At 66.7% G+C, this 57,671-nt stretch carries 48 protein-coding genes (1 of these 48 running past the window's edge); 30 read left to right on the forward strand and 18 right to left on the reverse strand.

Annotation, left to right across the window (positions count from 1 at the left end):
- Positions 1-109 precede the first annotated feature (109 nt).
- Complete coding sequence (locus WT24_RS23125) at positions 110-1,075, reverse strand: SH3 domain-containing protein (RefSeq protein WP_060035969.1); 966 nt, start codon at positions 1,073-1,075, stop codon at positions 110-112.
- A 33-nt stretch (positions 1,076-1,108) separates the two neighbouring features.
- On the reverse strand, positions 1,109-1,537 hold the full coding sequence (locus WT24_RS23130; RefSeq protein WP_059500738.1) for a hypothetical protein: 429 nt from the start codon (positions 1,535-1,537) through the stop codon (positions 1,109-1,111).
- Between the two features lie 297 nt (positions 1,538-1,834).
- Between WT24_RS23130 and WT24_RS23135 the strand changes: the two genes are divergently transcribed.
- Both WT24_RS23135 and WT24_RS23140 read left to right on the forward strand, forming a co-directional pair.
- On the forward strand, positions 1,835-3,370 hold the full coding sequence (locus tag WT24_RS23135) for a sigma-70 family RNA polymerase sigma factor (protein WP_060035970.1): 1,536 nt from the start codon (positions 1,835-1,837) through the stop codon (positions 3,368-3,370).
- Between the two features lie 182 nt (positions 3,371-3,552).
- Positions 3,553-4,434, forward strand: a complete 882-nt coding sequence (locus WT24_RS23140) for a helix-hairpin-helix domain-containing protein (protein WP_059500740.1) — start codon at positions 3,553-3,555, stop codon at positions 4,432-4,434.
- 139 nt (positions 4,435-4,573) lie between these two features.
- Here WT24_RS23140 and WT24_RS23145 read toward each other — a convergent pair whose 3' ends face one another.
- From WT24_RS23145 to WT24_RS23155, 3 genes are all read right to left on the reverse strand, one after another.
- Positions 4,574-4,999, reverse strand: coding sequence for a helix-turn-helix domain-containing protein (locus tag WT24_RS23145; RefSeq protein WP_059789367.1), 426 nt, complete (start codon positions 4,997-4,999; stop codon positions 4,574-4,576).
- Positions 5,000-5,067: 68 nt separating this feature from the next.
- The gene (locus WT24_RS35665) at positions 5,068-6,120 is read right to left on the reverse strand and encodes a tetratricopeptide repeat protein (RefSeq protein ID WP_306453360.1); all 1,053 of its coding nucleotides are present in this window, start codon (positions 6,118-6,120) and stop codon (positions 5,068-5,070) included.
- A gap of 71 nt (positions 6,121-6,191) precedes the next feature.
- On the reverse strand, positions 6,192-6,632 hold the full coding sequence (locus WT24_RS23155; RefSeq protein ID WP_027782799.1) for a MarR family winged helix-turn-helix transcriptional regulator: 441 nt from the start codon (positions 6,630-6,632) through the stop codon (positions 6,192-6,194).
- Between the two features lie 135 nt (positions 6,633-6,767).
- On the opposite strand from WT24_RS23155, the gene WT24_RS23160 reads away from it, so the two are divergent.
- Positions 6,768-8,297, forward strand: coding sequence for a DHA2 family efflux MFS transporter permease subunit (locus tag WT24_RS23160; protein WP_059789365.1), 1,530 nt, complete (start codon positions 6,768-6,770; stop codon positions 8,295-8,297).
- A gap of 30 nt (positions 8,298-8,327) precedes the next feature.
- On the opposite strand, the gene WT24_RS23165 is transcribed toward WT24_RS23160, so the two are convergent.
- Complete coding sequence (locus tag WT24_RS23165) at positions 8,328-9,842, reverse strand: acetyl-CoA hydrolase/transferase family protein (protein ID WP_060035972.1); 1,515 nt, start codon at positions 9,840-9,842, stop codon at positions 8,328-8,330.
- Between the two features lie 654 nt (positions 9,843-10,496).
- Between WT24_RS23165 and WT24_RS23170 the strand changes: the two genes are divergently transcribed.
- The 11 genes from WT24_RS23170 (at position 10,497) to WT24_RS23220 (ending at position 22,438) form a co-directional block, all read left to right on the forward strand.
- The gene (locus tag WT24_RS23170) at positions 10,497-11,192 is read left to right on the forward strand and encodes a CDP-alcohol phosphatidyltransferase family protein (RefSeq protein ID WP_060035973.1); all 696 of its coding nucleotides are present in this window, start codon (positions 10,497-10,499) and stop codon (positions 11,190-11,192) included.
- Complete coding sequence (locus tag WT24_RS23175) at positions 11,189-11,998, forward strand: 2OG-Fe(II) oxygenase (protein WP_059500745.1); 810 nt, start codon at positions 11,189-11,191, stop codon at positions 11,996-11,998. Before WT24_RS23170 ends, WT24_RS23175 begins: the two co-directional genes overlap by 4 nt.
- Entirely contained in the window at positions 11,995-12,996 is a 1,002-nt protein-coding gene (locus WT24_RS23180) for a TIGR00374 family protein (protein WP_060035974.1), read from the forward strand. Before WT24_RS23175 ends, WT24_RS23180 begins: the two co-directional genes overlap by 4 nt.
- Before the next feature lie 35 nt (positions 12,997-13,031).
- Positions 13,032-13,799, forward strand: a complete 768-nt coding sequence (locus tag WT24_RS23185) for an NTP transferase domain-containing protein (protein ID WP_034205043.1) — start codon at positions 13,032-13,034, stop codon at positions 13,797-13,799.
- Positions 13,796-15,484 (forward strand): phosphoenolpyruvate mutase, encoded by a 1,689-nt coding sequence (gene aepX, locus WT24_RS23190; protein ID WP_060035975.1) that lies wholly within the window; start codon positions 13,796-13,798, stop codon positions 15,482-15,484. Before WT24_RS23185 ends, aepX begins: the two co-directional genes overlap by 4 nt.
- Entirely contained in the window at positions 15,481-16,662 is a 1,182-nt protein-coding gene (gene aepY / locus WT24_RS23195; RefSeq protein ID WP_059831361.1) for a phosphonopyruvate decarboxylase, read from the forward strand. The genes aepX and aepY overlap by 4 nt, the downstream gene beginning before the upstream one ends.
- Positions 16,662-17,726, forward strand: a complete 1,065-nt coding sequence (locus tag WT24_RS23200; protein ID WP_060035976.1) for a 2-aminoethylphosphonate aminotransferase — start codon at positions 16,662-16,664, stop codon at positions 17,724-17,726. Before aepY ends, WT24_RS23200 begins: the two co-directional genes overlap by 1 nt.
- A gap of 430 nt (positions 17,727-18,156) precedes the next feature.
- Entirely contained in the window at positions 18,157-19,182 is a 1,026-nt protein-coding gene (locus tag WT24_RS33480; protein WP_179949387.1) for an HNH endonuclease, read from the forward strand.
- An 84-nt stretch (positions 19,183-19,266) separates the two neighbouring features.
- Positions 19,267-20,355, forward strand: a complete 1,089-nt coding sequence (locus WT24_RS34600) for a hypothetical protein (RefSeq protein WP_156440234.1) — start codon at positions 19,267-19,269, stop codon at positions 20,353-20,355.
- 356 nt (positions 20,356-20,711) lie between these two features.
- The gene (locus tag WT24_RS23215) at positions 20,712-21,449 is read left to right on the forward strand and encodes a DUF5677 domain-containing protein (protein WP_156440233.1); all 738 of its coding nucleotides are present in this window, start codon (positions 20,712-20,714) and stop codon (positions 21,447-21,449) included.
- Between the two features lie 170 nt (positions 21,450-21,619).
- On the forward strand, positions 21,620-22,438 hold the full coding sequence (locus tag WT24_RS23220) for a hypothetical protein (protein WP_060035980.1): 819 nt from the start codon (positions 21,620-21,622) through the stop codon (positions 22,436-22,438).
- A gap of 29 nt (positions 22,439-22,467) precedes the next feature.
- Here the strand turns inward: WT24_RS23220 and WT24_RS23225 are convergent, their stop codons facing one another.
- Complete coding sequence (locus WT24_RS23225) at positions 22,468-23,619, reverse strand: acyltransferase (protein ID WP_060035981.1); 1,152 nt, start codon at positions 23,617-23,619, stop codon at positions 22,468-22,470.
- 332 nt (positions 23,620-23,951) lie between these two features.
- Between WT24_RS23225 and pip the strand changes: the two genes are divergently transcribed.
- Entirely contained in the window at positions 23,952-24,884 is a 933-nt protein-coding gene (gene pip, locus WT24_RS23230; RefSeq protein WP_060035982.1) for a prolyl aminopeptidase, read from the forward strand.
- A gap of 10 nt (positions 24,885-24,894) precedes the next feature.
- Here the strand turns inward: pip and WT24_RS23235 are convergent, their stop codons facing one another.
- The 8 genes from WT24_RS23235 to WT24_RS23270 form a co-directional block, all read right to left on the reverse strand.
- Positions 24,895-25,791 carry a hypothetical protein gene (locus WT24_RS23235; protein ID WP_257127544.1) on the reverse strand — a complete coding sequence of 299 codons (897 nt, stop codon included), beginning with the start codon at positions 25,789-25,791 and terminating at the stop codon, positions 24,895-24,897.
- Between the two features lie 76 nt (positions 25,792-25,867).
- On the reverse strand, positions 25,868-26,140 hold the full coding sequence (locus tag WT24_RS23240; protein ID WP_059500877.1) for a hypothetical protein: 273 nt from the start codon (positions 26,138-26,140) through the stop codon (positions 25,868-25,870).
- A gap of 177 nt (positions 26,141-26,317) precedes the next feature.
- Positions 26,318-27,406 (reverse strand): transglutaminase family protein, encoded by a 1,089-nt coding sequence (locus WT24_RS23245; protein ID WP_060035983.1) that lies wholly within the window; start codon positions 27,404-27,406, stop codon positions 26,318-26,320.
- Positions 27,400-30,006 carry a circularly permuted type 2 ATP-grasp protein gene (locus WT24_RS23250; protein WP_060035984.1) on the reverse strand — a complete coding sequence of 869 codons (2,607 nt, stop codon included), beginning with the start codon at positions 30,004-30,006 and terminating at the stop codon, positions 27,400-27,402. Before WT24_RS23250 ends, WT24_RS23245 begins: the two co-directional genes overlap by 7 nt.
- A 202-nt stretch (positions 30,007-30,208) precedes the next feature.
- Positions 30,209-33,652, reverse strand: a complete 3,444-nt coding sequence (locus WT24_RS23255) for a DUF2126 domain-containing protein (RefSeq protein WP_060035985.1) — start codon at positions 33,650-33,652, stop codon at positions 30,209-30,211.
- A gap of 94 nt (positions 33,653-33,746) precedes the next feature.
- The gene (locus WT24_RS23260; RefSeq protein WP_060035986.1) at positions 33,747-34,736 is read right to left on the reverse strand and encodes a transglutaminase family protein; all 990 of its coding nucleotides are present in this window, start codon (positions 34,734-34,736) and stop codon (positions 33,747-33,749) included.
- A gap of 8 nt (positions 34,737-34,744) precedes the next feature.
- The gene (locus WT24_RS23265; protein WP_059500757.1) at positions 34,745-35,686 is read right to left on the reverse strand and encodes an alpha-E domain-containing protein; all 942 of its coding nucleotides are present in this window, start codon (positions 35,684-35,686) and stop codon (positions 34,745-34,747) included.
- Between the two features lie 64 nt (positions 35,687-35,750).
- Complete coding sequence (locus tag WT24_RS23270; RefSeq protein ID WP_060035987.1) at positions 35,751-37,166, reverse strand: circularly permuted type 2 ATP-grasp protein; 1,416 nt, start codon at positions 37,164-37,166, stop codon at positions 35,751-35,753.
- 579 nt (positions 37,167-37,745) lie between these two features.
- Here WT24_RS23270 and WT24_RS23275 point away from each other — a divergent pair.
- The 10 genes from WT24_RS23275 to WT24_RS23320 all read left to right on the forward strand — a co-directional run bounded on the left by WT24_RS23275 (position 37,746) and on the right by WT24_RS23320 (position 51,535).
- Positions 37,746-38,741 carry a LysR substrate-binding domain-containing protein gene (locus WT24_RS23275; RefSeq protein ID WP_060035988.1) on the forward strand — a complete coding sequence of 332 codons (996 nt, stop codon included), beginning with the start codon at positions 37,746-37,748 and terminating at the stop codon, positions 38,739-38,741.
- A gap of 633 nt (positions 38,742-39,374) precedes the next feature.
- A complete protein-coding gene (locus WT24_RS23280) occupies positions 39,375-39,803 on the forward strand; it encodes a hypothetical protein (protein WP_060035989.1) in 429 nt (142 codons plus the stop codon).
- 62 nt (positions 39,804-39,865) lie between these two features.
- The gene (locus WT24_RS23285) at positions 39,866-40,624 is read left to right on the forward strand and encodes a hypothetical protein (protein WP_060035990.1); all 759 of its coding nucleotides are present in this window, start codon (positions 39,866-39,868) and stop codon (positions 40,622-40,624) included.
- Between the two features lie 104 nt (positions 40,625-40,728).
- On the forward strand, positions 40,729-43,371 hold the full coding sequence (pgaA, locus tag WT24_RS23290) for a poly-beta-1,6 N-acetyl-D-glucosamine export porin PgaA (RefSeq protein ID WP_060035991.1): 2,643 nt from the start codon (positions 40,729-40,731) through the stop codon (positions 43,369-43,371).
- A 15-nt stretch (positions 43,372-43,386) separates the two neighbouring features.
- Positions 43,387-45,483, forward strand: coding sequence for a poly-beta-1,6-N-acetyl-D-glucosamine N-deacetylase PgaB (gene pgaB, locus WT24_RS23295; RefSeq protein ID WP_059795676.1), 2,097 nt, complete (start codon positions 43,387-43,389; stop codon positions 45,481-45,483).
- The gene (gene pgaC / locus WT24_RS23300; protein WP_059500764.1) at positions 45,480-46,751 is read left to right on the forward strand and encodes a poly-beta-1,6-N-acetyl-D-glucosamine synthase; all 1,272 of its coding nucleotides are present in this window, start codon (positions 45,480-45,482) and stop codon (positions 46,749-46,751) included. The genes pgaB and pgaC overlap by 4 nt, the downstream gene beginning before the upstream one ends.
- Entirely contained in the window at positions 46,729-47,217 is a 489-nt protein-coding gene (locus WT24_RS23305) for a hypothetical protein (protein ID WP_059500765.1), read from the forward strand. Before pgaC ends, WT24_RS23305 begins: the two co-directional genes overlap by 23 nt.
- A 119-nt stretch (positions 47,218-47,336) precedes the next feature.
- A complete protein-coding gene (gene glmS, locus WT24_RS23310; RefSeq protein ID WP_060035992.1) occupies positions 47,337-49,160 on the forward strand; it encodes a glutamine--fructose-6-phosphate transaminase (isomerizing) in 1,824 nt (607 codons plus the stop codon).
- Positions 49,157-50,422 carry a hypothetical protein gene (locus tag WT24_RS23315; RefSeq protein WP_060035993.1) on the forward strand — a complete coding sequence of 422 codons (1,266 nt, stop codon included), beginning with the start codon at positions 49,157-49,159 and terminating at the stop codon, positions 50,420-50,422. The genes glmS and WT24_RS23315 overlap by 4 nt, the downstream gene beginning before the upstream one ends.
- A 276-nt stretch (positions 50,423-50,698) precedes the next feature.
- Complete coding sequence (locus WT24_RS23320; RefSeq protein ID WP_059500768.1) at positions 50,699-51,535, forward strand: cytochrome c; 837 nt, start codon at positions 50,699-50,701, stop codon at positions 51,533-51,535.
- 29 nt (positions 51,536-51,564) lie between these two features.
- On the opposite strand, the gene WT24_RS23325 is transcribed toward WT24_RS23320, so the two are convergent.
- Genes WT24_RS23325 through WT24_RS23335 form a run of 3 tightly spaced genes read right to left on the reverse strand, consistent with a single transcriptional unit; the run spans position 51,565 to position 54,524 of the window.
- A complete protein-coding gene (locus tag WT24_RS23325; RefSeq protein ID WP_059500769.1) occupies positions 51,565-52,815 on the reverse strand; it encodes a Zn-dependent hydrolase in 1,251 nt (416 codons plus the stop codon).
- A complete protein-coding gene (locus WT24_RS23330) occupies positions 52,808-53,332 on the reverse strand; it encodes an L-2-amino-thiazoline-4-carboxylic acid hydrolase (protein ID WP_060035994.1) in 525 nt (174 codons plus the stop codon). Before WT24_RS23330 ends, WT24_RS23325 begins: the two co-directional genes overlap by 8 nt.
- A gap of 25 nt (positions 53,333-53,357) precedes the next feature.
- Complete coding sequence (locus WT24_RS23335; protein ID WP_060035995.1) at positions 53,358-54,524, reverse strand: branched-chain amino acid ABC transporter substrate-binding protein; 1,167 nt, start codon at positions 54,522-54,524, stop codon at positions 53,358-53,360.
- Between the two features lie 179 nt (positions 54,525-54,703).
- On the opposite strand from WT24_RS23335, the gene WT24_RS23340 reads away from it, so the two are divergent.
- The 5 genes from WT24_RS23340 to ahpF all read left to right on the forward strand — a co-directional run.
- Positions 54,704-55,600, forward strand: coding sequence for a LysR substrate-binding domain-containing protein (locus WT24_RS23340; protein ID WP_059500772.1), 897 nt, complete (start codon positions 54,704-54,706; stop codon positions 55,598-55,600).
- An 85-nt stretch (positions 55,601-55,685) separates the two neighbouring features.
- Complete coding sequence (locus WT24_RS23345) at positions 55,686-55,904, forward strand: ribbon-helix-helix protein, CopG family (protein ID WP_059500878.1); 219 nt, start codon at positions 55,686-55,688, stop codon at positions 55,902-55,904.
- Positions 55,898-56,263 carry a type II toxin-antitoxin system VapC family toxin gene (locus WT24_RS23350; RefSeq protein ID WP_059500773.1) on the forward strand — a complete coding sequence of 122 codons (366 nt, stop codon included), beginning with the start codon at positions 55,898-55,900 and terminating at the stop codon, positions 56,261-56,263. Before WT24_RS23345 ends, WT24_RS23350 begins: the two co-directional genes overlap by 7 nt.
- 233 nt (positions 56,264-56,496) lie before the next feature.
- Positions 56,497-57,060, forward strand: coding sequence for an alkyl hydroperoxide reductase subunit C (ahpC, locus tag WT24_RS23355; protein ID WP_034179823.1), 564 nt, complete (start codon positions 56,497-56,499; stop codon positions 57,058-57,060).
- Between the two features lie 119 nt (positions 57,061-57,179).
- A protein-coding gene (gene ahpF / locus WT24_RS23360; protein WP_060035996.1) for an alkyl hydroperoxide reductase subunit F crosses the window boundary here: on the forward strand, positions 57,180-57,671 show its 5' end (the start). 1,110 nt of this gene lie beyond the right edge of the window; the window shows 492 of its 1,602 coding nt (coding positions 1-492); it begins with the start codon at positions 57,180-57,182; the stop codon falls past the right edge of the window.

The raw sequence follows: 57,671 nt of genomic DNA on the forward strand, positions 1-57,671 counted from the left end.
ACCGCCCGGTGCGGACCCGCATGCCGGGTGGTGTGGGAGGGGATCGGTCAGACTCTCTGACCGCCCCTATCCCGATCCGGCGCCCGGAGCACCCGCGGCGCCGGCCCCGTCAGTGACGGAGTTCGTCGGGGCCGCCGCCCCCGCCGCCGTGGTTGCCGCCACCGTTTCCGCCGCCTTGCGGCCGTGCATAACCGCCGCCCCCGCCACCCTGGCGTACCGGCGGCGGCATCGCACGGCCCTCTCCGCCGGGCGCAGGCGGCGGGCGCAGCACCGCCGGCGGTGGGCCGGCCGGACGCGTATTACCCGCCCCACCGGGCATCGGCGTCGGCGCCGGCGGGCTGGCCGGGCGCGTATTACCCGCCCCGCCCGGCATCGGCGTCGGCGGGCTGGCCGGACGCGCATTACCCACCCCACCCGGCATCGGCGTCGGCGGGCTGGCCGGACGCGCGTTACCCATCCCGCCCGGCATCGGCGTCGGCGGCGTTTGCGGCGTCAGTGCCGGTGCCGCCGGCGCCGGCACGCGGTTCGCGCCGTTCCAGCCGCCGCGCGTCGCCGACGGCCGCGTGTCGTGCACGGGCGGCGGGCCGCCCGGCGCGACCTGCATCGGCACGCCCGGTTGCGGACGCCCTTGCGCCGGCGGCACGCCGCCGGGGCCGAGCCTCGGCTCCGGACGATGCGCCCAGCGATCGCGGTCGGGATACCACGGGCGGTGCCGGTAATAGCGATCCCAGTACGCGCCGATCGCGAACCCGGTCACCGGCACGCCGATGATCGCGCCATATTCGAGCAACGGCACGTAGCTCCCCTGGTACGGATAGTCGAGCAACTGCGCATCGATCCAGCCGCGCACGCCCGGCAATGCGACGTCGCACCACGTGTAGTCGCTCAGGCAGCCGAATACGTCCAGCGCGGTGCCGGGCGGAATCTGCGCGACCACCGGATAATCGGGCGCAGGCCCGGCATACAGCTCGGCCGGCGAATTCGTGTAAGCGCTGCTCTGCGCATCGGCAACGCCCGGTGCGACCGCGAGGCCGGCCAGGACGACGCACAGACTTCGGACAATCGTGTTCCTCATGATGCTCTCCCGCGTCGCGCCGATGCGCGCCGGTCAGTGCCGATGGCCGCCGCCCCAGTGACCGCCACCCCAATGACCGCCGCCCCACGGACGATGCCAGTACCCGCCGCGCCCGCCCCAGTATCCGCCGCCCCAGCGGCCCCAGAAGCCGATCGTCACGGGCGGCCCGTACCAGCCCGAGTAGTACGCCGGGTAGTAATACGGATACGGATACGGCGGCGGCACGTAGGCCGGGGCGACATACACGGGAACCGCCGTGTCGGTGTCGACCTGCGCCTGCGGCACGGTCGACGGGGCCGGCGCCGATGCGGCCGTTGCGACCGGAATGTCGCGCTGCGTCACCGCGGCAGGCACCGGCGCGTAATAAGGTGCGTAACCGTACGGGCTCGTGTAGTAGCAGCCGCCAAGCGCCAGTGCGGCCAGCGCGACGGCGGCGGGCCTCGCGGCGAAAATGGGGTTCATCTCGTACTCCAGCAGAATTCGCGCGTCGCCGCCGGGCGCGCGCCTGACTCTAGCTTACGTCCCCTGCAGATTTCCGCGCGTATGATCGGTTACTTTTTGTTTCCTCTCCCGGACGGCGAAGCAGGCACGCCGCGTGCTGGCCCGTCCGCGGCGCCAACGTTGAAGTTGGGCCAAATGCCCTCAACTTGAACGATGTCGGGCTGACCGGCGCGGACGGGCGTCCGCGATCCACCGGCACCCGCAAACCGGCGAGCTTCGGCCCGCCCAGACAGGAACGCGGCTCGCGCCGCCATCGACATGACTACGCCACGCCCCACTTCCCGGGCGGACACACCGCTCGACCCGATCATCCAGTTGCTGGCGCTTGCCGGCGAGCAAGGTTATCTGACGCACGCCGACCTCGTCGACGCGCTGCCGCCCGAAAGCGACAGCCCCGACGCGCTCGACGTCGTGCGCGCCGCGCTTGCCGACATCGGCATCGCGGTACTCGACGAGCCGGCCGTGCCTGCGCCGTTCGCCGGCGCGGCGCCGGTCGAGGTCGATCGCGACGCGCTCGACGAAGGCCGGGCCATGCTCGGCGACCTCGCGCGCGGCACGAGCGCGTCGACCGATCCGCTCGCGCTCTACATGCGGCGCATGCACGCGGTGCCGCTGCTCACGCGCGAAGGCGAAATCGTGCTCGCCCGCGAGATCGAAACGGGCCGCCATCAGGTACTGCACGCGATCGCCGGCTATCCGCCTGCGGTCGACGCGCTGCTCGAGCGTCATCGCGCGACGGGCAGCGCCGGCTCGACCGGCTCGCCCGACGACGACGACGCCGGTGCGCCCGCGCCCGCCCGCTACGATGCGCTGCACGCAGCGGTGTCGGTGCTGCGCGGCGCATTGCATGCGCATGGCAGCCGTTCGGCCGAATACCGCGACGCGCGCAACCACGTGGCCGCCCTGCTCGGTTCGCTCCCGTGGGTCGCGCCGGCCGCCGACGACGCGGGCCGTACGATACGCGCACTCGCGGCCGCCGCCCACGATCCGTCGGCGGTCGACGCGGCGTGCTTCGACGCGGTCGCCCGGCGCGCGCTCGCAGCCGCACTGAGCGACGGCCAGCAGAAGGTGCGCGACGCGACGCGTGCGATGCTCGAGGCGAATCTGCGGCTCGTGCTGTCGATCGCGCGCAAGTACCTGAACCGCGGCGTCGACCTGTCCGACCTCGTGCAGGACGGCTGTCTCGGCCTGATGCGCGCGATCGAGAAATTCGAATACCGGCGCGGCTTCAAGTTCTCGACCTATGCGACCTGGTGGATTCGCCAGGCGATCGCGCGCGCGGTCGCGGATCGCGCGCGCACGATCCGCGTGCCGGTGCACGTCGGCGATCAGTACCAGCGCGTGCAGCGGCATGCGCTGCGCTTTCGCCAGCGCACGGGCCGGCGGGCCACGCCGGCCGAGCTCGCGGTCGAAACCGGCCTCGACGAAGACAAACTGCGCGCGGTGCTTGCGCTGCCCGCCGAGCCGGTCTCGCTCGACACGCCGCTGCCCGACGCGGACACCGGCCTCGTGGAATTGATAGAGGATCAGGCCTCGGCCAGCCCGTTCGAGCAACTGGCCGACACGCGCATGCGCGAATGCGTGCGGTCGCTGCTGCGGTCGGTCACGCCGACCGAGGCCGACGTGCTGCGCCGGCGGTTCGGCCTCGGCGGCGCCGAGCCCGACACCTACGACGCGATCGCGCAGGATGCGGGGATGTCGCGCGAGCGCGTGCGGCAGATCGAGAAACGGGCGCTCGCCGCGCTGCGTACGGCCGCCGAGGCCGAGAACGCGCAGTCGTTTCTCGACGCTTGACCGCCCCGAGCGCAACGCACGGTCATGCCGCGTTCCGGCACGACCGTGCGCTGCGCGCCTGTGCTACGTTTGTCATTGGCGCGCATCAAACTTTCTTCATCGCGCGTCGCGACGATGGTTGACAGCCGACCGGCGCGCCACTCGTCGCGCCCATTCCGTTTGTGCTTTCCGGGTCCCTCGCCATGCAGTCGACCGTCAGCCAGACGTACGAGGAAAACCGGCCCATCGCGGCGTGCCTGCGCGAGGCCGCGCAGTGGCTTGTCGACCAGGGCGCGAACCCGTACCGGGTCGCCGCGTACCGTGCGGCGGCCGATACGGTCGACGCGCTCGACCGCGACATCCGCGGCGTGTTCGAAACCGGCGGCGTCGAGGCGCTCGGCGCGCTGCCTGACATCGGCGCGGGCGTCGCGCAAGCGATCGCCGAGCTGCTGGTGACGGGGCGCTGGCGCCAGCTCGATCGCCTGCGCGGCGATGCCGAGCGCGCATCGGCCTTCGAAGCGGTGCCGGGCATCGGCCACGCGCTCGCGCTGCGCATTCATGACGCACTGCACATCGACACGCTGGAGGAGCTCGAACGCGCGGCCCGCAACGGCCAGCTCGAAACGATCGCGGGCGTCGGCCCGCGCCGCGCGGCCGGCATCCGCGCCGCACTCGACGACGTGCTGAGCCGCCGCCGGCGCTGGCAAGGCCGCATGCAAAACACCGATCCCGGCACGGAACCGCCCGTCGAACTGCTGCTTTACATCGATCGCCAGTACCGCAACAAGGCGGCCGCCGGCGTGCTGCCGAGGCTCACGCACCGGCGCCTGAACGCGGACGGTTACGTGCCGCCGCCCGTCATGCACATGACCAAGGGCGGCTGGCATTTCACGGTGCTGAGCCAGCATGCCGCGATGCGCACGCCGGAAGCCGGGCGCTCGACCGACTGGGTCTCGCTCTACTTCTACGACGCCGTGCAGTGCGAGCACCAGCGCACCGTCTTCACCGAAACGTACGGCGCGCTCGTCGGCAAGCGGATCGTACGCGGGCGCGAGATGGAATGCCGCGTGTATTACGCGGGGTGAGTCATGCGTCGACGGTGTTGCCGACGTCGAAGGCGGCACCAACGGCATCCCTTTGGACGATCCGGCACGTCGAACTCGCCACGTCACCATCCTCCCGTCGAATCGCTACCGCTACGCCCACGTTGCGCAGGCTCGCCGCCTACGCGCTTTCCGCCTTCGCGCGGCGCGCCGGATGACGATGCGCGGCAATGCGCAGCAGCTTCCGGAACGACGGGCACTCGAGATGGTTCGCCGCCGGGCACACGGCCGCATGCCGCAGCGCATCGCGCACCGCGCCGAGACGGCGGATCGTGCGGTCGAGCTCGTCGGCCTTGCCATCGAGCTTCGCGCGATCGATCGCGGGCCGACCGTCGGCGCCGACCATCGCGAGAATGTCGTCGAGCGAGAAACCGGCCTCCCGGCCGAGCGCGATCAACGCCAGGCGCTCCAGCACCGACGCGTCGTATTGCCGCCGCAGCCCGTGCCGGCCGATCGGCACGATCAGCCCCTTTTCCTCGTAGTAGCGCAGCGTCGACGCGGGCAATCCCGTGCGCTGCGCCACGTCGGCGATGTCCAGTCGGCTCATGCTTGACCTCAAGTGAACTTGAAGTTGCAAGATAGTCGCTCGACTTCACGAAGACAAGCCCGGTGGAATCAGCCGCCGTCGCTGCGTTGCGCCGTTTCCTCGTAGCGATCGAGCGCGTCGAGCAGTTTGCCCGGCCGGCTCATCTCGGCCCGCAGCCTGGCGGCTTTCTCGATATCGGCCGGCGCGGTGAGCTTCGCGCCCTGATCGAGGTACTGCTGCGCGCGCGTCTCGCCTGCGGCGGCAGCCAGGCTCAACAACGCATTCGCGGCGATCGGATCGGATGCGACACCGCTGCCCGCGTAGTACTGCACGCCCAGCCGGAACAGCGATGTCGCGGCACCCTGGGCCGCAGCGAGCCGATACCATCTCGCCGCTTCGGCGTCGTCCTTGCGCACGCCCTGCCCGTTTTCGTACATCAGGCCGAGATTGTTCTGTGCGTTCGCGTCGCCCTGTTCCGCGGCGAGTCGGTACCACTTGAATGCCTCGGTGTCGCTCTGCGTCACGCCGCGCCCGCTGTCGTACAGGTAACCGAGGGCGTTCTGTGCTTGCGGCTCGCCCTGATCGGCCGCGCGCCGATACCATTTGGCGGCTTCCGCGACATCCTGCGGCACGCCGGTCCCGGCGTCGTACATCAGCCCCAGATACAGTTGCCCTCTGGGCAGGCCCTGTTCGGCCGCGCGCCGGTAGAGCCGCACCGCTTCCGCGCTATCCTGCGGCGCGCCTTCGCCGTCCTCGTATGCGCGGCCGAGATTGCACAACGCATCCCCATTGCCCTGCGCGGCCGCGCGCCGATACCAGCTCACGGCCTCCGCCCGGCTTTGCTCGACGCCGATGCCGGTTTCGTACAGCGTGCCGAGATTGTTCTGCGAGGCCGCGTCGCCCTGATCGGCGGCCCGCCGGTACCATTTCGCGGCTTCGGCGGGATTCCGTTCGACGCCGTCGCCGTGCTCGTACATCAGCGCGACGCTGAATTCGCCGTCCAGATCGCCGCGCTTCGCCTTCGCCATCGCCGCGTCGAACGTCCCGGGCGCATCGTCGTGCCCGAGCCAGGCGGTGCCGCCCCCAACGATCAATACCAGCGCGAGCGCGATGAGAATCGCAATACGGGCTTTCCGGCCCATTCGTGCCTCGGTCATCTCTCAGTGTTCTCTTTTTTGTGGTTGCAACCGGTACGCCCAACCGCGCACCGACGTCACTCGCCGCCGCAGTCGATCAGGTTGCGGCGCACGCGCCCGAGCAGGCGCACCAGCGTATCGCGCTCGTCGGGCGTGAAGCCGCGCAGCCCGTCGTCGGCGACGGTATCGCCCACCTCCAGCATCTGCGGAAAGATCTCGCGCGACTTGTCGGTCAGCCGGATCACGAACGCGCGGCGGTCGTCGTCGTTCGCGACGCGCTCGATCCACCCATAGCTTTCCATCCGGTCGAGCAGCCGCGTGAGCGAGATCGGCGTGATCTCGAGCCATTCGGCGAGCCGCGCCTGGTTCATCTCGCCCTTCCACGTCAGGTACGCGAGCACGCGGCTTTGCGCCCGCGTCAGCCCGATGCGCTTCGCGCGCCGGTCGAACAGGCGCCCGTTCAGGCGGGCCACGTCGGCGATCAGGTAACCGATCCGGTTCTCGTAGGTCTTGTCCATGCGGCGATTATAGGGTCAAGCCGGAGCCGACCCGACGCTGGCGACTCGGCAATAAGCGGCTATATAATGAGTATGCTTATAATTTGCGCCATACCGGATCGCCGCGCACGGCGACCGCCCCACGGAGACACCCGCTTGAACCCCGCCGCCGACGCCCCCGCCTCGTCCGCCCTGAACCGGCCGATGCTGACCCTGTCGATCATGCTCGCCACGCTGATCCAGACCCTCGACAGCACGATCGCGAACGTCGCGCTGCCCCACATGCAGGGCACGCTGTCCGCGTCGCAGGACGAAATCACGTGGGTGCTGACCTCCTACATCGTCGCCGCGGCGATCGCGACACCGCTCACCGGCTGGCTGTCCGACCGGCTGAGCGTGAAGCGGCTGCTGATCGTGTCGATCGCCGGCTTCACGGTTGCGTCGGCGCTGTGCGGGCTGTCGGAGACGCTCGTGCAGATCGTCGGCGCGCGGCTGCTGCAGGGTGTGTTCGGCGCCGCGCTGGTACCTCTGTCGCAATCGATCCTGCTCGACATCAACCCGCGCGAGAAACAGGGCCAGGCGATGGCGATCTGGGGGATGGGCGTGATGGTCGGCCCGATCCTCGGCCCGACGCTCGGCGGCTGGCTCACCGACAGCTACAACTGGCGCTGGGTGTTCTTCATCAACGTGCCGATCGGCGCATTCGCGCTCGCCGGCGTGATGACCTTCCTGCCGGCGCGCGCGCCGCGCCCGCACGTGAAATTCGACGCGTTCGGCTTCGCGACGCTCGCGCTCGCGATCGGCGCGTTCCAGGCGATGCTCGACCGCGGCGAACAGCTCGACTGGTTCGGTTCCTACGAGATCCGCATCGAGGCGCTCGTCGCGGCGCTCGGCTTCGCGTTCTTCCTCGCGCATACGGCGAGCGTCGGCAAGGCGTCGTTCTTCAAGTCGGAACTGCTGCGCGACCCGAATTTCGCAACGGGCACGCTGTTCATCTTCGTGGTCGGCGCGGTGCTGTATGCGACGCGCGCGCTGCTGCCGCCGATGCTGCAGAACCTGATGGGCTACCCGGTCGCGACGACGGGCCTCGTCACCGCACCGAGCGGCGCCGGCACGATGATCGCGATGCTGTTCGTCGGGCGGCTGCTGAAATACGTGGATGCGCGGATGCTGCTGCTCGCGGGGCTGTCGATTTCCGCGCTCGCGCTATGGCAGATGATGCAGTACACGGTCGTGCTGTCCGAAGCGGACATCGTGTGGCCCGGCGTGATCCAGGGCTTCGGTCTCGGGCTCGTGTTCGTGCCGCTGAGCGCGCTGTCGTTCTCGACGTTGCCGCCCGAGCTGCGCGCCGACGGCACGGCCACCTACAGCCTGATGCGCAACATCGGCAGCAGTATCGGCATCTCGATCGTGCAGACGCTGATGACGCGCAATACGCAGGTCGCGCATGCCGACCTCGCGGCCCACGTCACGCCGTTCGATCCGGCCGTGCAGGCGATCGCCGGCAGCCGCGTCGACATCGCACTGCTCGACCGCACGATCAACCAGCAGGCGACGATGATCGCGTACCTGAACGATTTCAAACTGATGTTCGTCGCGACGCTGCTGATGATCCCGCTGTTGCTGCTGATCCGCCCGCCGCAGAAGGCGGCGAGCGTCGACGTCGCGCATGCGGCGATGGATTGACGAGCGCGCATGCGCCCGTCCGAGGCCGCGTCAGGCCTTCATCGTCCCGGTTCGCACGTAGCGCTCGTGCCACGACAGCGCCTCGGCGAGCAGATGCGGCGTGTGCTTGCCGAAGCTGTCGCGCGACGCGCGCTCGAAGTAGTCCTCGAGCATCGGCCGGTAGTCCGGGTGCGCGCAGCTCGCGATGATCTTGCGCGCGCGCTGCTTCGGCGACAGGCCGCGCAGGTCGGCCAGCCCCTGCTCGGTGACGACGACCGCGACGTCGTGCTCGGTATGGTCGACGTGGCTCGCCATCGGCACGATCCGCGAGATCGCCCCGCCCTTCGCGGTGCTTGCCGACATGAAGCACGACAGGTAGCCGTTGCGCGCGAAGTCGCCCGAGCCGCCGATGCCGTTCTGGATCTTCGTGCCCATCACGTGCGTCGAATTCACGTTGCCGTAGATGTCGGCCTCGATCATTCCGTTCATCGCGATGCAGCCGAGCCGGCGCACGAGTTCCGGATGGTTGCTGATCTCCTGCGGGCGCAGCACGATCTTCTCGCGGAACGTCGCGATTTCGTCGGCGAAGCGCTGCACGGCGGCCGGGCTCAGCGACAGCGCGGTGGCCGATGCGAAGCTCAGCGTGCCGTCGTCGAGCAGGTCGAGCATGCCGTCCTGGATCACTTCCGTGTACGCGGTCAGGTTCGAGAAGCCGGCCGAGCTCAGTTCCGCGAGCACCGCGTTCGTGATGTTGCCGACGCCCGACTGCAGCGGCAGCAGGTTTTCCGGCAGGCGGCCGCGCTTCACTTCGTGGCGCAGGAAGTCGATCAGTTGCAGCGCAATCTGCTTGGAGGTCGCATCCGGCGCGGTGAACGCATTGCTGCGATCGGGCGCGTCGGTTTCGACGATCGCGACGATCTTGTCGGCCGGGCAGCGCAGGTACGGCTCGCCGATCCGGTCGTCGCTCTTCGTCAGCGGAATCGGCTTGCGGTGCGGCGGCAGCGCGGTGCCGTAGTAGATGTCGTGCATCCCGTCGAGGCCGATCGGCTGGCGCGCATTCACTTCGAGGATCACGTGCTTCGCGCGTTCGAGCCACGTCTTGTTGTTGCCGATCGAGGCGGACGGAATCAGCAGGCCGTCCTCGCGGATGCCCGCAACTTCGACGATCGCGACGTCGAGATCGCCGTACAGCCCGAACCACGCGTATTGCGCGACGTGGCTCAGGTGGACGTCCTGATAGTCGACTTCGCCGCCGTTGATCTTGTCGCGCAACGTCGGGTCGGACTGGTACGGCAGCCGCATCGAGATGCCGTCGGTGCGGGCGAGCGCGCCGTCGAGTTCCGGTGCGGTCGACGCGCCCGTCAGCACGTTGATCCGGAAGTCCTCGCCGCGCGCGTGCGCCGCGTCGATGTGGGCGGCGAGCGCGGCCGGCACGGCCTTCGGATAGCCCGACCCGGTGAAGCCGCTCATGGCGACGGTCATGCCGGGGCGGATCAGCGCGGCGGCTTCGTCGGCGGTGCGGACGAGCGAACGCAGGGCGGGAGCGAGGATGCGTGATGAAGACATGGCTGGTTATCTGACGCTTTGGTCTGTCGTTGACGTCGCGGGGGGTGTCTCCTGAGCGACGCGAAGCCCTTGGGGCCGCGAGGGGCGGCCCGGCACCACGGGCACGGCCGGAGTATCGCAGAGGCCATCGCCGCGAAATGTCCGCTGGATGCAAAAGATCCTTGCCGGATTTGCCGGGTATCGAACGAGCGTTCTGTGACAGGCGATCCGCCCACGCCGAATGCACGCGAAAGGCGTGCGAAAGCATCGGGGCGAATCGTTGGTTCGCGATCGCGGACCGTCGCGCATCAATCGACGAGATTTCACCGACATTGACGAGCTCCGGTTCGGCAATCGCCGATACCCGTCCGGCGCGGCCGATTGTCGCCCGATGCGGCTTTTCCGGGCCTGACGGAGATCAAGGTCGCATGCGCTGCGCGACGTCGGCCAACCGGCGCGAAAAACCCGCGCGATCCGCCTGCGAGGCCCATCCGGCCTTGACAGCCGCACGCGGCAAACCACACTGGAAGACGAGGTCGGCCGCCCGAATGGCCGCCCCGTTCACACGTGCGTTTCTGGACCGGCCGATGCCTTCAAGACGCGGTAACACTCCCGTATGTCAGGACATTGATCGAATAAAAAGCAACAAATTACAATTCCGTATATATTTCGCCGATGGACCAAAGAAAAACCGCCACACGCCCCGAGCCACCCCCGCCACGCACCTGGGATGCGCGGCTCGCGCGCTCGCTCGTCCGACCGCTCGTCGATACACCGGTCACTCCGAATCACCTCACCACCGTTCGCCTGCTGATCGGCCTCGCCGGCGCCTGGTGCCTCGCGCACGGCGGCTTCGGCTGGAGCAACGCAGGCGCGTTCCTGATCGTGTTGTCGAACTTCGTCGACCACACCGACGGCGAACTCGCGCGCATCAGCGGCAAGTCCAGCAAGATCGGTCATTTTTACGACCTGGCGGCCGATGCGCTCGTCACGGTCGCGCTGTTCGTCAGCATGGGCGTCGGCATCGTCGCCCAGGGCGGCCAGATGGCCGCGTCGCCGGTGCTGCTCGGCGCGGTGGCCGGCGCGGCCGTCGCGCTGATCTTCTTCCTGCGCATGCGGATCGAATCGATCGCCGGCAAGGCCGGCACCAAGCAGGCATTCGCCGGCGGCTTCGAGACGGAAGACGTGCTGTACCTGCTGCCGATCGTGACGCTCGTCGACGGCGTCGAGCCGTTCCTGCTCGCGGCGTCGATCGGCGCCCCGCTGTTTGCCGCCTGGGTCGTGATCGACTGGTGGCGCATCGTGCGGCGCGGCAACCTCCCGCAGAACCCGGCCGCGCAGAACTCAACCGAAATCCAGGCTTCCAAATGACTCCTAGCACGCGCGACGATTCCGTGCTGAGCCCGGCACGCCCTGCGCCCGTGCGCGCGGCCGCGGCCGATCCCGATCGCACCGTGGCCGACTGCGTCGGCCGGCTCGATCTCGACCGCCTGCGCGGCGACTACACGCGCCAGGGCTCGTTCCTCTACCTCGACGCGTTTCTGCCGGCCGACGCGCACGCGAAGCTGGCGAACGCCGCCCGCGCGATGCAGGCCAGTCTGAACCGCAATTACCTGCCCGGCCACAAGCAGGGCGGCAGCGTGAGCCGCCATACGATCGACGAGCAAGCGCCGTACATCGCCGAGCTGTATCGCTCGAAGGCGCTGATCGGTTTCCTCGAGAAAATCACGGGCGACAAGCTGATGCTGTCGCCGGACGACGATCCGCACGCGTACGCGCTGTATTACTACACGAAGCCCGGCGACCACATCGGCTGGCACTACGACACGTCTTACTACGACGGCCGCCGCTACACGCTGCTGATCGGCGTGATCGACGAATCGTCGTGCCGGCTCGACTACGAGCTGCATACGCGCAACCCGGACGTCGCCGACGAACCGGGCTCCGTGCAGATCGCCGACGGCGGCATCGTGCTGTTCGACGGCGACAAGCTGCGCCACCGCATCACGCCGCTCGGCCAGAACGAGATGCGCGTGTCGCTCACGTTCGAATACGTGACGAACCCCGGCATGCGGCCGTGGAAGCGCTTCATCTCGAACATGAAGGACGCGATCGCGTATTTCGGTTTCCGCCAGGTGTTCAAGCAACTGGCGACGCGACGCACGAGCGGGTCATGACACGCGCGGGCCTCATCCTGCTGTCCCTCGGGACCGCACTCTTCATCGCACTCCTGGCCTGGCAGGGCATCGGCGCGGTAGCGTCCACGTTCCTCGCGGCCGGCTGGGGCCTCGCGCTCGTCGCGGCGTTCCACGTCGTGCCGCTCGCGATCGACGCGGTCGCGATCTCCGTGATGTTCCGCCGCGGGCAGCCGGGCGCCGAACTCGGCGACGCGCTGCGCGCGCGCTGGGTCGGCGAATCGGTGAACAGCCTGCTGCCCGCCGGGCAGATCGGCGGCCCGGTGCTGATGGTGCGCCACCTCGCGCAGCGCGGCACGCGGATGGCCGATGCGGCCGCCGCCGTGACCGTCAGCACGACGATGCAGGCGCTCGCGCAAATGGCCTTCGCGCTGATCGGCATCGCCGCGTTCAGCCTGTATGCGACGCACGAATCGGTCGCACACCTGCGTACGCCCGCGCTGATCGCCACCGGCGTGCTCGGCGCGCTCGCCGTCGCGTTCTACGCAGCGCAGCGGCGCGGGCTGTTCGGCCGCGGGCTGCGCATCGCGTCGAAGCTGCTCGGCCCGCGCGACTGGTCGTCGCTCGCCACGCGCGCCGACGCGATCGACGACGCGGTGGGGGGGCTGTACCGCGATCGCGCGAAAGTCGCGAAGACCTTCGCATTGAGTCTCGCCGGCTGGATCGTCGGCACCGCGGAAGTGTGGCTCGCGCTGCACTTCCTCGGGCACCCGGTGAGCTGGCTCGACGCGCTGCTGCTCGAAAGCGTCGGCCAGGCGATTCGCGGGGCGGCCTTCGCGATCCCGGGCTCGCTCGGCGCGCAGGAAGGCGGTTACCTGCTGCTCGCGCCGCTGGTTGGGTTGCCGCCCGACGCGGCGCTCGCGCTGTCGCTCGCGAAGCGCGCGCGCGAACTCGCGCTCGGCCTGCCCGGCCTGCTCTATCTGCATTTCAGTGAAAGAAACTGGCAGCGGCGCCATGCGCCGCAGCCGCTCGCCGACTGATCGTTCAGATCGCCGGCTTTTTGGTTGGAGAACCCATGCGAGCCATCATTCTTGCGGCAGGCCTCGGCTTGCGCCTGCAACAACCGCCCGAAGCGCAGTTCCCGAAGTGCCTGCTGCGCTTCGACGACGTTTCGCTGCTCGAGCGCCATCTGCGCGTGCTCGACGCCGCGGGCGTCGACGAGATCGTGCTCGGGCTCGGCTTTCAGCACGAGAAGGTCGAGCAGGAACTGAAGCGCCTCGGCCGTCAGGCCGAGATCGTGATCAACGACCGCTACGACCTCGGCAGCGTGCTGACCGTGCATACCGTCGCCGATGCGATGACGCGCGGCGGCGACGTGCTGCTGATGGACGCGGACGTGCTGTACGACGAGAACATCCTGCACGCGCTGGTGGCCGACGCCGACAAGCCGGTCGATCGCCTGCTGATCGATCGCGACTTCGAGGCCGGCGACGAGCCCGTCAAGCTGTGCCTGAAGAACGGCGTGCCGGTCGAGCTGCGCAAGCAGCTCGCGGTCGACCTCGACTACGACACGATCGGCGAATCGGTCGGCTTCTTCCGCTTCACCGAAGGCACCGCGCGCCGCCTCGCGACGATCGTCGCGGGCTACGTCGACAGCGGCCGCGCGAACATGCCGCACGAGGAAGCCGTGCGCGACCTGCTGCTCGAAGGCGGCCATTCGTTCGACGTCGCCGACGTCACCGGCTCGCCGTGGATCGAGATCGACTTCCCGAACGACGTCGCACGCGCGACGCAAGACATTCTTCCCCTGATTCAACGCACCACCGCCGGAGCCGCACGATGAACGCACGCGAACCCAACTTCACCGAATCGCGCAGCGCGCGCCTGCGCCGCATGCTCGTCAGCAGCGATCTCGAATTCCTGATGGAAGCGCACAACGGCCTGTCCGCACGGATCGTCCGCGAGGCCGGCTTCAAGGGGATCTGGGCGTCGGGCCTCGCGATCTCCGCGCAATTCGGCGTGCGCGACAACAACGAAGCGAGCTGGACCCAGGTGGTCGACGTGCTCGAGTTCATGGCCGACGCGAGCGACCTGCCGATCCTGCTCGACGGCGACACCGGCTACGGCAACTTCAACAACGTGCGCCGCCTCGTGAAGAAGCTCGAACAGCGCGGCATCGCAGGCGTCTGCATCGAGGACAAGCAGTTCCCGAAGACGAACAGCTTCATCGACGGCGAGCGCCAGCCGCTCGCCGAGATCGACGAGTTCTGCGGCAAGATCAAGGCCGGCAAGGATTCGCAGACCGATCCCGATTTCTCGATCGTCGCGCGCGTCGAGGCGCTGATCGCGGGCTGGGGGATGGACGAGGCGCTGCGCCGCGCGAACGCGTATGCGGAAGCCGGCGCCGATGCGATCCTGATCCACAGCAAGCTGTCGCGTCCGGACGAAATCCTGCAGTTCGCGCGCGAATGGAGCGGCAAGGCGCCGCTCGTGATCGTGCCGACCAAGTACTACAGCACGCCGACCGACGTGTTCCGCCAGGCCGGCATCAGCACCGTGATCTGGGCGAATCACCTGATCCGCGCGTCCGCATCGGCGATGCAGGCCGTCGCGCGCGAGATCCACGAGAACGAAACGCTGATCAACGTCGAAGACCGCGTCGCGTCGGTCAACGAGATCTTCCGCCTGCAGGACGCGGACGAGTACTCGGCGGCCGAGCGCATCTACCTGTCGTCGTCGTCGCGCGCGTCGAACGCGGCGGTCGTGCTCGCCGCGAGCCGCGGCAAGGGCCTCGAAGCCGTCACCGAAGACAAGCCCAAGGTCATGCTGCCGGTCGCCGGCAAGCCGCTGTTGCGCTGGCTCGTCGACGGCTTCAAGAAGCAAGGCGTGAACGACATCACCGTGGTCGGCGGCTACCGCGCCGATGCGATCGACACGTCGGGCATCAAGCTCGTCGTCAACGAACGCCATGCGCAGACGGGCGAGCTCGCGTCGCTCGCCTGCGCGGCCGAACGACTGACCGGCGACACCGTGATCTCGTACGGCGACCTGTTGTTCCGCAGCTACATCCTGCGCGACCTCGCGGAGAGCGAGGCCGAGTTCAGCGTGGTGGTCGATTCGTCGCTGACCGAGCCGTCGAACCAGAGCGTGCGCGACTTCGCCCTCTGCTCGGCGGCCGACGATCGCGGCCTGTTCGGCCAGAAGACCTACCTGCAACGCGTGTCGAGCGACGTCGCCGCGGGCACCCCGCACGGCCGCTGGATCGGCCTGCTGAACGTGCGCGGCGCCGGTGTCGACCGCCTGAAGGCGATGCTCGCGACGCTGCAGGCGCGTCCTGATTTCGACACGCTCGACATTCCGTCGCTGCTGAACGAACTGATCGCCGCCGGCGAGAAGATCGAGGTGCAGTACGTGCACGGCCACTGGCGCGGCGTCAACGACCTGGAAGATTTCCGCCGCGCGGGCGACTTCGCGCACGGCCAGACGCCGCTGTCCGAACCCGGTGCCGGCAACGGGGGCGTGCAATGATCGAAGCGGCACAGTTCGTCGAGGCTGCGCGCGAACGCGGCTTCGACTGGTACGCGGGCGTGCCCTGCTCGTACCTGACGCCGTTCATCAATTACGTGCTGCAGGACCCGACGCTGCACTACGTGTCGGCCGCGAACGAAGGCGACGCGGTCGCGCTGATCGCAGGCGCGACGCTCGGCGGCAAGCGCGGGATCGCGATGATGCAGAACTCGGGGCTCGGAAACGCGGTGAGCCCGCTCACGTCGCTGACCTGGACGTTCCGGCTGCCGCAGTTGCTGATCGTCACGTGGCGCGGCCAGCCCGGCGTGGCCGACGAGCCGCAGCACGCGCTGATGGGGCCGATCACGCCCGCGATGCTCGACACGATGGAGATCCCGTGGGAGACGTTCCCGACCGACCCCGAACAGGTCGGCCCGGCGCTCGACCGCGCGATCGCGCACATGGATGCGACGGGCCGCCCGTACGCGCTCGTGATGCAGAAAGGCAGCGTCGCGCCGTATGAGCTGAAGGCGAACCCGGCCGCGAAGCCGCGCGCGCACGTCGCCGCGCAATCGTCGTCGCGCGCCGGGTCGGCCGATGCTTGGCCGACCCGCCACGACGCGTTGCAGCGCGTGATCGCGCATACGCCGGTCGATTCGACCGTCGTGCTCGCGTCGACCGGTTTCTGCGGCCGCGAACTCTACGCGCTCGACGATCGCCCGAACCAGCTGTACATGGTCGGCTCGATGGGCTGTGTGACGCCGCTCGCACTCGGCCTCGCGCTCGCCCGCCCCGACCTGCGCGTGGTGGCCGTCGACGGTGACGGCGCCGCGCTGATGCGCATGGGCGTATTCGCGACGCTCGGCACCTACGGCCCGGCCAACCTCACGCACGTGCTGCTCGACAACGGCGCGCACGAATCGACCGGCGGCCAGGCAACGGTGTCGCAGCATGTGTCGTTCGCGGGTGTCGCAGCCGCATGCGGGTATGCATCGGCGGTCGAAGGCGATACGCTCGACGTGCTCGATGCGGCACTGGCCGCCACGGGGAATGGTGCACAGTTCGTTCGCGTGGCGATCCGCACGGGCGTGCCCGACGGCCTGCCCCGCCCGACCGTCACGCCGGTCGAGGTCAAGACCCGTCTGATGCGGCACATCGGCGCCGCGCAGACCGCCGCCCACGTTGAAGGAGCTCATTGATGCTGCTGCTGAACCCCGGCCCGGTCACGCTCACCGAACGCGTGCGCCGCAGCCTGCTGCAACCCGATCTGTGCCATCGCGAAGGCGAATTCTTCGACCTGCAGGACGAAGCGCGTGCGCGCCTCGTCGCCGCGTACGAACTCGATCCGGCCGAATGGGCCGCCGTGCTGATGACGGGTTCGGGCACCGCCGCCGTCGAGAGCATGATCGCGGCGCTCGTGCCGCAGGACGGCAAGCTGCTCGTGATCGAGAACGGCGTGTACGGCGAGCGGATCACGCAGATCGCCACGCAGTACGGGATCGCGCATGACGTGCTCAAGCATGAATGGATGCAGGCGCCCGATCTCGCGCAGATCGGTGCGAAGCTCGATGCGGGTGGGTACTCGCATGTCGCCGTGATTCATCATGAAACGACGACGGGCCGGCTGAACGACCTCGGCGCGATTGCGGCAGTGTGTCGGGCGCGCGGTGTGAAGATGCTCGTGGATGGCGTCAGCAGCTTCGGCGCGGAAGCGATCGATTTTGCGGGCGGCGACATCGACGCGGTTGCCGCGACCGCGAACAAGTGCCTGCACGGCGTGCCGGGTGCGGCGTTCGTGATCGTGCGCCGCAGCGCGCTCGCGAAAGCTGCGAGCCGGACTTACTATCTCGATCTCGGTCGACTTGCAAAGCTGCAGGATCAGCGGAATACGCCGTTTACGCCGTCCGTGCACGCGTATTACGCGCTCGTCGAGGCGCTGCGCGAGTTTGATGAAGCCGGCGGCTGGCGTGCGCGGCATGCGCATTACAAGGCGCTTGCGGATCAGGTTCAAGCCGGGCTTGCGGCGCGCGGGATGCCGCTGGTGTTGCCGGAAGGCGCGTCGTCGGTTGTGCTGCGTGCGTATCGGTTGCCGCAGGGCGTCACGTACGAGACGCTGCATGATGGGCTGAAGGCGCGTGGTTTTGTGATTTATGCGGGGCAAGGCGGGCTGTCGAAGGAGCTGTTCCGCATCTCGACGATGGGCGCGATTCAGGCGGCCGATGTCGAGCGGTTGCTGGATGGGTTTACGGCGTTGACGCGGTAAACGTCGTCCGCAACTTCGTCTACAAAAAAGGCCCGCAAGGGCCTTTTTTGTTGTCATTTGCAAATTCCTGGGGCGTGGAACACGTTGTCGGCATTCGGCCATGAGCGGTCAACCAGATGCATTGAGCAAGCGTCCGATTGCACGCGTGAAGCGGACTGTCGGCGGGCGCCGGCTGACGGGTGCTTAGCCGAGGGCACGTCAGAGTTCGTCTACCGAGACTGAGTCATCGAAATAATAGCTGTTCTCACACTTATATCCCCATTTCTCGCCGCGTCGGCGGATGCGCGGTTCGAACGTTAAGCATAATACTTCACTAGTCGACGGTGGTCCCCGTAGCGCCGCAGCCCAGTACTCAGCCCCGCAAGGGATTAAGATCACGTCGACAAACACACCGGCGTTTGAGCTGGGATCAACCCAAAAGGGGCTTAGATTGGCGACTATAAATGACCCGAAATGCCGAGGCTGTGGGGTCACCCTGACCGGCAGCAACGATTCCGAGGCGCACATCATTCCCAATGCATTGGGTGGACGATTGAAACCGAAAGGGATCATCTGCCGCGAATGCAATACAAAGCTCGACGGCGTTGCTGACAATGCTCTAGTTCAGGCATTTGGCAGTTGGCCTACACTGCTCAACGTCCCTCGTGATCGAGGCGACCATCCCGATAAAGACGTGACCACACAAAGCGGCCGTCGTGTGCGACTTTCCACTGACGGCTCGATCACCAGAGTTGACCCCGTCTATACGGTCACGGAAACAATTGACGGCCACAAGCTTGAGATCGGAGCCGGGGTCCCGAAAACGTTCCGCCAGTTGCTCCAGCGCGCGGCAAATCAGTTTCCGCAGATCAACGTGGAGCAGGCGCTACAGTACGCTCAAGTCATCGGCATCAACGATGGTGATGCCCTAAAGATGCAGCTGGATTACAGCCCGCTTGCGACTTTCGGCGGTATCGTGTCCGCGCTGTGGCTGTATATCATTAATGTCACCGGGCACGCTATCATGGACTGGAAGCGCCTTCTGGAAGTGATCGCCTCGATGCAGAAGAATGGCGGAACATTCCGATACATGATAGAAGGCTTGCCGGGGCTGGTGGGCCCAGATATCCCATTCGGCCACAGGATCATCGTGCGCTCGGTGCCTAATACCGGAGAACTAATTGCATACGTCGAAATCCTTGGCGTGCTCCGGGTCGGTGGAGTATTCGCGAGATCAGGCGGCCTCTCACAACTCATTGAGCATATCTACGTGTACGACCTCAATGATCAGACAGATCGAAGCCACGAGTTCTCCATTGCAGCCTCCGAGTTCGAACTTCAAGACTGGGCGGCTGTCGGGCTAGGTCCGGCGGATGCTAGTGCACTCAGCAATCACTTTGTGACAAGGGCTGAGGACGTGTTCGGAACGGTGTATCGCAACCGCTTTTCGGAAGGGCCGACGGGGCAGGCTGAATAGTTTGGTTGCCACGCCGGATAGAATACACATACGATCAATAATCGGGCTGAATTTAGAAATCCAAGACATACTGCATTTCAAAAAATGAAGAAACCTATTCGCGCTCCGATGGATCCATCTGATTTTCCGCTTTCTTTTAAAGATGTCGCCTCGGGCGTTTATTTTTCAGAGGTAAAGGCTCCTGCCGATGGGGTTTACGATACCGTACACGCAATTGTTGATAGCAATATATTAAGGTCACTGAACGCATACCCCGGATTATTTAAGCGATTGGCGTGGATTTTAGGTCCCGGCGTCACCCTCCACGTTCACGTAGGCCAATTTGCATACGAACAACTCTTGAGCAATCGAGATTCCGCTCTCGGGAAGTTGAAAGATTTGACGGAGCATCCTGCTTTGTCCGATTTCTTTTTGCCGGGGTTCGCCGCATCCTTCATCTCGACTCTAAAGACGGCCGAATCCGATATGCGCGTGCTGATCGGCATTCAAGCAGTCTATCTATTCGCGATACGTTCATTGTTCGAGCGAAAAAAAACGACTGAAGATACGATTGAACGCCTAAGGGAGGTAATTCGCGGAAATGTCACAAGACTATCTTCGCTGTATTTCATGGGAATCTTGTTCCTGCGTGGGAAGGTAAACTCAAGATTGGCATTTACCGATAGCAATATAAAAGTTCAAGACTGGGCCAACCACTTCCTCGCGGTTAGAAAAGAAGAAGTCGGCGATCCCGGTCGATGGGCTCGCAATCGAGCTTTCGATTTTATGTTGTTTTCTAACGCTCCGGCCCTGAATATGTCCCCGGAAGGCGGGATGCATGGGAGATTAATAACGGTAACCAACGATTCGTATGCCGCCCAATGTTTGTACCGACTATTCGCATACCACGGCGAACAACAGATGGATACGGCCTGGAATGCGATATTCAATCTTTCTTGTTTAAAGAAAGTTGAAGACCCGATCTTCGAATTGGTCAACGAGGAGTCAAGGTGGATTCATGATGCATCCGCAAACAGTGAGAAGCCCTCCACCGATGAGCGAAAGATTCGCGTAAAGAACCTGATTGACGCATCGCTTAAATTATTGACAGAAGAGCATAAGGGCGATCTTATGCGTGTTTTGTACGAGTTCGAGGTATTCTCGTGGATGGAAGCCGATTCAGATAAAGAGTAGATCTCTAAATGATTTTAAAAGTATTTGCTTTATCTTTGTTTTCCGACTACGGATCGACATCGTTTCAGCTCGCAGCTAAACTTGGCCAACTGCGTGATTGGTAAGTCGGTCATGGATATTTGGCCAAGGCGGCCGCGTCTCGAAACCATTTGAGAAGTCCGCTTTCACATTCAGACCGGACTCCGGCCTCCTCCCCCGGATCGCCCGCGATGGGTCGATCTGCGCCGGTCGTGCGCGACGGGGCGATGGCCGGCCGCGCTCGGCCAAGAAGCGACTCCTTGTGGACGGTAAAATGCGGCTGAAACGCGACGCGTCTGGGTCATTCAACCTGTTTGGCGCCGCCCAAAGGAACAGGAATGGACACGATAAAAGTCGTTGATCTTCTTAACACGTCGGGACGAATTCTGGACGGAATGCGAAACCTCATAGTGCGCTCTCGACCACCAAAGGGCGGCCCCGACCGTATGCGAGTGGCGCTGGTGCTGACAATCGCAGAGCAATTCGAGGCTGCCTTGCGGCTCGGAAATGCTCATATGAGCACACATGCGGCTACACACGTTCGCTCGATGATCGAAGCGCTAGTTGTCATGCGAAAGCTAAAGACGAATGCTGGCTACGTAAATCAGTTGCGTTACGACAAACTGCACGGGGAAAAACGTGTCTACGAGGGAATACTTTCCGATCCGAGCATTCCCGATGAAGCGAAGCTGTCGGTCAAGAATCGACTCGATACTTGTCTGTTGGAGTTCAACTCACTACATGCCGAAAAGTATCGCCCGAAGAAGATCAGCCAGGAATTTGGCGATACTGGTCTTTTTCATCTCGTCGGCCCCTACGCGATGCTTTGCGGCTTTTCACATAACGACCTCGCCGTGCTCGCTTTTCGACATCAGGGTGATAGCAGTATGGTGTACAAGCAGGATGACGATCCCACGTTAGTGCAGTCCGTTTTTTCCACTGGTCTTATAGTGCTTATGGATGCCGCCCATCAGTTCGGCAAGATCGCGAAATTTCCGGACGATTATTTTGAGCCAATTTTTTCCTCCATGAACAAGGAGTGGCACGGCGTACTCGACAAGACCGTTGTAAGCTGATGTCGTTCGAATTGCGCGGGAGGGTGTTAGTGTTAGCGCGCAGCACTGCTGCTTCGAACGTCTCATATCGGTGATACAGCGGACCGGCACCTATGCTGCTCGGACGACTCAACCGGGCCGGTAAGCAACTCCCACGCATATCAATGAAAACAACATCTCCGATCACGACAATGAGAATCCTGCGCTTCGCCCCGCTGCTGGCGCTCGCCGCCGCCCCCATCGTTCACGCCGCCGATAGCCAGTCCTGCAGCGACGAAACAGTCACAGCCGTTGCCCGCTGGGCCGGCATCGCGAGCGCACGCATCGCCACGCGCGATGCGGACCGGCTCGTCGTCGCGTCGGCGTGCAAAGCCATGCCGAACGCACCGGAAACGACGATCGCGGCCGTCGCGTTCGATTCGCTGCCGAAAAGCAAGAATCCCGACGAAAGCAAAAAGCTGCAGGTGATCGCACTCGTCGAGGGCAGCAAGGTCGTGGCGGCCGATCGGTCGGTGGTCGAGGAGGATGCGGCGACCGAGATCGGCGAGAACAGCTATCGCATCGACACGGCGCCCTACCGCTTGTCGCCCGACGTGCGCGCGTTCGGCGTGGTGTTTACCAGCAGTGCACGCGGGCCGAGCTGCCCGGATGCCAACGCCAGTGAAGAGTTGACGCTGTGGGTGCGCGAAGGCAGCCGTATCCGCCCGGTGTTCGGCACCAACCTCTACGGCTGGGTCAGCGTCGAAGGCGACGCCTGCGGCCCGGGTGCAGGCGATGCGCGCAGCGAAGAGGCCCGCATGACGATCGCCATCGAGAAAACGTCGAGCCACGGCTTCGCCGACCTGTCGATCACGGCGCACATCGCGCAGACGCAACGCAAGAACGGCGATTACTCGGATACGGGCAAGCGCACCGCACGCATGATCGTCCACTACGACGGCAAGTCGTACGGCATCGACATGTTCCGGAACTTCTGGTATTCGCCGGCCGCGATGAAACGCTTCAAGTAACGCCGTGGGCGCGACACTGCCCCGCCCACCTACTCCATCACCTTCGGCCCGATCGCGTCGGTCGGTGCCGGCATCCGCAATGCGTCGTCCCGCACGCGTCGCGCCTCGCGCGCCGAATAGCGATCCTTGAGCCGCAGGAACGGCTTCTCGACGAGAAAATAGCTGGCGGTCGCGGCAATCAGCGCCCACACGATGCCGAGCGGAAACGCATGCGCGACCGGCAGATTCGGATTCGCAAACGGCTGCTGCCACAGATAGAGACTGAACGAAATCGTGCCGACGAACACCACCGGCCCGGCGCGCAACCAGCGCGCGCACCAGAACTCGCTGCGGAAATTCAGCACGACGATCACGATCGCGATCAACGCGGCTTCGAGCGTCACGCCGTACGTCGCATTCCAGAAGCCGCCGAGCCGGTGTTCGGCGAGCGGCATGCCGAGCAGCACGACGAACACGAGCGCCGTCACGATGCGCGCCTCGCCGCGCCACGAGTCGACCCACGCTTCGAGCCGTTCGCGGTTAAGCGACGCATAGCAGCCGATCAGGATCGGATCGACCCCGGTGTGGAGCATCATCCCGAGCTGCCCGCGCAGCGCCGGCGCGACGAAATACGTGGTCGCACGCACCAGCGGCACGATCAGGATCAGCGCGGCCAGCCAGCGCGTGCCGGCGCGGCGCATGCCGAACACGAACAGCAGCGGCCAGAACCAGTAGAACTGCTCCTCGAGCGCGAGCGACCAGAAATGGCCGAGGTACCACGCACCGTCCGGATGCAACGCGTTGTCGCCGGTCAGCCCGAACCACGCCGAGTAATTCCACAGGTGCAGCGCCGCATAGAGCCATTGCCGGCGATCGACGTCGAACCAGCCGGTGAAGGCCGCGATCGCAACGGCCGCGAGATACACGTAGCAGGCCGGCCAGATCCGCAACGCGCGGCGCACGTAGAACGACGTCAGCGCGACGCCGCCGGTGCGCGCGAACTCGGCGCGCAGTACGTTGGTGATCAGGAAACCGCTCAGCACGAAGAAGATCAGCACGCCGAGCCTGCCGTCGGCGATCAGCCGCAACGGCGCGTACCAGCCCGTATAGCCGCCGGGCAGCACATGCTCGGCATGACCGACGACGACCATCGCGACCGCGACGGCGCGCAACCCGGTCAACTGCGTGACGCGATGGTTCATCGGCTGGTGTCCGTTGGCACGGTAAAGGAACGGGAATCGGCCGGCGCCCGATTGGCCCGCCGACCCGCCGCCGGGATTTTGTATGAAAAATATCGGAATGAAATTGCTTCAAAAATCCGGAGCGCAAATACGGCCAGCGGAGGACGCCCCGCCACAAGGGGCCAACGTCCGACGCGGTGAATGGGCATAATGACAAGCCTTGTCCGGCGGTGGCCGGTCCGATGCCCACGCAACGAATTTTGCGGCGCAGCAACATCCGCAGTACCGTACCCTGCCCGCACATCGGCCCGCGCTTCGTCCGCCCGCTGTCGCCCCTTACCCGGAGCCTACCTGTGTATCCACCGATCGAACCCTACGCCCACGGCCACCTCGACACCGGCGACGGCCATCGCATCTACTGGGAGCGCTGCGGCAACCCGGCCGGCAAGCCCGCCGTGTTCCTGCACGGCGGCCCCGGCGCCGGCTGCGGCCCCGACCATCGCCGCCTGTTCGATCCCGAGCGCTACGACATCCTGCTGTTCGACCAGCGCGGCTGCGGACGCTCGACGCCGCATGCGAGCCTCGATAACAACACGACGTGGGATCTGGTCGCCGATATCGAACGCCTCCGAGAGATGGTCGGCGCCGAGCAATGGCTGGTGTTCGGCGGCTCGTGGGGCAGCGCGCTGGCGCTCGCGTACGCGGAAACCCACCCCGAACGCGTGAGCGCGCTGATCGTGCGCGGCATCTTCACGATGCGTCGCGCCGAACTGCTGTGGTATTACCAGGAAGGTGCGTCGTGGCTGTTCCCCGACCACTGGGAAGACTTCCTCGCTCCGATTCCGGAGGCCGAGCGCGGCGATCTGATGGCCGCCTACCATCGCCGCCTCACGGGCAACGACGAAGCCGCGAAGCTCGAAGCCGCACGCGCGTGGAGCGTCTGGGAAGGCCGCACGATCACGCTGCTGCCCAATCCCGCGCTCGCCGCACACTTCGCGGACGGCCACTACGCGCTCGCATTCGCGCGGATCGAAAACCACTACTTCGTGAACAAGGGCTTCGTCGAGGAAGGCCAGTTGCTGCGCGACGCGCATCGGCTCGCCGGCATTCCGGGCGTGATCGTGCAGGGCCGCTACGACGTCGCGACGCCTGCACGTACCGCATGGGAGTTGGCGAAGGCGTGGCCGGATGCGACGTTCGAGATCGTGCCCGGCGCCGGGCATGCATACAACGAACCGGGGATTCTGGAAGCGCTGGTCGCGGCGACGGACCGGTTCGCAAGCTAACGGCTCGGTATCAGCGAGTCGTTTCCCGGCGCGTCGAATCCGCAGGCGCGTCGGGATTGAGGCCCTGCTCCCAGTCACTACGTTTCGGGGGCTTCGTCACGCGAATCAACACCAGCGCAACGCAGAACGTGAGAACTGCGTACCGCGTGATCAGACTCCACGGAATCGTCACACGTGAATATTCGTGCGGCATGTAGCGAATCAGCGACGTTGCCACCGGCACGTAGCTCAACAGCATGAACAGCATCGCGACGGCGGACGTCATCAACGACATGCCGCAATACCATGCGCGCTGCCCGCGCGGCGCAACGGCGGTGCCGAGGAGCAGCGTTGCCGCGGCCGCAATCAGCAAGTCCATCGGCGGCGTATTCGGCAACACGTAGCCAAACGTGCCGGTGCGCATCGTCGCGTACGCGATCGCCCAGTAATGCAGCGTGGACGACGCAGCCAGCAGGCCGACGGACGCGAAACGCCGAGCCGTCGGCGTTGTCGTGGCGTGCGGCAGGCTCAGAAAGTCATTGCTCGTCCGGTTGTACATCAGCACGAACGTCGCAAGACCCAGCGGCAGCGCAATGACCACCATGATCCACGACGACAGCATCAGTATCGCGACACTCAACGCGATCCAGACCGCCACGTTCAGCGTTCGCCCCCAACGGCGACGCAACGCAAGCGCGACGTGCCCCACGACGCTTGCAAGCATCGCTGCGAACGACACACCCTGCACAGCCCAAAGCTGCCAGGACCAGGACGAAAGCGCGGCCAGCGACTGGTCGCGCAGGACCACCCTGGCGAATGGGACGAAGGCCAACAGCGCGGTGATGTTTTGCAGGATGCCGTGATACGCGATCACGCGAATCGTCGTATAGCGGCGGTAATCGGGATTGGCGGCATGGGTCGTGGACATCGAACATGCAAGAATGAGCGAATCGGACCCGCAGCATACTCCTTGATTTTCGACGCTCGCGCAGCCGCCTATTGCATTACAACGCGGCTTCGACGATCGTCCGGCCGCTGATCGCCCGCTCGACGAGCTGTTCGTCGCCGACCTTGCGGATCGCGTCGTCGAGCAGCCCTTCCGGTTCCTCGGTCGCCACCTTCAACAGGCCCGACAGCCCGCGCGCATCGAGCACCACCAGCGTCTCCATCGAATCCGCGCGGCTCACGAGCACGCGGCGGAACGCCGGGCCCGCGCCGAAGCTCGCACAAAGCTCGATGGTCTCGCTACCGAGCGTGTAGTCGAAGTGCTTGATCATGATCTGCCGCCGTTGCATGGAAATGGCGCCGCGCGACGGCGCGGCGCCGTGACGTCGACGCACCCGCGCGTGCCGCCGACGCGCCGGACCGGAGTCCAAGCCGTTCGCCGGCATCACCATGCTAGGCGTGCAGTATTAACGAAGACTTAAAGCGCGCGAGCCACGCCCGGCGGCCCTTCAGGCCGCATCGAGCGGCTCGACCGTCACGCCGACCCTCAGCTCCTGATCCGCCCCGCCGCCGCGGATCACGCCGCGCAGCGGCGTCACGTCCGCGTAGTCGCGGCCGACCGACAGCATCACGTAGTCGTCGCCCGGCGCACGATCGTTGGTCGGATCGAGTTGCAACCAGCCGCCGTCCTCGGGCCACGCCGGGTCGTACACGTCGACCCACGCATGCGACGCGTCGGCGCCGATCAGCCGCGGCTGGCCGGGCGGCGGCTGCGTCAGCAGGTAGCCGCTGATGTACCGCGCGGCCAGCCCGAGCGAGCGCAGTGCGCCGATCATCACGTGCGCGAAATCCTGGCAGACACCCTTGCGCAACCGCAGCGCGTCGAGCGCCGACGTCGTGATGTCGGTGCTGTTCGGCGTATACGCGAAATCGGCATGCACGCGCCGCATCAGGTCCCACGCAGCCTGCACGAGCGGCCGTTGCGGCGTGAAGCTCGCGGCCGCGTACGCGGCGAGTTCGGGGTCGCACGCGACGTGCGGCGACGCGAACACGAACTCGCTCGCCGGGTCGTACGGTTGCCCCGCGCGGAACCGCAAGCGGTCGCGCACGGCCTCCCACGCCGTTGCGTGTTCGGCCTCGGGGTTCGCGATCGCGGGCGGCGGTGCGCCGCGCGCGCCCCGCGACCACACGGGCGCGCTCACCCGCACCGTGCTGCGGCTGCGCACGAGCAGCGCGTCGTGCGGCTGGTTCAGCGCGAACGACGCGCGTGCGTTGCCGAACGCATCGATCTCGGTGCAGATCGTTTCCGGTGAAGGTTCGATGTCGAACGCGAACGACAGCACCTGCTGTCGCGGCGTCGCGAGCGGCTGCAGGCGCGCCTGGTGCTGCGCGGATTCGACGCGTGCCGCGTAGCGGTATTCGGTGTCGTGCGTGACGCGCAGCAGTCGGCCCGGTGTGGCGGCAGCCGGCGTGATCGGCGCGCTCGACGAACCCGGCTTGGTCGATCTGGCCGGCGCCGGCGGCGTGACCGCTGCCGGCTGCGCGACTTCGGAACCGGGCGTGGGCGGCGTCTTCGCCGCGTGTTTCGTCGTCACCATAGCGTCCTGCCCGCCTCGCGCACGTGACTGAAATAGCGCTCGCCGATCCGGTTCGACAGCTCCCACACGGCCTTCGCGGTCGTGTCGAGCGCGGCGAGCAGCTTGCCGTGCCGGCCATCTTCATCGGTTTCGCACAGCTCGTGCAGCGACCACGCGGGAACGTCCGGAATCGCCTCGGCCAGCTCGGACAGCGGGTAGCCCTCGCTGCGCTCGACCTTCGTCAGCCGGCCGCGCAGCGCCTGCACGACCCAGCCGAGCGAGCGCGGGTTGTCGGTATCGAGCACGACGAGCGACAGCAGCGGCGCGACGTCGAAGCCGCGCTGAAAGCGCGAGCGGAACGTGATCGTGCTGTCGAACAGTTCGAGCACGAGTTCGAAGCCGTCCTGCCGGTGCACCGCGCCCTCGTCGAAGGCGAACTTCAGCACGCTGCACAGAAAGTCCAGCCGGTCGATCTGCCGGCCGATCGACAGCAGCCGCCAGCCGTCGTCGCGCGTCATGTTGTCGGTCTGCGCGCCGGTGATCGCGCCGAGCAGCAACCCGAGCCGCTCGAGCAGCTGCAGCGCTTCGTTGCCGAGCTGCTCCTCGGCTTCCGGATGGTCGGCGCTGTCGGCAAACAGCTGCGTCGCGTCGTCGATCAGCCGCCACTGGTCGCTCGACAGCCGCTCGCGGATCGCCGCGGCCGCGCCGCGCATCCCGAACAGGCACGACGCGATGCCCGACGTGCGGTCGGCGCCGCGCGTGAGCGACGTCGCGAGCGCGTACTGGAACGCGCGCGGTGCATCGACGGCATTCGGCGCATCGGCGGCGATCAGTCCCGTATCGCGGCACAACGTATCGATCAGCTCCAGATGCGCGGGACTGTCGACGTCGTCTTCGCCGCGCAACCGCTCGAGCGCGGCACGCGCCAGACGCATCAGATTGGTCGCGCGCTCGGTGTAGCGGCCGAGCCAGAACAGGTTCTCGGCTGCACGGCTCGCGATCGCGCGCGGCCGCTCGACGAGATCGTCGGGGCCGAGGTGCGTCTGCAGCAGCGTCGTCGAATCGACGATGCCCTCGGTCATCACCCACGTATCGACGGTGCTGCCGCCGCGCGGCATCGGCGCGTTGAACAGCGTGTCGCGCGTGCCGACCCGCGACAGCCCGCCCGGCAGCAGCCGCCAGCGCTGCGCGCCATCGGCGAGCGCGAAGACGCGCAGCAGCAGCGGCTTCGGCACGATGCGCGCGCTGCCGTTGCCGTCGGGCGCATCGGGTCGCGGCCAGGTCGGCGCCTGCGACAGCGGCAGATCCGCCTGCACCGTGTAATGGTCGGGCCGCGCGAGAATCCGCGCGCGCCATTCCGCCAGTTGCGCCTGCGTGAGCCGCGCGCCGATCACCGGTTCGAATGCACCGCCTTCCTGCACGTCGGGTGGATAGGATGCCTTGACGATGCCGCGCGCGAGCTGCGGCAGCGCGTCGTCGCACGCCGCCGCCTCGCCGCACCACCACGAATGCACGGCCGGCAGCGTCAGCGTTTCGCCGAGCAAGCCTTCGGCGAGACGCGGCATGAAGCCGAGCATCGCCGGCGATTCGAGGAAGCCCGAGCCCGGCGCGTTCGCGAGCAGCACGTTGCCCGCGCGCACGGCCTGCAACAGCCCCGGCACGCCGAGCATCGAGTCGGGCCGCAATTCGAGCGGATCGAGCCACGCGTCGTCGACGCGCCGCAGGATGCCATGCACGGGTTCGAGGCCGCTCAGCGTCTTCAGGAACACGCGGTTGTCGCGCGCGGTCAGGTCGCCGCCTTCGACGAGCGTGAGGCCGAGATAGCGCGCGAGATACGCGTGCTCGAAATAGGTCGCGCTGTGCGGCCCCGGCGTCAGCAGCACGATCCGCGAATTCTTCGCGGCGGGGCTGAGCGACTGCATGCTCTGCAGCAGCGCACGGTACGCGGATGCAAGCCGCTGCACGCGCAGCCCGCGAAACCCGCGCGGAAAGAGCCGCGACACGATCAGCCGGTTCTCGAGCAGATAGCCGAGCCCAGCCGCCCCCTGCGTGTGTTGCGCGACGATCCGCCACTGGCCGTCCGGGCCGCGCGCGAGATCGAACGCGACGACGTGCAACCAGGTATCGCCCGGCACGCGCGCACCGCGCATCGCACGCAGGTAGCCGGGGTGGCCGGTGACGAGCGCGGGCGGCAACAGCCCGCGCTGCAGGATCGTCTGCGGCCCGTACAGGTCGGCCAGCGTCGCGTTGAGCAGCCGCACGCGCTGCAGCACGCCGCGCTCGATCGCGACCCAGTCCTCGGGCGTGACGATCAGCGGCAGCAGGTCGAGCGACCACGGGCCGACCGCGCCGTCGCCGGCGCGCTGCTCGTGCAACTGGTAGAACAGGCCGTTCTCGCGCATGCGCCGGTGCAGCGCGTCGGCGCGGCGGTCGAGGTCGGCCACGCCGTCGCTGCCGATCGACGTGAAGAAATTGCGCCACGCGGGTGCCAGCGCGGGCGCGTTCAGGCCGGCCGCGCTGCCGCGCAGTTCGTCGTAACGGCCGGCGGCCGCCGGCGCCGCGAGCGCGGCGGCCAGTTCGGCGGCGTCCGGCTGGGCGCCGGAATCGAAAAGCGTGGGCATCGCGTCGAGAGCGGCGAGATGATCAAGGTCAATGGGCGGCACGATGTCGTTCCGTCGTCAGGGTGCAACCGCACATGCGCGCCGCCGCACCGGCGGCGAGCTACCGCGGCGCACGGCCGCAATCTGCCCGCATCCTAGCATTCCGGCGCGGCCGCCGGGAGGTCGCGAACCCCGCATCGTCGTCCACCCTGTCATCGATCGATCACGGCCGCCGCAAGTCGAGCGTGAACGGGAATTCGCGGCTCGGCGCGGCGGCCGCGACATCCATCCGCCCCGGCGTGTGCCCGATCTCGACGAAGCGCGCGAGCCGGCGGCTCTCGGCTTCGTACGCATTGACCGGGAACGTCGCGTAATTGCGGCCGCCCGGATGCGCGACGTGATACCGGCAGCCGCCGAGCGAGCGTTGCAACCACGTATCGACGATGTCGAACGTGAGCGGCGCATGCACGCCGATGGTCGGATGCAGCGCCGACGGCGGCGACCACGCCTTGTAGCGCACGCCCGCGACGTACTCGCCGACGGTGCCGGTCGGCTGCAGCGGCAGCGCGCGGCCGTTGACGGTCACGACGTGCCGGTTGTCGTTCAACCCCGTCACGCGCACTTCGAGCCGTTCGACCGACGAATCGACGTAGCGCACCGTGCCGCCGATCGCGCCCTCCTCGCCCATCACGTGCCACGGCTCCAGCGCACCGCGCAGCGACAGCTGCATCCCGTTCACCGCGATCTGCCCGAACAACGGAAAACGGAATTCGAAGTGCGGCGCGAACCACGCCGGATCGAACGCGAAACCGGCGTCGCGCAACTCCGCCAGCACGTCGCCGAAATCCATCTGAAGAAATGCCGGCAGCATGAACCGGTCGTGCAGCGCGGTGCCCCAGCGCGTGAGCGGCGTCGTGTACGGTGCGGCCCAGAAGCGGGCGACCAGCGCGCGCAGCAGCAGTTGCTGGACGATGCTCATCCGCGCATGCGGCGGCATCTCGAACGCGCGCAGTTCGAGCAGGCCGAGCCGGCCGGTGGACGAGTCGGGCGAATACAGCTTGTCGATGCAGAACTCGCTGCGGTGCGTGTTGCCCGTCACGTCGATCAGCAGGTTGCGCAGCACGCGGTCGACGAGCCACGGCGGCATGTCCTGCCCGAACAGCAGCTTGTTGCGCTGGATCTCCGCGAACGCGATGTCGAGCTCGTAGAGCTGGTCGTTACGCGCCTCGTCGACACGCGGCGCCTGGCTCGTCGGCCCGATGAACAGCCCCGAGAACAGGTACGACAGCGACGGATGGTTGTGCCAGTATGCGATCAGGCTCGCGAGCAGGTCCGGGCGGCGCAGGAACGGGCTGTCGGCCGGCGTCGCGCCGCCGAGCACGAAGTGGTTGCCGCCGCCGGTGCCGACGTGCCGCCCGTCGACCATGAATTTCTCGCTGCACAGCCGGGATTGCCACGCGGCGTCGTACAGGAATTCGGTCTGGTCGACGAGTTCGTCGAAGCTCGCGGCCGGATGGATGTTCACCTCGATCACGCCGGGATCGGGCGTCACCTGCAGCAGCTTCAGTCGCGCGTCGCGCGGCGGCGGATAGCCTTCGAGCACGAGCTTCACGCCGAGTGCGTGCGCGGTCGACTCGATCGCGCCGAGCAAGTCGAGATAATCCTCGAGCGCGGCGAGCGGCGGCATGAACAGGTACAGGATGCCGTTGCGCTCTTCGACGCACAGCGCGGTGCGCGTGATCCAGGCGGCCGATTCGAAGCGCTCGGGCCGGCGATGCGGGTCGACGGCGCCGGGCCGCCCGCTCGCGGCCGCGCCGTCGGCACGCCACTGCATCACGGTCGGCGCGGACGCTTCGCGATGCACGCCGGCCAGATAGCGCGGCGCGTCGGCCGGGCCCGCGTAGCGGGCGCGGATCGCGGCGGCGTCCGGCAGCGCATCGCGCGGCGCGAACGGATCGCGTTCGACCAGGTACGGATAGTCGGCGCGGGCCGTCCACGGCAGCGAATCGAGCGGCAGCCGATACCCCATCGGCGAATCGCCGGGCACCAGATACATCCGCTCGTCACGGAAAAACCACGGGCCCGTCTGCCAGCGCGGCCCGTCGAGGCCCGGCCTGTCGAGGCCCGACCGATCGCGGCCCGGCCCGTCCTCCATGCGCTTGATCGGCAGCACGTAACCGACCACGCTGTCGAGCTGCTGCTCGAACACCTTGCGCAGCCGCGCGCGTTCGAGCTCGTCGTCGAGGCGTGCGTCGAACGGATCGACGTTGACGGGCAACCGACGCTCGCGCCACAGGTAGTACCAGACGTCCTCGTAGCCGGGCCGGATGAATTCGCCGGTCAGGTTCAGCCGCGCGGCGAGCGCATCGATGAAGCGCTTCGCGTCGTCGGTGGTATACGCGGACGGCTCGCGCTCGTCGGCGAACAGCGACGGATCGTGCCATACCGGCTGGCCGTCCGCGCGCCAGAAGATCGACAGCGCCCAGCGCGGCAGCTGCTCGCCCGGGTACCACTTGCCCTGCCCGAAATGCAGAAAGCCGCCGTCGCCGTATTCGGCGCGCAGCCGCTGCACGAGTTCGGTCGCGTAGCCGCGCTTGGTCGGGCCGAGCGCATCGGTGTTCCACTCGGCGCCGTCGCGATCGTCGATCGACACGAAGGTCGGCTCGCCGCCCTGCGTGAGCCGCACGTCGCCGGCGGCCAGCGCGCCGTCGACCTGCGTGCCGAGCGCCAGCACGGCATCCCACTGCGACTCCGTATACGGCTTCGTCACGCGCGGCGACTCGTACACGCGCGTCACGCTCATCTCGTGCTCGAACGACACTTCGCACTCGTCGATCAGCCCTTCCACCGGCGCGGCGCTCGTCGGCTGCGGCGTGCACGCGAGCGGAATATGCCCTTCGCCGGCGAGCAGGCCCGACGTCGGATCGAAGCCGATCCAGCCGGCGCCCGGCAGGTAGACCTCGCACCACGCGTGCAGGTCGGTGAAATCGACCGACGTGCCGCTCGGGCCGTCGAGCGATTTCACGTCGGGGGTGAGCTGAATCAGGTAACCCGACACGAAGCGCGCGGCGATGCCGAGATGGCGGCACAGCTGCACGAGCAGCCAGGCGCTGTCGCGGCACGAGCCGGACGCGAGTTCGAGCGTCTGCGCGGGCGTCTGCACGCCGGGCTCCATCCGCACGAGATAGCCGATGTCGCGCTGAAGCCGCTGGTTCAGCGCGACGAGGAAGTTCACGGTGCCGGCCGGCGTGCGGTCCACGCCGTCGAGATACGCGCGAAACAGCGGCGCGGCGCTCGTCTGCGGATCGCATGCGAGATACGGCGCGAGCTCGGTCTTCAGCGCGTCGTCATAGCTGAACGGGTATTGTTCCGCGCTCGCTTCGAGGAAGAAGTCGAACGGGTTGTACACCGACATCTCGGCGACGAGATCGATCGTGATCTCGAAGTGCTCGGTGCGCTCCGGAAACACGAGCCGCGCGAGATAGTTCGAAAACGGATCCTGCTGCCAGTTGATGAAGTGCTGCGCGGGCTCGACCGTCATCGAATACGCGAGGATCGGCGTCCGGCAATGCGGCGCGGGCCGCAGCCGCACGACCTGCGGGCCGAGGTTGACGAGCCGGTCGTAGCGATAGCGGGTGGTGTGATGCAGCGCGACGTGGATGGACATGGGAGCTCGAGTCGGGTTGGGCCGGCCGGGGCCGCCGCGTCGCTTTCGACGCGGCGGCCCCGGCATGGCGGATTCGGCGAAGGCGCGCGCCGGGTCAGACGAGTTCCGGCGTCTGCACGACGCTGATCTCGACGCCGACGGCCGTCGCGCCGAGCCCCGTCACCGGCTGCGCGTCGCGATGGTCGAGGCCGACCGCGATGCGCACGTAGCGTTCGTCCGGGCAACGGTTCATGAACGGGTCGAAGCCGACCCAGCCGAGCCCATCGACATAGGCCTCGGCCCACGCATGGCCGGCCGGCTGCTGCATCAGCGCGGCGGCTTGCGGCTGCGTGCCGAGCGCCGCCTGCGACTGCCCTTGCGATTGCGATTGCGATTGCACGGCACGCGACGCGCCGAGTACCTGTTGCATGCCGTCGGCGCTCTGCAGCGCGAGCGCCTCCTCGTCCTCGACGTCGCCCGCCTGCTGTTTCGCATCGGCGATACGCTGCATCGCGCCGTCGGCCAGCACGTAACCCGAGATGTAGCGTGCGGGAATCTTCAGCACGCGTGCGGCCGCGATGAACGCGTGTGCATGGTCGCGGCTCGTGCCCTCGCCGCTTTGCAGCGCGGTTTCCGCATCGACGGCGGCGTCGCCGGCCAGGTTCGGTGCGTACGCGATGCGGCCGTGCACTTCCGTCATCAGCCAGTGCAATGCGTCGAGGCCTCGCGGCTCGATCGGCAGCGCGTCGGTCAGCGCGCGCACGGTGTCGCCCGCCTTCGTGAGCGCGGTCTCGCGCTCGAAGATCCACGGCGGCGCATAGCCTTCTGGATTCCCGAGTATGCCCGCGCGGTCCTGCGTCTCGACGACGCCGGCCGCCACGACGACGATCTCGGCCTTCGCGCCGCGATCGTGGCGCACGAGGTCGATCCGGTTGCCGAGCCCGTCGGCGTAAGACAGCGTCGGCTCGACGCCGTCGATCGTGACCTGCCATGCGCGCACCGTTTGCCCGGGCCCCGACTGCGGGCGCAGCCGCAACCGTTGCAGTGCATGGGTGGCCTGATCGTCGAACTGGTAACGCGAAATGTGTCGGATGGCGAGTCGCATGGCAAGCCTCAGTCGAAGTTGTAAGCCTGGGCGATTTCGAGCCCGAGGCTGTTGTTGCGGCCGATGAAGTCGGTCAGGAACTCGTGCAGGCCGCTCTTGAAGATCCGCTCGACCGAGGTATCGGACAGCATTTGCAGAATCTTCGTGGCCGTGTCGTGACACGGGTGTGTCACGCCGTAATCCTTCGCGAGCAGGTTCAGGCTCGACACGACGCGCCCGTAGCAATAGCGCAGCGAACGCGGCATGCGGCCGTTCAGGATCAGGTAGTCGGCGATGTTGAGCGGCTTGTACTGCACGTCGTACACCCAGCGATACGAACGGTGTGCAGCCACGCAGCGCAGGATCGTCTCCCATTGGTAGTTGTCGAGAATCGTGCCGACGTGCGATACCGATGGCAGCAGCAGGTGGTATTTCACGTCGATGATCCGCGCGGTGTTGTCCGCGCGTTCGACGAATGCGCCGATCTGCGCGAAATCGAAGATCTCGTTGCGCAGCATCGTGCTGTAGAAGCTGCCGAGGATCAGCGCGGTTTCGCGCTTCACCTGGTCGAGCACGGCCGGCAGCTCGCTTTCCGGCACCGGCTGCGCCAGCGCGCGGCGCAGCGCGAGCCACGCGCCGTTCACGCTCTCCCACGCCTCGCGCGTCAGCGCCGTGCGCACCATCCGCGCGTTCGAGCGCGCCGCCTCGATGCACGACAGCACGCTCGACGGATTGTCGCGGTCGCGCAGCAGATAGTCGGTCACGGTATCGGCCGCATACGCGTCGTATTTCTGCCGATAGCCGTCGTCCGCGCCCGAGCTGACGAGCACCGACGACCATTCGGCCGGCGCGTCGGCCGTGCGCGTGAGCGCCATCCGCAGCCCGGCATCGACGATGCGCGCGATGTTCTCCGCGCGCTCGATATAGCGGTACATCCAGTAGAGACCGCTTGCAGTACGTCCCAGAAGCATCTCGTGTCCACTCCGTCTTCGTTCGGTTCGCGCGCCGGCTCCGGCGCGCGCGGTCGTGCCCGGCTCAGTCGGCCAGCACCCAGGTGTCCTTGGTGCCGCCGCCCTGGCTCGAGTTGACGACGAGCGATCCTTCCTTCAGCGCGACGCGCGTGAGGCCGCCCGGCGTGATGCGGATGCGGTCCGACACCAGCACGAACGGACGCAGGTCGACGTGGCGCGGCGCGAGGCCGGCGTCGGTCAGGATCGGCGTCGTGGACAGCGCGAGCGTCGGTTGCGCGATGTAGTTCGCGGGACGGGCGCGCAGCTTCGCGGAAAATGCCTCGAGTTCGGCCTTCGATGCGCACGGCCCGACGAGCATCCCGTAGCCGCCCGAGCCGTGCACTTCCTTCACGACCAGTTCGTCGAGATGCTCGAGCACGTACTTCAGGCTGTCGGCCTCGCCGCAGCGCCAGGTCGGCACGTTCTCCAGCATCGCCTTGCGGCCCGTGTAGAACTCGACGATCTCCGGCATGTACGAGTAGATCGCCTTGTCGTCGGCGATGCCGGTGCCGGGCGCATTCGCGATCGTGATGTTGCCCGCGCGGTACACGTCCATGATGCCTGCCACGCCGAGCACCGAGTCCGGGCGGAACGTGAGCGGATCGAGGAACGCGTCGTCGACGCGGCGGTACAGCACGTCGATCGGCCGGAAGCCTTCGGTCGTGCGCATCGCGACGCGGCCGTCGATCACCTGCAGGTCGCTGCCCTCGACGAGATGCACGCCCATCTGGTCGGCGAGGAACGAATGTTCGTAGTACGCGGAATTGTGGATGCCGGGCGTGAGCACCGCGACGGTCGGATTGTCGGCGTTGCCGCCCGGCGGGCACACGGCCGCGAGCGACTGGCGCAGCATCTGCGGATAGGTTTCGACCGGGCGCACCTTCACCTGCTGGAACAGCTCGGGGAAGAGCTGCATCATCGTCTCGCGGTTTTCCAGCATGTACGACACGCCGGACGGCGTGCGCGCGTTGTCTTCCAGCACGTAGAACTCGTTCTCGCCGGTGCGCACGATGTCGACGCCGATGATGTGCGTGTAAACGTTGCCGGGCGGCCGGAAGTCGATCATCTCGGGGATGAACGCCTCGTTGTGCGCGATCAGGTGCTTCGGCACGATGCCCGCGCGCACGATTTCCTGGCGGTGGTAAATGTCGTCGAGGAACGCGTTCAGCGCCATCACGCGCTGCTCGATGCCGAGCGACAGCCGGCTCCATTCCGCTCCCGAGATGATGCGCGGGACGATGTCGAACGGAATCAGCCGCTCGGCGGCCTCCGCGTCGCCGTAGACGGCGAACGTGATGCCCGTCTTGCGGAACACGCCTTCCGCATCGTGGGCTTTCTGGGCGAGGCTCGCGGGATTCTGCGTGTCGAGCCATTGCTTCAGGCGCGCGTAAGGCGCCCTTACCATGTCGCCGGATTGCAGCATTTCATCGAATGGCTTCATCGACCTTTTCTCCATCGATCGTTTTCCCCGGCATTGCGCATGCCGGACCGGCGTACTGAATGCTTTGCAAGGAACGTGCCTTGCTCGATTCCTTCGATATCCCCCTGTTTTGCGCCGCCCAGGCACGCCTGTGCGGCATTGCGCACCACAACGGTGCAACGCCCGACGCGACGGGCGCCAGCGGTGCGCCGCAAGCGCGCACGGCCGATGCGGCGCCGCGCCCGACGAACATAGTTCTCCCGCGTGTCACGGATGTGCAATCTGCACTGCACCAAAAGCGGCGAGCCGGGCCCCGCAACGGCCATGAATGGGCGGGCCGGCACGCACACGGCGCAGCCGGCCCTGGGGAAGTGCCGTCCGGGCGGCCGGGACAGTCCGACGCGGTGAACTGTCCGGTTAACCGGTCCGGCCCCTCAACGCTATGCAGCCGTAATCCCGCCGACAATGCCCATGCATATTTCGACTGACACCCATCGAAAAAAACATCGGCCCGACCGGCGCGAGGCGCGGTACGCTAGAACGTTGGTCAGCAGACGGCGCCGCCTTTCAGGCGCCCGACTATAAAAAGCGAAGATCGAAATGGAAGCAAAGTGGCTGGAAGATTTCCTGAGCCTCGCGGATACCAAGAGTTTTTCACGGGCCGCGCGTCACCGGCACCTGACGCAGTCGGCGTTCAGCAGACGGATCGCCGCTCTCGAAACCTGGATGGACGCGAAGCTGGTGGACCGGAGCATCAATCCGATCGCGCTGACGCCCGCCGGCCAGATGTTCCGCGGGCTCGCCGCGGACATCCTGCGCAGCATGTATGCGGCGCGCAATCTCGTGAACGGCTATGACCAGTTCGCGGCGAGCGACCAGGTCGTGCGCTTCGCCGTCGCGCATACGCTCGTATTCACGCTGTTTCCCGAATGGCTCAAGCGGCTCAACGGCGAGGTCGGCCACGTGACCGCGCGCGTCAATGCGGTGAACGTGCCGGAAGGCGTGCAGCAACTGGTCGAAGGCGAATGCGACCTGCTGCTCGGCTATCACCATCCGCAGTTGCCGATCGTGCTCGACCCGAACCACTTCCCGTTCGTCAGCCTCGGCGTCGAGCGGATCCTGCCCGTGTCGTCGCCCGACGCGCACGGCAAGCCGGTGTTCCAGCTGCCCGGCACGCCCGATGCGCCGCTGCCGCTGCTCGCGTATTCGTCGGGCGCCTTTCTCGGCAACATCGTCGAGATGCTGCTGCTGAATGCGACCGAGCCGTATGTCCTGCACCGGTGCTTCGAGACGCACATGTCCGAGGCGCTGAAAGGCATGGTCGTGGCCGGACACGGCATTGGCTGGCTGCCCGAAAGCTGCGTCGCGAAGGATCTCGCGGACGGCACGCTCGTGTGCGCGGGCACGGGCGACTGGATCACCGAACTCGAAATCCGCCTGTATCGATCGGCCCGCAAGCGCGGGCTCGCGGCCGAGCAGCTGTGGGCCTACATCATGAACCGGCCGCGCACGGCGATCGACGCGCAGATCGGCGCCGAAGAGGCGGTCGCGCCGGCGATGCGCAGCGCGCGGCGAAGCGCAAGCGGCAGTCGCTGACGAAGGGTTAGCGCCGTGGATATCCACGGCGCGCATGCGCGCTTCTTCAACGGCAATCGATAATCCCATCCGACTCCGTAAAACCCGTCCTCGACTGTAATCGATCTCGATAAAACGCAAACGTTTGCGAATTCATATCGTACTTTTTACTGCTTTCCGTATTAAGTAAGAATATTCAGGCCGATTTTCAGGACAGAAATACCTTGTTACACAAGTTTCGATTTACCTGTAAGTATCGGAATGACCAAAAATGTCGCACCCTTATTTCATGATGTGCGATCCGAAGCCCCGTTTTCATTGATTCTGGTCGATTGCGGGTGCAATAGTTTCTTTTATCAGTCGTTATTTTTCGGCACGAACTTCGATACCTCAGACGCAATTCAAAGCGTGCTCGATCATCGCTACCGACGAGCAATTTTCATGTTCGGCAATATCGACTTTATTCAGCAATAAGCGATCCTCACCAATCCCTCCTTATCTTATTTAGATAGGACCTTTTACCCTCGTCCCATTCGGGCCACACGCGGTTGTTGGTTCAAAAACCATCGTGTATCAATAGCGTGTCGCAAAAAGAACGTTGGCAAATTCGACTCGGGGTCGGTGCATGCCATCGACTCCGGACGGGAGATTGCAATGTCACCCTCGCTTCGACAGCATGCTCGCCCTTTCCTGAGCGCCGTGCTCTCCACGCTCTGCATGAACGCCATGGCCCAGACACCGGCGACCTCGTCGCCGCCGGCGTCCGGTCCGGGGGCAAACCGGTACGTGATTTCGTATATCTGCGGCGATGCGCGGATCGACGGTACCGCGCCGCTTCCACCCGACGGCCGCCCGTACAACGTGGGCGTGTCTTTCGTGTCCGGAAACACCGGGCAGCCGCTCTCCAACGTGCAGGTGCGCCTGCGCCGGCATGGGCGCGTGCTCGTCGAATTCAATGCGTCGGGATCGCGCTGCCTGTTCAGCGTGCCGGATGCGAGCTATCGGGTCGAAGGGACCTATCAGGGAGCAACCCAGTTCGCGATCGTCGAGACGGGCACGCTCACGACGCAGTTGCGATGGTGAGCGTCGCGTCGCCCCGCTTCGATCACGTCATTCGTGGAACGCATCGAATCAAGGAGTCTTGAATGCCCCGTGCAGAACGACCGGACAACTCGCCTGCCCGTCAGCCGAAGCCCTCGTGGGGTCCGGGAAAGAATGCGGCGCTCAGCATCGCCGCGTTTGCCGCGATCTTCGGCGCTTTCGCGTATGTCGAGCGAGACGCGAGGGTCGGCCATGCGAGCGTGACGCACGATATCGCCGGCGTGATCGGAACCGCCGTCGGCAAGTACCGCAACCTCATCGTCGCTGCGACCGGCGGTGCGTCCGGCCCAGCGGCGCCCGCCGGCTCGACGCCGACGGTCGCGCAGGCCGGGCCGGTTCCGCCGTCAGCATCGGCTGCGCCTGCCATGTCGGCGGCAGTCGAACCTGCCGCACCACCGGCCACGACGGCCCGTTCCGATACGAAACCCCCGCGCCGCGCGCATCTGCCGGCGACGAAGCTCGCGGCCGACCCGCACGCGGCGTCGACCGGCAGTCGTACGGCGCGCCCCGGCGATGCGCATCGGACGTCACGTTCGCAGACGCTGGCGCGCACGAGAAAACACCCGGACCCCGTACCGAAACAGCAACCGCAGTCGTATATCGCGGACACGTCGCACATGGAGGCCACCAGCGTCACACACGACGAGCTGGAAGGCGCCCGCGCTCTGGCCAAGGCGCGCTGGTGCGCACAGATCGACGAATGGAGTTGTGTAGAACAAAACGCGAGCCGTGCACTCGCCATCGACCCGAAGAACAGCGAATCGCGCGCGCTGCTTGGACAAGCGATCCGCAACCGCCTGTGAACCGGTCGGATGGCGCCGGGCTTCGCTGCCCGGCGATGCGACGGCCGGCGACGAGCGTCGTCGGGCGTGCAACCGATGTGATCGTTTCAAAGTGAGGACACACCGTGGCCAACAATCGTCAACAACAATGCACCACCGTCGTTCCGCCGAATCGGCGGATCCTCCTGCATGCGCCGCTGCTGTGCCTGCTCGTCGCGTCCGGCTCGTGCCTTGCCGCCGAAGGCGACGCGGAGCCGCGCAGCGGGAGCGAAATCGCCGGATCCCGCGGCACGCCGGATGCGCTGCCGCCCGACCTGCAGCCGACGGGCGCGGCGACGCAGGCCGCGCAGGGTTCGGGCACGCAGCCGCCTTACGCGTCGACGCCGATCGCTCGGGCCTCGGATGCGTCGATGCAGATCGCGCAGGGATCGAACCCGGCGATGCCGACCACGGTCGTGGTGGATCCGGATGCTGCGCAGCCGAGCGCCGCGGTGCAGGCGCCGACCTCGTCGAACGCACCTGCAGCGCCCGAGCCTGCGTCGAGCACGCCGATGCTGCTTGCCCAGGCATTCGACACTTCGCCGCCCGATACGTCTGCGCCGCGCGAGCGAAAGCCGGATGCCCCGCAGCAGCTCGCGCAAACCGCGACCGCTGCACCGCCGGCTACGCCCACTACGCCGACGCTCACCGCTCAGGCATCCGGCACGCCGATGCCGAATGCGCCCGCGCCCGTGACCCAGCCGCCCGGCGCCGAACCGCCGTCGTCCCCGCAACCGACTTCACAGTCGCCCGGTGCGCAGCTCCCCGGCGAGCCGACCCAACGATCGCAGGGGCCCGACGTCGAAACACCGAACGCGCAGGCGCCGAATCTGCGCACGGCCGATGTCGCGACGGTGCGCAACGACGTGTTCGGCCTCGCGGCGAGCGGCGGCGCGGTCAAGGCGCTCGACGAAGCGAAGGCTCGCCCCGACGCCTTCTCCGCCGTCGACATCGCGCAACTGGAAGAACTGTCGATTCGCCAGCAGGTGCGCGGCGGACGCGACAAGTCGCGCTCGATGACGAGTTCGGACCGCTTCGATGGAATCGACAGCGCGCTGCGCGCGGCCGACGACCTCGACAAGCGGATACCGGCCACACCGGAGTACACGCCGGTGCGCACCGCGCTCGCGGGCGACCGGGTAGTGGCCCTCGCGGCACGCGGCGACATGAAGACGGCCGTCGCGACGTTCGAGACGATTCCGTCCAACGCGGAAATCTCGATCGACGCGCTCGCGGCCGTGGGCGACGCATACCTGTATCTGAGCGAGCCGGCCAAGGCGAACGCCGTGTATGCGCGCGCGCTGAAGCAGGCCACCGCGTCGCCGACGGATCGCGCGACGCGCGGCTTCCAGTACGGCTCGCGTACGCGTCCGATCGAGTTGCAGGAAGGGCTGTTCTGGTCGTACGTCGACCAGGGCCGCGCAGCGCAAGCGAAGCAGGTGCTCGACGACATGGAGAAGTCGCTGCCGCCGGCCAAGCAAGTGACCAACGTCGGCCCGGGAGAAAGCGACTACCTGCGCTACTACCGGCTGCGTGCGCAATACCTGATCTTCACGGGTCACGCCGACGAAGGGATCGCCGCGCTCGAACAGCTCGAGAAACAGGTACCGTTCAACGCGGAGATCCGTGCCGCGCACGCCGATGCGGTGTCCGGCCAGGCCCATCCGCGCCAGGCGATCTCGATGTATCGCGCGTCGCTGACCGATCACCCGGACAGCGTCGAGATGCTCGCGGGCCTCGGCCGCGCATCGCTCACGGCCGACGACTACGCGACCGCGAAGACCGTCGACCAGACCCTGGGAAACACGTTCCCCGATAGCGGCGCCGTGCGCGGCTTCAAACGCGACTACAAGGCATACCGCAGCCCGGTGTTCACGACCGACCTCAGTTTCGAGCACGGCAACAGCGCGCTGGCCGACAACAGCTTCACGTCGGACAGCTATGTGTATTCGCAACCGTTCGGCGACAACTGGCGCGTGTTTTCGCACACGTTCTACGGTTTCGCGCAGACCGACGGCGGCAGAATCAGCCGCACGCGCACGGGCATCGGCGGCGACTACCGGCACGGCCCGCTCACCGTGCTGGGCGAAGTCACGCGCTCGATGGGCTCGGACGGCCGAACCGGCGGCCGCGGGACGATCGCGTATGCACTGAACGACTACTGGACGGTCGGCGCCGGGCTCGACACCAACGACAACTCGCTGCCGTGGAAGGCGTATGCCGCGCACATCTGGGGCCGCTCCGCGAACGTCGAGGTCGTGTATCGCCAGAACGACCGGCGCGAAGTCAAGCTGAGCTACGGCGTGAGCCGCTACAGCGATTCGAACCTGCACCAGGAGATCGCGGCGACCGCCACGCAGCGCGTGTACACGTCCGCGAACCAGCTCGTCAACGTCTCGCTGAATCTCGGTACCGACAGCAACACGCGCCGGGACGCGCCCTACTTCAGCCCCGGTCGCGATTACGCGGCCGCGGCGACCGTCATGCATCAACTGACGCTGTGGAAGAAGGGCGACACGGGGCTGCAACAGCGCCTGTCGGTGTCGGGCGGCGCGTACAACGAGCGCGGCTTCGGCACCAGCCCGCTGTGGAGCGCGCGCCTCGAGCACGCGTGGACGTTCAAGCACGACATCACGCTGAGCTACGGCGTCGAGGTCAGCAGCCACGCGTACGACGGCCAGCGCGAGCGCTCCGAAACCGGCTTCCTGTCGCTCAACCTGCCGTTCTAGCAAGGAGATCGGGCAATGCTTCAATCCAGACGGACCTTCATGTGCGGATGCCTCGGTACGTTTGCCGCCTGTTCGCTATTCCCGGGCGTGACCAATGCCAGGATGATCGACCTGCTGCCGCCGTCCGATCCGGCCGACGGCAAGACGTTTCGCGTGATCTGCATGCACGACGTGCGCGACAACCTGATGGCGTCGTTTTCGTCGCCGAACGCGATCATCGATCCGTTCGCGGTCGATACCGGCACGCTGACCGCGATCTTCTCGTGGCTGCAGACCAACAACTACCACACGATCACGGTCAAGCAGATCGAGGAGTCGCGGCGCGGCGGCAAGCCGCTGCCGCCGCGCTCGGTGCTGCTCACGTTCGACGACGGCTTCCGCAGCCACTACACGAAGGTGCTGCCGCTGCTCGAGCGCTTCAAGTATCCGGCCGTGATGGGCCTCGTCACCGCGTGGATCGACACACCGCCGGATACGCCGATCCGCATCAGCGACAAGGTTCAGGTGCCGCGCGACTACTTCCTGTCGTGGGACGAGGTGAAGAAGCTCGGGCAATCGGAATTCGTCGAGCTCGGCTGCCACACCCACAATCTCCATCACGGCGCGGTCGCGAACCCGCAAGGCAACGAATTGCCGGCGACCACGTCGCATCTCTACCTGCAAGACCAGAAACGCTATGAAACCGACGCCGAATTCCACGCACGCGTGCACGACGACCTGCAGACCTGCGTGCGGCAGATCCGCGAACGCACCGGTCTCGTCGCACGCTCGATGGTGTGGCCATACGGCGCGGAAAACCAGCCCGTGCGCCAGATATCGACGTCGCTCGGCATGGACATCCAGTTCAGCCTCGATGCCGGCCCGAATACGCCGGACGTGCCGCTCGACCGGCTGAGACGGATCCTGATGATGTACGACGTCGATATCGGCGGGTTCGAGCGCTCGATGCGCGAGCCGGCGTCCAATCGCGGCGACGTCGACGTGCCCGAGCGCACCGTGCAGGTCGATCTCGACCAGGTCTACGATCCCGATCCCGCGCGGCAGGAAGCGAATCTCGGCAAGCTGATCGAGCGCATCTACCGGATGCAGCCGAAATCGGTGTACCTGCAGGCGTATGCGGACCCGAACGGTACGGGCGTGGCCGAAGCGGTGTATTTCCCGAACCGGCACCTGCCGATGCGCTCCGACCTGTTCTCGCGCGCCGCGTGGCAGCTCAACACGCGCTCCAACGTGCAGGTGTACGCGTGGATGCCGGTGCTCGCGTTCCGGCCGCCGGCCGACAAGCAGCGCAAGCTCGAGGCCGTCAGCGCATACGGCGGCGCGCCGGCCCGCGAGAACGGCACGCGGGTGTTCCGGCTGAGCCCGTTCGATCCCGATGCGCGGCTGATGATCCAGCAGATCTACGAGGATCTGAGCAAGCACGCGTCGTTCAGCGGCATCCTGTTCAGCGACGACGCCGTGCTCGACGACTACGAGGATGCCAGCCGGCATGCGCTGCGCACCTATGCGCAATGGGGGCTGCCGGCCGACGTCGGCAAGATCCGCGAGAACCCCGACCTGATGAAGCGCTGGACACGGCAGAAGACGCGCCATCTGATCGACATGACCCGGCAGCTCGAGCAGATCGTGCTGGCCCATCAGAACGTCGGCGATGTGCTGACCGCGCGCAACATCTTCGCGATGCCGGTGCTCAAGCCCGAATCGGAAGCGTGGTATGCGCAGAACTACGACGATTTCCTCGCCGCCTATGACTACGTCGCGCTGATGGCGATGCCGTACATGGAGCAGGCGAAGGACCCGGAGGGCTGGCTGGACCAGCTCGTGAAGGTGGTGCGCACGAAGCAGCGCGGGCTGCAGCGCACCGTGTTCGAACTGCAGTCGTACGACTGGCACGCGCGCAAGGACGTGCCGGCCAGCACGCTGCTTGCGCAGATGCGGCGGCTGCGCAGCGAGGGCGCCGTGAATTTCGGCTACTACCCCGACAACTTCCTGAACGGCCATCCGGAGCTCGATGCGATGCGAGACGTGATGTCGCTGAAGTCGCGCCTCGACCCCACCTCGATCAACGCGCTGATGCAGATGCAGCAATCGCCGGGAACCAAGACGCCATGAACACCCACAGCCTCATCCAGCGCCTGCAGGATTTCGTCTTCTACTATCCGTTCTTCATGTCGTATCTGTGGATGATCGGCGGTGTCGTGCACTACTTCCTGCTCGAGGAGGGCCGCGAGCTGTCGACGCGCACGATCGCGTCGAGCGGCATCCCGAAGGTCTCGATCGTCGTACCCTGCTTCAACGAAGCCGCGAACGCACGCAGCGTGATCTCCCATCTGAACGGGATGCAGTATCCGAACTACGACATCATCGCGGTCAACGACGGCAGCAAGGATCGCACCGGCGACATCCTCAACGAGCTGGCCGTCGAGATCCCGCGGCTGCTCGTGATCCACCATGCACGCAACGAAGGCAAGGCGGTCGGGCTCACGACCGCGGCCGCGGTATCCAACGCGGACTACCTGCTGTGCATCGACGGCGATGCACTGCTCGCGCACGATGCGATCGGCTGGATGCTCGAGCACTTCCTGACCGACCCGGGCGTGGGCGCGGTGACCGGCAACCCGCGCATCCGCACGCGCACGTCGCTGCTCGGCCGCATGCAGGTCGGCGAATTCTCGTCGATCGTGGGGCTGATCAAGCGCACGCAGCAGGTGTACGGCCGCATCTTCACGGTGTCGGGCGTAATCACGATGTTCCGCAAGACCGCGCTCGCCGACGTCGGCTACTGGAGCTCGGACATGCTGACCGAGGACATCGACATCAGTTGGAAGCTGCAGTGCCGCGACTGGCGCGTCGTGTACGAGCCGCACGCGCTCAGCTGGATCCTGATGCCCGAGACGGTGAAAGGGCTCTACCGGCAGCGGCTGCGCTGGTCCAAGGGCGGCATCCAGGTGCTGCTCAAGTACGCGGGCACGCTGATGCGGCCCACGCAGATGATGATGTGGCCGCTGTTCGCCGAATACCTGATAGGCATCGCGTGGGCGTACTCGATGTCGTTCATCCTGCTGCTCGCGCTGATCGACGTCGTCTACCCGCTTCCGCCGAACTGGCATGTGTCCGTGGTGCCGCACTGGCACGGGATGCTGCTAGTCGCAACCTGCATCCTGCAACTGATCATCGGCAGCATGATCGATCGTCAATACGACGAAAAACTCCTGATGTACTTCCTTGACACCATCTGGTACCCCGTCGCGTTCTGGCTGATCAGCATGATCACCACCGTCGTCGCCCTGCCCGCCGTCGTACTGCGGGGCCGCGGCAAACGCGCCGTTTGGGTCAGTCCCGACCGAGGCATTCAACATGAAGAACGCGCCGATTATTGACCTTTCCCTGCGCGCACCGCGCGACATGATCGCCGAACGCGGCGGCATCGTCGGGCCCGTGCTCGTCGCGTGGTTCCGTCTCGTGCGGCCCGCGCTGGTCGGAGGTGTATGGGCATCGATCTGCATCTACACGTACCGCTACCTGTTGCCGTTCAACGAGGCCGAGATGCCGATCGAGCAGATCGTGTTCTACGTGACGAGCATCGCGCTGATCGCCGGCACGATCGTCATGTGGCTGATCGCGGGACGCGTCGTGCATCCGCTCGCGTACCGGTTGCGCGTGTCGAAGATGCTGCGGCGCTCGGCCAGCGTCAAGGTGCGCTCGGTGCCGCCGACCGCGTTCGCGAGCGCACGCCGGCGCGGCGCGCGGCGCACGACGCGCATTCTCGTCGCGTCGCACGATGCGAACGGGTCGATTTCGGGCATCGAATGGGTCGCGCACGCCGGCCCGCAGCCCCATGAATGAATCGCCGAAGACGTGCCGCGCCGGTCGCGACGCCTGGCCGCGCGACGTGGCACCGCTTCCGGCATCGTGCTGGCGCGCGTCGCGCGCCAGCCGGAAACTTCCTGGAGACGAGGTGAATCATGTGCGGAATCGTCGGAGCAAGCGGCCTGAACAATCAAGTGCCGCAATTGGTCAATGCGCTGAGCCGGCTCGAATATCGCGGCTACGATTCGTGCGGCATCGCCGTGCAGGGCGACGGCCGCCTGCACAGCGAACGCACGCTGCGACGCGTGACGGACCTGCAGGATCGCGTGCTGACGCTCGGCCTCGAAGCGCAGACCTGCATCGCGCATACGCGCTGGGCGACGCACGGCGCGCCGTCGGAAATGAACGCGCACCCGATCATGTCGGGCGACACGATCGCCGTCGTGCACAACGGGATCATCGAAAACCACGACACGCTGCGCGCCGAGCTGCGTGAACGCGGCTATACGTTTCGCGGGCAGACCGACACCGAGGTCATCGCGCACCTGATCCACAGTCTCTATCGCGACGACCTGTTCGACGCTGTGGTGCGCGCCGTCAAACGGCTGCACGGCGCGTACGCGATCGCGGTGCTCGGCGCGCGCGAGCCGCAGCGCCTCGTCGCCGCGCGCGCCGGTTCGCCGCTCGTGATCGGCATCGGCGCCAAGCAGAATTACCTCGCGTCCGACTGCGCGGCGCTCAGCGACCTGACCGACCGCTTCGTATACCTGGAGGACGGCGACGTCGCGCTGATCACGCCGGAGCGCATCGCCGTGGTCGATGCGGGCGGACAGGAAGCGCGGCGCCCGTTGTGCGAAGTGAAGGCGCGCGCGGACGATGCCGCGCTCGGCCCGTACCAGCACTTCATGCAGAAGGAAATCTTCGAGCAGCCGAAGGCGATCGACAGCACGCTCGACGGTATCGACACGATCTCGCCGGCGCTGTTCGACGCGACGGAAGGCACGGGCGCACTGCTGTCGCGGGTGAGAAGCGTGCTGCTGCTCGGCTGCGGCACCAGTTACTACGCAGGCCTGACCGCGAAGTACTGGCTCGAAAGCATCGCGGGCGTGCCCGCCCAGGTCGAGATCGCCAGCGAATTCCGCTACCGCGACACGGTGGCCGATCCGCGCACGCTCGTCGTCGGCATCTCGCAGTCGGGCGAAACGGCCGACACCATCGGCGCGATCGAGCAGGCGCGCGCGATGGGCCAGGACCTGTCGATGGCGATCTGCAACGTCGCGACCAGCACGATCGCACGCAACGCGCCACTGCGGTTCCTGACGCGGGCCGGCACCGAGCTCGGCGTCGCGTCGACCAAGGCGTTCACCACGCAACTCGTCGCGCTGTTCGTGCTGACGCTGACGCTCGCGCAACTGCGCGGCCGGCTCGACGCCGCGCAAGTCGCGACGCACCTGAAGCAGTTGCGCGCGCTGCCCGACCGCATCGGCCATGCGCTCGCGCTGGAAACGCAGATCATGGGCTGGGCCGCGAAGTTCGCCCGCACCGAGAACGCGCTGTTCCTCGGGCGCGGCATCCATTTCCCGATCGCGATGGAAGGCGCGCTGAAGCTCAAGGAAGTGTCGTACATCCACGCGGAAGGTTATGCGGCCGGCGAGCTGAAGCACGGGCCGCTCGCACTCGTCACGAGCGCGATGCCGGTGGTCACGATCGCGCCGGACGATCGCCTGTTCCAGAAATTGAAATCCAACATGGCCGAGGTGCGTGCGCGCGGCGGCCGGCTCTACGTGCTGGCCGGCAGCCAGCTCGAAATCGACGCCGACCGCGACACGCACGTGATTCGCGTGCGCGAATCCGGCGACCTGCTGTCGCCGATCGTCAACGTGATTCCGCTGCAACTGCTCGCGTATCACGTCGGCTGCACGCGCGGCGCCGACGTCGACAAGCCGCGCAACCTCGCGAAATCGGTGACCGTCGAATGATGCGGCGAACGCGCCCGGTACAGGCGGTCGTGCGGCTGGCCGCGGCCGTGCTCTGCGGCGCGGGCGGCATCGGCGCGGCGCCGCCGGCCCTCGCCGGCGCGCCGGCCGTGCATACGGTCACCGTGTCGAGCGCGCCGTCGCCGCAGGACACCGGCGACCCGCGGCGCTTCATGCACGGCATCGGCGTGGCCGACGCCGGCGACGGCAAACGCTGGGTGTTCTTCAGCAGTTCGGGCATCGTGCCGCGCGGTGCGCTGCGCAGCGGCAACTGGCCGCACGACGTGTACGTCGGCGAATGGAAGCCCGACAAGCCGCGCGTGCTGCACGTCCGCACGCTCATCAGCCGCCCCGAGGCGCAGGAACCCGTATCGATCGCGCAGAACGCGCACGGCGACATCTTCGTCACGTTCGAGGACGGCTGGAACACGCCGCAGGAAGTCAGCCAGCGCTACGGCGTCTACCGCCGCGACCTGAAGCCGATCAAGCCCTACCCGAACGACGTCGAATCGGGCGGCCATTCGGGGCATGTCGCGACGGTCGCCGACCGTTTCGTCGTGTTCTATTCGGCCGACTGGGTCAACGGCGGCGGAGTCGACAACCTCGGCAGCGGCAACGGCGTCTACCTGAAAACCTACGACGCGGCCGGGCGCGTGCTGAACCATGTCGCGGTCGCGCCGCGCCGCCGCGAGTGGTGGCCCGTGATCGCGGGCTCGCCGCGCAACGCGCTGCTCGTGTGGCAGAAGTTCATCGAAGGCAGCACCGACGCGACGCTCGAATACGCGATGTTCGATCCGGTCACCGCGAAGCTGGAAAAACTCGGATCGCTGAACGACGCAATCCAGTACTACGTGTATTCGGCCGCCTACGTGCCGGAGATCGACCGTTTCCTCGTCGTCACGACGACAGCCGACGATCGCGGCGTCGCGATGCTGATCGCCCCGGACGGCCGTCGCACGGCGACGCTCGATTGCCTGCCCGCGTCGGTGCGCGAGTCTGACATCGGCGTCGCCGGCACGCACGCGTACGTGCCGACCCGCGACGGGCGGCTGCTGACGCTCGCGCTGGCGCCGGCGGATATTGCGGTGAGCGGCGTGCAGCGCTCGCCGATTCCGTGGGGATCGACCGGCGTCGCCGGTTTCCCGGCGCGAGGCACGGCGATGCATTTCGTATCGCTGACGCCGTCGGGGATGCGCGAAGCCGATTTCGAGCCGGAGCAACGCACGCCGATGCCGAAGAACGAAGTGTCGTGTTCGAGCCACTGACGGCTGGCCGGTAACGCGATGCCGCGAACGCGGGCAGACCGCGTGCGCCACCGTACCGTTTTCCGCCATCCGGACCGCGTTACGCCGACACGTCGCTCATTCAGCCCTCAAGTCGCCGGGTGCGCTGTCGCGGCCCTGTTCGAGCACGACCGCCGCGCCTTTGCGCACCGAATTCGCCAGCACCGTCCGTACCGGATAGACTGTCGCCCGAATCCTTCCATCGGCCGCGGCGTTCCGCCTCCTGCCGCCGCCGGAACGCCCCTTCCCGGAGAACGAATGCTGAAGCGCCAGTGGTTTTCGCTTGTGCTGCTGACGGTTTGCCTGCTCGGGCAACGCGCGTCGGCCCAGTCCACGCTCGAACTCGACACCGACGGCACGGCCCGCGCCCTCACCCGACAGACGTTGCTCGCTCGTCCGGACGCGACCGACATCCACGTGCCGCGCGACATCGCGTACGGCCGGCCGATGACGTTCCGCGCGGTGCCGTTCGCCGCGCTGCTCGGCGACACCCCGCTGCCGGCCGCCGGCGTGCTCGAAACGCGCGCGGCCGACGGTTTCGCCGCGCAACTGCCGCTCGATCTCGTGCGCCGCCGCGCGCCGGCCGGCGCGATTCCGTGGCTCGCGATCGAGGATCCGGCCCGTCCGTGGCCGAAGCTGCCCGGCAAGCAGGTCAGCGCGGGGCCGTTCTATCTCGTCTGGCTCGGGCCGGACGCGTCGTCGGTGCGCGGCGAGCAGTGGCCATACCAGATCGTTCGCATCACGATCGAATCGTCGCCGCTCGCGCGCTGGCCGTCGCTCGCCGTCGATGCGGCGTTGCCCGCGAACGACCCGGCGCGCGCGGGCCAGCACCTGTTCGTCACGCAATGTCTCGCGTGTCACCGCATCGACGGTGCGGGCAGCAGCCACGCCGGCCCGGATCTGAACGCACCGATGAACCCGGTCGACTACTTCCAGCCCGCCGCGCTGCGCCGCTACATCCGCGACCCGGCATCGGTGCGCGACTGGCCGGGCCGCAGCATGCCGGCGTTTCCGCCCGATCAACTGAGCGACCGGGAGCTCGACGAGATCGTCGCGTATCTGGGGTATATGGCGCGCCGCAAGGCCGGCAAGTAAGCCGCGCGCCGGTTACCCACCCGCCGCGCTTACGCTTCCTGCGCGCTCTGCAGCACCGCGCGCAACAGCACGTCGGCGCCGGCCGTCGCCCATTCCGGCGTAATCGCTTCGGCCTCGTTGTGGCTCAGCCCGTCGACGCACGGCACGAAGATCATGCCGGTCGGCGCGACACGCGCGACATAGCACGCGTCATGGCCCGCGCCGGACACGATGTCCATGTGCGACAGCCCGAGCGCACGGGCCGCGTCGCGCACCGTGTCGACGCAGCGCGGCGCGAACGGTATCGGCGCGTACGTGAAAATCTGCTCGATCTGCGCGCCGAGGCCGGCTTCGTCGGCCACGCGCGCGAGTTCCGCGCGCAGCGCCGCGTCCAGTGCGTCGAGCACCGCATCGTCGGGGTGACGGAATTCGACCGTGAAGAAGCAGCCGCCCGGCACCGTGTTGCGCGAATTCGGCCGCGCGTCGATCATCCCGACCGTTGCACGCGCATCCGGTGCGTAGCGGCGCCCGAGCACTTCGACGAACGAGATCATCCGCGCCGCGCCGACCAGCGCGTCGCGACGGAACGCCATCGGCGTCGTGCCCGCGTGCGCGTCGACACCCGTGAGCGTCACCTCGTACCAGCGCTGCCCCTGCCCCCCGGTCACGACGCCGATCGTCTTGCCGGCCCGCTCGAGAATCGCGCCCTGCTCGATATGCAGTTCGTACGCCGCGTGCACCGGATAGCCGCCGACCGGCTCCGTGCCCGCGTAGCCGATCCGTTCGAGCTCTTCTCCGATCGTCCGGCCAGCGCCGTCGGTGCGCGACAGCCCATATTCGAGCGTATAGACGCCCGAGAACACGCCGGCCGACACCATCGCCGGCGCGAAGCGCGAGCCTTCCTCGTTGGTCCAGATCACGACGTCGACCGGGCGCTCGGTCTCGATCCCCGCGTCGTTCAGCGCGCGCACGACTTCGAGGCCGCCGAGCACGCCGTAGATCCCGTCGTAGCGGCCGCCGGTCGGCTGCGAATCGGCGTGCGAGCCCGTCATCACCGGTGCGGCGTCGGGATTGCGGCCCGCGCGGCGCGCGAACACGTTGCCCATCCGGTCGACACGCACCGTGCAGCCGGCGTCGCGCGCCCACTGCACGAACAGGTCGCGCGACTCGCGGTCGAGATCGGTCAGCGCGAGGCGGCAGACGCCGCCCTTCGGCGTCGCGCCGATCTGCGCCATCCGTTCGAGCGATGCCCACAGACGGTCGCCGTCGACGCGCGGCATGGTCACGGTGGCGTCACGCATCGCCATTCTCCGGCGCGCTTTGCAGCGCATAGCGGAAGTCGCAGCGCCGGCCGCCCTGCATGATCGTGCTCGTGCGCGTGAGCGCGATGTCCGGCGCATAGCCCTGGATGAAATAGCTGTCGCGCGCACAGCTCAGCAGGTGCCCGATCTCGCCGAGCCCCATCGCGTGATACATCTCCGCGTAGCTGCAGCGATGCACGTCGTAGTCGTAGTGCGCGTCGTCCGCCCGCCGTACCTCGACGTCGAGCGCATCGTCCTTCTCCCACAGCACCTGCAGCGCGATGAACGACTTCACGCTCGTGCCGTGCGGCTCCTGCGCGGCGAACGTACGGCCCGCGTCGACGGCCGCGCCGCGTACGGCTTCCGCGATCACGGCCTGCGCGCGCTCGGCGCCGAACTCGCGCTTCATGATCTCGTAGATCGGCTTGATGATTTCCGCTTCGATGCGGCGCCGCGCGAGGATCCCGAGGCGCGGGTCCTCGGGTGCGGCGGCGGATGTCGGGTTCGCTTCGGTCATGGGGATCGTCTCGGTCGTTTTGCGGTTACTTGGCTGCGGTGCGCGAGCCGCCGAGCACGTCGACGACGGCCCACTTGCCGCCGCGCACCTGGTAGATCGTGAAGGCCGGATCCTTCAGGTTGCCTTCGGCGTCGAACGCGATGCGCCCCGTCACGCCGGGCCGCTCGATCGCGCGCACGGCCGCGACCAGCTTCGCCGGCTCGGTCGTGCCGGCCTTCTGCGCGGCCGCGATCAGCGTGGCGGCGGCGTCGTACGCGAACGGCGCATGCAGTTCGATCGGCGCGTGAAAGCGGGCCTGGTATTGCGTGTCGAACGCCTTGCCGCCCGGCATCCGGTCGAGCGGCAGGCCCGGCTCGAGCGCCGTCACGGCGTCGCCGTCCTTGCCGGCGAGCGACAGGAAGGTCTGGCTCACGAAGCCGCCCGCACCGAGCAGCGGCGCGTTCACGCCGAGCTGGCGCATCCGGCGCGCGATCGGCGCGGCCTGCGCGTCGAGGCCGCCGAAGAACACGAGATCCGCGCGCTTGCCCTTGATCGCGGTCAGCACGCCGCTGAAGTCGGTCGTCTTGTCGTTCACGTACTGGCGATCGACGATCGTGCCGCCGTTCGCCTGCGCGCCCTTGATGAACTGGTCGGCCAGCCCCGCGCCGAACGACGTGCGATCGTCGATCACCGCGATGCGCTTCGCCTTCAGCGTCTTCGCCGCATACGCGCCGGTGAAGTTGCCGCCTGCATCGTCGTGCCCCATGATGCGGAACGCCGTCGCGTAGCCCTGCTGCGTGTATTGATGGCCGGTGGAGGCCGGCGCGATCTGCGGGATGCCGGCGTCGCGGTACACGCGCGACGCGGGCACGCTGCAGCCCGTGTTCCAGTGACCGACGACGCCGATCACGTGCTGGTCGACGAGTTGCTGCGCGACCGCGACGGCCGTGCGTGGGTCGGACTGGTCGTCGGCCGCGACGAGCTTGTAGATGACCGGCTTGCCGCCGATGGTCGGATGCTTCGCGTTCGCGTCGTCGATCGCGAGTTGCGCGCCGTTCTGCAGATCCTTGCCGATCCGCGCGGACGGGCCGGTGAGCGGCGCGGCGAGACCGATCAGGACCGTCCGTGGAGCGGACTGGGCGAACGCGGGAACGGAGGCGACCAGCGCGGCCGCCGAGAAGGCGAGGCTGGCGGAGAGGAAAGCGATTTTCATGTGCGGGGGGACGATCAGTCGAATCAAAAACATGAAAAATATTAAATATTTAGGACCTAAACCTCAAATACCCAATTGTTGGATGCTTATACCGTTCCCGACACATTAGCGTACATCGCTGTAAATGCAGGATATTTTTGTGTTGTCGCTTACCCTTATTTTTCGATAAAATTCGATACATGAAAAATATCGAACAATTGCCGCACGATCCGCCGCTGCGCGCGGTGCGTGCGTTCGAAGCATTTGCGCGTCTCGGCTCGGTCACCGCGGCGGCGGGCGAACTCGACATCACGCCGTCGGCGGTCAGCCATCAGCTGCAACTGCTCGAAGCGTTCATCCAGACGCCGCTGACGGTGCGAGAAGGCCGGCTGCTCGTGCTGACCGACGAGGGGCGCGACTACTACCGGTCGATCAGCGCGGCGTTCTCGGTGCTGCGCAGCGCGACGCGCTTCGTGCGCGACCGTTCGTCGCTGCGCCAGATCACCGTCAGCCTGATTCCGTTGCTCGGCATCGGCTGGTTCATTCCGCGGCTGCACGCGTTCCTGGCCGACAACACCGATGTGGACGTCACGGTGCTGTACGCGCATCACCGCAACTACCGAAGCGATGCGTCGGACCTGTCGATCCGCTTCGGTACCGGCGACTGGCCCGGCTACCGCTGCGAGCGGCTGCTGCCTGGCGCGATGGTGCCGATGTGCAGCCCGTCGTTCCTGAAGCGTCATGGACCGTTCCGCACGCCGGCCGATCTCGCGCGCGCGCCGCTCGTGCACGACGAGGATCGCAGCACGTGGGTCAACTGGCTGCAGGGTGCCGGCGTGCGGCACGTATCGCACGCGGTGGGACCGATGTTCGAGGATGGCCAGCTCACGCTGAGCGCCGCCCGCGCGGATCTCGGCGCCGCGTTGCTGCGCGCGCCGCTGGTCCAGCGCGAACTGGCGAACGGCGAACTCGTGCAACTGTTCGATCACGCGCTCGACGACGGGCGCGACTACTACCTGTGCACCCGCGAGGATGCGGACCTGCCGGACGGAGCGCGACGGCTGGCGGCGTGGTTGCGGAAGATGGCGGGGATTTGAGGGGCCCTTGCCGTCGTCGTGCCGGGGCCTTGCATGCTTTCAAGTCGGCATATATGATATGCATATCATATATCGGAGGTTTGCCATGAGCCGGATTCTGGTCGATCTGTCGGATGGCCAACTAGACGCGCTGGCCGTCATCGTCGAGACTCAACACCGTCCCCGCGCCGCCATCATTCGCGACGCGATCGATGCCTACATTGCCCTGAACAAGCACCGGCTTGCCGACGACGTCTTCGGTCTCTGGAAAGATCGCGCGATCGATGGGCTCGCCTATCAAGAGGAATTGCGCTCGGAATGGTAAAAGCCCTTTTCGACACCAACATCCTGATCGATTATCTGGGCGGCGTGGAATCCGCCCGCGCGGAACTAGGGCGCTACGACTATCGCGCAATCAGCATGATCTCGTGGATGGAAGTCCTCGTCGGGGCATCCGCAAGTGACGAGGCCCCCATCCGTGCATGGCTCTCGTCGTTCGATGTCATCGCACTCGACAGCACGGTTGCGAATCGCGCCGTGACGATTCGCAAGGACCGCCGGATACGCCTGCCCGACGCGATTGTGTGGGCGTCGGCGCAGGTGAACGGGCTGTTGCTCGTATCGCGCAACACGAAGGACTTTCCCGCCTCCGAACCCGGCGTCCGCGTGCCGTATCAGATTTAAGCAGGCGTACGCGAGCGCGTACGCCTGCACAGCACATCCCCCGAGCCGCGCTCATGCCGAGCGGGCGCTACCCGCGTCAACGTCGTCCGCCCTTCCCACCTCCCGCCAATCAAGGGCCGGAAGCAGATAGAAAATCCCGATGTCCCGGATTGAAACAAGCAATTTCACAACTTCAGGGTGAACCCGGATACTGGCAACACTCCACTCACCCCTGACGAAAAGGAATTGTCCAGATGCCGATCATCAACACCCAAATCAAGCCGTTCAAGGCAACCGCTTACCACAACGGCGAATTCGTGCCCGTTTCGGAAGAGAACTTCAAGGGCAAGTGGTCCGTCGTCGTGTTCTACCCGGCCGACTTCACGTTCGTCTGCCCGACCGAGCTGGGCGACCTCGCCGACCGCTACGCGGAATTCCAGAAGCTGGGTGTCGAAATCTACGGCGTGTCGACCGACACGCACTTCACGCACAAGGCATGGCACGACACGTCGGACACGATCGGCAAGATCAAGTACCCGATGATCGGCGACCCGACGCTCACGCTGTCGCGCAACTTCGACGTGCTGATCGAGGAAGAAGGGATGGCGCTGCGCGGCACGTTCGTGATCAACCCGGAAGGCGAGATCAAGCTGTGCGAAATCCACGACAACGGCATCGGCCGCGACGCGGGCGAACTGCTGCGCAAGGTGCAGGCGGCGCAATACATCGCGGCGCACCCGGGTGAAGTGTGCCCGGCCAAGTGGACGCCGGGTGCGGAAACGCTGACCCCGTCGCTCGACCTGATCGGCAAGATCTGACGATCGCGCCGCGCGCCTCGCACGAGGCGCGCGACGGCGGGCCGCCGCATCCCGCGGCCCGCGCCTTCCTCCGGCACGACGTGCCCGACCAGCATCATCAATACGGAATCCGAAACGCCATGCTCGACGCCAATCTCAAGAACCAACTCAAAGCGTACCTCGAAAAAATCACGCGCCCGATCGAACTCGTCGCCTCGCTCGACGACAGCGCGAAATCGCAGGAACTGCTGGCGCTGCTGACCGAGATTGCGTCGCTGACGGATCGCGTGACCGTGGCCGAACGCCGCGACGACGCCGAGCGCAAGCCGTCGTTCTCGATCGGCGAGCCCGGCAAGCCGGCCGGCATCCGTTTCGCCGGCATTCCGATGGGCCATGAATTCACGTCGCTCGTCCTCGCGTTGCTGCAGACGGGCGGCCACCCGATCAAGCTCGACGACGACGTGATCGAACAGATTCGCGCGCTCGACGGCGACTACGCATTCGAAACGTATTTCTCGCTGTCGTGCCAGAACTGCCCGGAAGTCGTGCAGTCGCTGAACGTGATGTCGCTGATCAACCCGCGCATCCGCCACGTCGCGATCGACGGTGCGCTGTTCCAGGATGAAGTCGAG

It is taken from the genome of Burkholderia sp. MSMB1078WGS, from assembly GCF_001528895.1.
Taxonomy (GTDB): Bacteria; Pseudomonadota; Gammaproteobacteria; order Burkholderiales; family Burkholderiaceae; genus Burkholderia.

What these genes read in the sequence shown, in the direction of transcription:
- aepY (WP_059831361.1), top strand. Translation starts at nt 15,481, where the DNA reads ATGATCGAAGCGGCACAGTTCGTCGAGGCTGCGCGCGAACGCGGCTTC.
- glmS (WP_060035992.1), top strand. Translation starts at nt 47,337, where the DNA reads ATGTGCGGAATCGTCGGAGCAAGCGGCCTGAACAATCAAGTGCCGCAA.
- WT24_RS23200 (WP_060035976.1), top strand. Translation starts at nt 16,662, where the DNA reads ATGCTGCTGCTGAACCCCGGCCCGGTCACGCTCACCGAACGCGTGCGC.
- WT24_RS23275 (WP_060035988.1), top strand. Translation starts at nt 37,746, where the DNA reads ATGGAAGCAAAGTGGCTGGAAGATTTCCTGAGCCTCGCGGATACCAAG.
- WT24_RS23215 (WP_156440233.1), top strand. Translation starts at nt 20,712, where the DNA reads ATGGACACGATAAAAGTCGTTGATCTTCTTAACACGTCGGGACGAATT.
- WT24_RS23255 (WP_060035985.1), bottom strand. Translation starts at nt 33,652, where the DNA reads ATGTCCATCCACGTCGCGCTGCATCACACCACCCGCTATCGCTACGAC.
- pgaC (WP_059500764.1), top strand. Translation starts at nt 45,480, where the DNA reads ATGAACACCCACAGCCTCATCCAGCGCCTGCAGGATTTCGTCTTCTAC.
- ahpC (WP_034179823.1), top strand. Translation starts at nt 56,497, where the DNA reads ATGCCGATCATCAACACCCAAATCAAGCCGTTCAAGGCAACCGCTTAC.
- WT24_RS23130 (WP_059500738.1), bottom strand. Translation starts at nt 1,537, where the DNA reads ATGAACCCCATTTTCGCCGCGAGGCCCGCCGCCGTCGCGCTGGCCGCA.
- WT24_RS23335 (WP_060035995.1), bottom strand. Translation starts at nt 54,524, where the DNA reads ATGAAAATCGCTTTCCTCTCCGCCAGCCTCGCCTTCTCGGCGGCCGCG.
- WT24_RS34600 (WP_156440234.1), top strand. Translation starts at nt 19,267, where the DNA reads ATGAAGAAACCTATTCGCGCTCCGATGGATCCATCTGATTTTCCGCTT.
- WT24_RS23185 (WP_034205043.1), top strand. Translation starts at nt 13,032, where the DNA reads ATGCGAGCCATCATTCTTGCGGCAGGCCTCGGCTTGCGCCTGCAACAA.
- WT24_RS23165 (WP_060035972.1), bottom strand. Translation starts at nt 9,842, where the DNA reads ATGTCTTCATCACGCATCCTCGCTCCCGCCCTGCGTTCGCTCGTCCGC.
- WT24_RS23175 (WP_059500745.1), top strand. Translation starts at nt 11,189, where the DNA reads ATGACTCCTAGCACGCGCGACGATTCCGTGCTGAGCCCGGCACGCCCT.
- WT24_RS23265 (WP_059500757.1), bottom strand. Translation starts at nt 35,686, where the DNA reads ATGCTTCTGGGACGTACTGCAAGCGGTCTCTACTGGATGTACCGCTAT.
- WT24_RS23145 (WP_059789367.1), bottom strand. Translation starts at nt 4,999, where the DNA reads ATGAGCCGACTGGACATCGCCGACGTGGCGCAGCGCACGGGATTGCCC.
- WT24_RS23330 (WP_060035994.1), bottom strand. Translation starts at nt 53,332, where the DNA reads ATGACCGAAGCGAACCCGACATCCGCCGCCGCACCCGAGGACCCGCGC.
- WT24_RS23240 (WP_059500877.1), bottom strand. Translation starts at nt 26,140, where the DNA reads ATGATCAAGCACTTCGACTACACGCTCGGTAGCGAGACCATCGAGCTT.
- WT24_RS23135 (WP_060035970.1), top strand. Translation starts at nt 1,835, where the DNA reads ATGACTACGCCACGCCCCACTTCCCGGGCGGACACACCGCTCGACCCG.
- WT24_RS23345 (WP_059500878.1), top strand. Translation starts at nt 55,686, where the DNA reads ATGAGCCGGATTCTGGTCGATCTGTCGGATGGCCAACTAGACGCGCTG.
- WT24_RS23270 (WP_060035987.1), bottom strand. Translation starts at nt 37,166, where the DNA reads ATGAAGCCATTCGATGAAATGCTGCAATCCGGCGACATGGTAAGGGCG.
- WT24_RS23180 (WP_060035974.1), top strand. Translation starts at nt 11,995, where the DNA reads ATGACACGCGCGGGCCTCATCCTGCTGTCCCTCGGGACCGCACTCTTC.
- WT24_RS23260 (WP_060035986.1), bottom strand. Translation starts at nt 34,736, where the DNA reads ATGCGACTCGCCATCCGACACATTTCGCGTTACCAGTTCGACGATCAG.
- WT24_RS23285 (WP_060035990.1), top strand. Translation starts at nt 39,866, where the DNA reads ATGCCCCGTGCAGAACGACCGGACAACTCGCCTGCCCGTCAGCCGAAG.
- WT24_RS23325 (WP_059500769.1), bottom strand. Translation starts at nt 52,815, where the DNA reads ATGCGTGACGCCACCGTGACCATGCCGCGCGTCGACGGCGACCGTCTG.
- pgaB (WP_059795676.1), top strand. Translation starts at nt 43,387, where the DNA reads ATGCTTCAATCCAGACGGACCTTCATGTGCGGATGCCTCGGTACGTTT.
- WT24_RS23250 (WP_060035984.1), bottom strand. Translation starts at nt 30,006, where the DNA reads ATGCCCACGCTTTTCGATTCCGGCGCCCAGCCGGACGCCGCCGAACTG.
- WT24_RS23220 (WP_060035980.1), top strand. Translation starts at nt 21,620, where the DNA reads ATGAGAATCCTGCGCTTCGCCCCGCTGCTGGCGCTCGCCGCCGCCCCC.
- WT24_RS23280 (WP_060035989.1), top strand. Translation starts at nt 39,375, where the DNA reads ATGTCACCCTCGCTTCGACAGCATGCTCGCCCTTTCCTGAGCGCCGTG.
- WT24_RS23125 (WP_060035969.1), bottom strand. Translation starts at nt 1,075, where the DNA reads ATGAGGAACACGATTGTCCGAAGTCTGTGCGTCGTCCTGGCCGGCCTC.
- WT24_RS23235 (WP_257127544.1), bottom strand. Translation starts at nt 25,791, where the DNA reads ATGTCCACGACCCATGCCGCCAATCCCGATTACCGCCGCTATACGACG.
- WT24_RS23340 (WP_059500772.1), top strand. Translation starts at nt 54,704, where the DNA reads ATGAAAAATATCGAACAATTGCCGCACGATCCGCCGCTGCGCGCGGTG.
- WT24_RS23225 (WP_060035981.1), bottom strand. Translation starts at nt 23,619, where the DNA reads ATGAACCATCGCGTCACGCAGTTGACCGGGTTGCGCGCCGTCGCGGTC.
- WT24_RS23350 (WP_059500773.1), top strand. Translation starts at nt 55,898, where the DNA reads ATGGTAAAAGCCCTTTTCGACACCAACATCCTGATCGATTATCTGGGC.
- WT24_RS23305 (WP_059500765.1), top strand. Translation starts at nt 46,729, where the DNA reads ATGAAGAACGCGCCGATTATTGACCTTTCCCTGCGCGCACCGCGCGAC.
- WT24_RS35665 (WP_306453360.1), bottom strand. Translation starts at nt 6,120, where the DNA reads ATGGGCCGGAAAGCCCGTATTGCGATTCTCATCGCGCTCGCGCTGGTA.
- WT24_RS23170 (WP_060035973.1), top strand. Translation starts at nt 10,497, where the DNA reads ATGGACCAAAGAAAAACCGCCACACGCCCCGAGCCACCCCCGCCACGC.
- WT24_RS23245 (WP_060035983.1), bottom strand. Translation starts at nt 27,406, where the DNA reads ATGGTGACGACGAAACACGCGGCGAAGACGCCGCCCACGCCCGGTTCC.
- WT24_RS23140 (WP_059500740.1), top strand. Translation starts at nt 3,553, where the DNA reads ATGCAGTCGACCGTCAGCCAGACGTACGAGGAAAACCGGCCCATCGCG.
- aepX (WP_060035975.1), top strand. Translation starts at nt 13,796, where the DNA reads ATGAACGCACGCGAACCCAACTTCACCGAATCGCGCAGCGCGCGCCTG.
- WT24_RS23315 (WP_060035993.1), top strand. Translation starts at nt 49,157, where the DNA reads ATGATGCGGCGAACGCGCCCGGTACAGGCGGTCGTGCGGCTGGCCGCG.
- WT24_RS23155 (WP_027782799.1), bottom strand. Translation starts at nt 6,632, where the DNA reads ATGGACAAGACCTACGAGAACCGGATCGGTTACCTGATCGCCGACGTG.
- WT24_RS23320 (WP_059500768.1), top strand. Translation starts at nt 50,699, where the DNA reads ATGCTGAAGCGCCAGTGGTTTTCGCTTGTGCTGCTGACGGTTTGCCTG.